This is a genomic window from Ralstonia chuxiongensis, from assembly GCF_024158925.1.
Taxonomy (GTDB): Bacteria; Pseudomonadota; Gammaproteobacteria; order Burkholderiales; family Burkholderiaceae; genus Ralstonia; species Ralstonia chuxiongensis.
This window is the reverse complement of the sequence record NZ_JAMYWC010000008.1, coordinates 1-56195: the sequence shown is the minus strand read 5'-3', so window position 1 is coordinate 56195 and position 56195 is coordinate 1. Positions and strand designations below refer to the sequence as shown.

Below are 56195 nucleotides of genomic sequence, written 5' to 3'. Positions count from 1 at the left end.
GCGGTGTCGACGGTGGAATCAAATTCGTCGCGGTGGTGGAACGCGCGCAGGCTGCCTTCGCGCACGTTTTCGCGCCAGGAGCGCATGTCGGCCAGCATCTTGGGGGCATTGCGCACGATGCACAGCGAGGTGGACACCACCAGGAATGCCAGGATCAGCAGAAACCACCACGCGCTATAGACGGTGGGCAGCGTCAGCGAGCGGAACACATCGGCCCAGAACGGCCCGAACTGGTTGACGTAGTTCGGGTACGGATCGTTCTGCTTGAGCACCGTGCCGATCACGCTGGCAATGGCGATCACCGTCAGCAGGCTGATGGCAAAGCGCATCGACGACAGCAGCTCAACCGTTTCGCGCAGCGCGCGACGGCGGGAGCGGATCTGGACGCCGGAAGTGGAGACCGAAGACATGCTGGGAGACAACCTGTTCAGAAACGAAAACAGGGTGGCGATGCCAGGCGCATTGCCACCCTGTTCTTCTTGTTGATTGTGCGACCGTCACATGACGGCCGGGTGCGGCAGATTAGCGCAGGCCCGCAATGTAGTCGGCCACCGCCTTGATCTGCTGGGCCGTCATGCGACCAGCCAAGTCGTGCATCTGTACGCTGTTCTTGCGGGTACCGCTTTGGAACGCAACCAGTTGAGCTTCAGTGTATTCGGAGAACTGACCTGCAATACGCGGATATTGCGCCGGGATGCCGGCACCCGTCGGGCCGTGACAGCCCGCGCACGCTGCGATACCGCGCTTGGCGTCGCCGCCGCGATACAGCTTCTGGCCCAACTCGATGGTGTCCTTGCTCTTGGCCGAACCTGGCTTCCAAGCCGGTTGCTTGCCCAGGTAGGCGCCAATGTCCTTCATGTCCTGATCCGACAGCGCGCCGGCGTACAGCGACATGACCGGCTGGTTACGGTCGGTCTTGGCCTTGAAATCCTTGAGCTGCTTTTCGATGTATTCGGCGTGCTGGCCAGCCAGCTTCGGGTTGACGTTCATGGCGCTGTTGCCGCCGGCGCCGTGACAACTGGCACACGCGGGCACGCCATTGGCGGGCACACCGGTGTTGAAGATCGTTTCGCCGCGTGCGGCGTCGCCCTTGGCGACTTTTTGCTCTTCGGCATGGGCCATGGAGAGGACCGATGCCAGGGACAGCGCTGCGACAGCAAAAACGTTCGCGATGCGGTTCATTCGCACACCTTGTTTAGATTGTTTTCGAATGCTGCGTGCGCCGCCCAATGCGGGACCCTGCGGCGCCGGGCGCCCCCTTCTCCTCGTGCCAGACCAGCGCATGAAAACGGACCGGCCCGGGCCTCGGGGCGGTCCTGCGACGGATCTGGTGGGGACGTCCGTAAACCGGCGTATTGTACAATAACACCTCTGCAATGCGACCTCGCGGCGCAGCAACCACGCAGTTCTGAACTGCAGTTTACAGGTACTGCCGCGCATGTCGCTCCTGCATCAAGCCCGTTTCTTCATCACCGTCAATCATCTGCGTGATTTACCGGCGACCGCCGTGCCGGAAGTTGCGTTTGCGGGCCGCTCCAACGCAGGCAAATCCACCGCGATCAACATCCTGTGTAATCAGAAGCGGCTGGCGTTTTCCAGTAAGACGCCCGGCCGCACGCAGCACATCAACTATTTCTCAGTGATGCCCGCCAAGGCGGAAGACCCGCTCGGCTTCTTGGTCGACCTGCCCGGTTACGGCTATGCCGAAGCACCCGGCGAGACCAAATCGCACTGGGTTCACCTTCTGGGCGACTACGTCAAGGCGCGCCAACAGCTCGCCGGCCTCGTCATCATGATGGACGCGCGCCGTCCGTTTACCGACCTCGATTGCCAGATGGTCGAGTGGTTCCTGCCGACAGGTAAGCCGATCCACGTGCTGCTCACGAAAGCGGACAAGCTGACCAACAACGATGCCTCGCGCGCGCTCATGGCGGCACGCAAGGTGCTGGCCGATTACCGCGCGCAGATCGACGGCGATGTGTCGCTAACGGTGCAGTTGTTCTCCAGCCTGAAGCGCCGCGGCATTGAGGAGGCGCAGCGAATTGTCGCAGGCTGGCTGTGCCTGCCCGAAGCGCTGGAACCGGAGCCGCAAGCCGAGCAGGCAAAAAAAACCCCGTCGCCAAACACGCAACGGGGGTAACGACCCCATCGAGCCATCGATGGGAACCCGCGTCAGGGAGGAGCCGCGGGGAACGCTGCATCAGCGTCGCTGGCGCATTGTCCGTGCATAGGATGGATAATCGCGACAAAGGTTTCGAAACTTCACAGTGTGTTCTTAGGGTCTGCTGAAATGATCGCGAGCTTCCCCGACCATCGTCCGCGCCGCATGCGCCGCGACGATTTCTCCCGCCGCATGATGCGCGAATCGCGCCTCACTCCCGACGACCTGATCTACCCGGTCTTCATCCTCGAAGGCACCAATGTGCGACAGGCCGTGCCGTCGATGCCAGGTGTCGAGCGCGTGTCGATCGATGTATTGCTGAGCGTGGCCGAGCAATGCGTGCAGCTTGGCGTTCCGGTGCTGGCACTCTTCCCCGTTATCGAGCCCTCGCTCAAAACGCCGGATGGTATCGAGGCCACCAATGCCGATGGCTTGATCCCGCGCGCGGTAAAGGCGCTCAAGGCGCGCTTCCCTGAATTGGGCATCCTGACCGATGTGGCGCTCGATCCGTACACGAGCCATGGCCAGGACGGCGTGCTCGACGCCAACGGCTACGTGCTCAACGAAGAGACGGTGGATATCCTGATGCGTCAGGCCCTGGTGCAAGCCGAGGCTGGCGTGGACATCGTCGCGCCGTCAGACATGATGGACGGCCGTATCGGCGCGATTCGCTTGGCGCTAGAGAATGACGACCACATCCACACGCGCATCATGGCCTACGCGGCGAAGTACGCTTCGGCGTTCTACGGCCCGTTCCGTGATGCGGTGGGCTCGGCGGCCAATCTGGGCAAGAGCAACAAGATGACTTACCAGATGGACCCGGCCAACTCGGACGAAGCACTGCGCGAAGTGGCGCTCGACATCGCCGAAGGGGCCGACATGGTGATGGTCAAGCCCGGCATGCCATATCTCGACATCGTGCGCCGCGTGAAAGATGAGTTCCGCTTCCCGACCTACGTCTATCAGGTCAGTGGTGAATACGCGATGCTGAAAGCCGCCGCGCAGAACGGCTGGCTGGATCACGACAAGGTCGTGCTGGAATCGCTGCTGGCATTCAAGCGCGCCGGCGCGAACGGCATCCTGACGTATTTCGCGCTGGACGCCGCACGTCTGCTGCGCGCCTAATCAGGCCGTCGGCTTGACTGCCTGCGTCGTGCCGATCGCGTGGCGCAGGCTCTCCAGGAAGGTGTCGGCGCGTTCAAAGCCGACCACGCGAGCCTTCAGCTCGCGACCCTGCGTATCGAAGAAGATTGTGCCGGGCGGCCCGAACAGGCCGAAGCGTTTGAGCAGGGCTTGGTCATCTGCATTGTTGGCCGTCACGTCGGCCTGCAGCAGCACCACATCGGCAAGTGCCTTGCGCACCCGGGCATCGGTAAAGGTCAGGCGCTCCATCTCTTTGCAGCTGACGCACCAGTCGGCGTAAAAATCGAGCATCACCGCACGACCCGATGCGCTCGCGTTGCGCACTTCGGCATCGAGTTCGGCGATGCTCTTCACACGCTTGAATGTCACGCCGTGTGTTTCTGCTTGCGCGGACGTGCCCGCCGATGCACGAATCAGTCCGCCCAGCGGTTGCAGCGGATCGCGGCCGCCGGCGGCGACACCGACCAGCTGCGCCGCACCCGCCAGCGCGAGCACCACACCCGCGACCTTGCCTAAACGTTGCACGTTGCCCGCGCCATCCGGCAGCGAATCAAATGTCCGCAGAAATACGGCCGCGCCGATCAGCAACCCACCCCACGCAACCATCACGGCCCAGGCCGGCAACACCGGCTGCACGATCCACAGCGCCACAGCCAGCAGGATGAAACCGAACACCGCTTTGGTGACGATCAACCAGTGACCAGCGCGCGGCAGCAAGTTGCCCGCCCCCACACCTACGAGCACAAGCGGCACGCCCATGCCGATCGACATCGCAAACAACGCCATGCCGCCGATGGCGGCGTTGCCGGTCTGCGCGATATAGGCCAGCGCGCCCGCCAACGCTGGTGTCACACACGGGGACACAATCAACGCCGACAGCGCACCCATCACGACGGCTCCCACAATCTCGCCGCCTCCATGCTTGCTGGAAGCTTTTGTCAGGTGATCGCGCCAAGCCGCCGGCAATTGCAGTTCATACAGGCCGAACATCGACAGCGACAGCGCCACCATCAAGACAGCAAACGCGCCCAGCACCCACGCGTTCTGCAGCGCGGCTTGCAGCCCCTGCCCGGCCAAACCGGCTGCCACACCCACGGTGGTATAGACGACGGCCATACCGAACACGTAAGCAACCGACACGATTGCTGCGCGCGAGCGCGTCGCGTGTTCGCCGACCACGATCGCCGACAGGATCGGCAGCATCGGCAGCACGCACGGCGTGAAGGTCAGCAACAGCCCGAGCCCAAAGAACATCGCCGCAATCGCGCCCAGATTACCGCTGCCGAGCGTGCTGGCGATGCGGCCGAGGGCATCACCGGAGCTGGCGTCGCTACCACCTGTGGTCGACGCGCCGGGCGAGGCCGCAGCGGACTCCACCAGAAAACGGCTCTTCATTGGCGGATAGCAGAGGCCCTGATCCGCACACCCTTGCGAGGTGACGATCAACGTAAAAGGCGCCTTGGCGTTCTGCGCCTTCACACGGAAAGCCACGTCATGCCGATAGGTCTCGACGTCCTTGTTGAACGTCTCGTCAAACTTGACCTTGCCTGCCGGCATGTCAGGAGGCGCCAGCGTAACGGTTGCCGGGTCCGCCGCCACTGCGAAGCGCTCACGGTACATGTAGTAGCCGTCGGCAATGGCGAACTTGACTTCGACAGTCTGGCCGTCGACCTGCGTGGCGGAGAAGCGGAACGCCTGCTCGGGCGGCAGGAAATCGTCAGCAGCAAGCGCGCGCATGGGCAGCGTCGCCATTGCGACGAACAACATTACCAACTGCACGACACGTCGCACAGACACGAACGAAGAGAAGGTCATATCAACGGCAATCGAACATCAATTGGAAGGCAGGCGCGTTTCGTCGGCCACCCAGGCAAGATACGCCGGCAAGCCAATAGCCACCGGCACAGCGATGATTTCAGGGACCTCGTACGGATGCGCCTTGCGTAGCGCGACTTCCAGCGCCGGGTAAGCTGCCCGCGTGGTCTTGATCAGCAGCGGGATCTCGGCGGCATGCTCGATCGCACCATTCCACCAATACGTCGACGCACAAGCCGGCAAGCGATTGACGCACGCCGCCGTCCGAGATTCCAGCACAACCTTAGTTACGCGATCCGCACTTTCGGCATCGGGTAGGTTGGTCAGTACCAGCAGCACTTCAGTTCCGGCGGACATAGATACTCCAAGGATGCACGCTGACAGCCAGAACACCGAAAGCGGGCAACAAAAAAGCCAGGATGCGAATCCTGGCTTCATTGTAATGCGCGCCGCAGCACGCATTTTGGGGCTTGGCCAACGCGACGTCATGTCACACCGGCAAGCCTGGCCTGACCTTACTCGGCGGCGCCGTCGACTTCCACAGCCTCGGCAACTTCCGGACGATCGAGCAGTTCGACCAGCGCCATCGGCGCATTGTCGCCCTGGCGGAAGCCGAACTTCAGGATACGGGTGTAGCCGCCCGGACGGGTCGCGAAACGCGGGCCCAGTTCGTTGAACAGCTTGGTGACCATGTCGCGATCGCGCAGGCGGGCGAATGCCAGACGGCGGTTGGCAACGGTGTCCTTCTTGGCCAGCGTGATCAGCGGCTCGACAACCTTGCGCAGTTCCTTGGCCTTCGGCAGGGTAGTCTTGATCAGCTCGTGCTGCAGCAGCGAATTGGACATGTTGCGCAGCATCGCGAGACGGTGCGACGAGGTGCGGTTCAGTTTCCGCAAACCATGACGGTGACGCATGATGATTCCTTCTTAAGAGTGTTTGACCAGCTCTTCTATCGCCGCCGCTCGTACAAACGCTGCGTGGCGCGGGCCGGTAGCCTTAACAATAAGCCACCCAAACAGCGATGGCGGGAAAACCGGCCGATGCGCGCGCACCGGCCGACAATTGCAACTTACTTCTCGAGACCTGCCGGCGGCCAGTTCTCGAGCTTCATGCCGAGCGTCAGGCCACGCGATGCGAGGACTTCCTTGATCTCGTTGAGCGACTTGCGACCCAGGTTCGGGGTCTTGAGCAATTCGTTCTCGGTACGCTGGATCAGGTCGCCGATGTAATAGATGTTTTCGGCCTTCAGGCAGTTGGCCGAACGCACCGTCAGCTCCAGATCGTCGACCGGGCGCAGCAGGATCGGATCGATCTGCGGTGCGCGGGCGGCGGCGGCCTCAGCGGCGCTCTCAGTGCCTTCCAGCGCGGCGAACACCGACAGCTGATCAACCAAGATGCGAGCCGACTGGCGAATCGCTTCTTCCGGCGAGATCACGCCGTTGGTCTCGATGTTCATCACCAGCTTGTCGAGGTCGGTACGCTGCTCCACACGTGCAGACTCAACCGCGTACGACACACGGCGCACCGGTGCGAACGAGGCGTCCAGCACGATGCGGCCGATGACCTTGCTCGACTCATCGCCGAACTTGCGCACGTTGCCCGGCACATAGCCGCGGCCTTGCTCGACCTTCAACTGCAGATCCAGCTTGCCACCAGCCGACAGGTTGGCGATCACGTGACCCGGATTGATGATCTCGACATCGTGCGGCAGTTCGATATCGGCGGCGGTCACCACACCCTCACCTTCCTTGCGCAGCGACACCGTGACTTCATCACGGTTGTGCAGCTTGAACACCACGCCCTTCAGGTTCAGCAGCAGGTTGACGACGTCTTCCTGCACGCCATCGATGGTGGAATATTCGTGGACGACCCCAGCGATCGTGACTTCGGTCGGGGCATAGCCGACCATCGACGACAGCAGCACGCGGCGCAGCGCGTTACCGAGCGTGTGGCCGTAGCCTCGCTCGAACGGTTCCATGACGACCTTCGCGTGATGATCGCCAAGCGGCTCAACCGCAATAATTTTGGGCTTCAGGAGTGCTGTTTGCATTAGGTTGTCCTATTTCAATACCCTCGGCTCGTTACACCGATAAGGCTGACGGATTGGACTGGAAAGGTTCCATCGCGAATCTAGCGACGGAAGACGCACGTGCCGCAATCGCGTTGCGGCACGTAACGATTCGGATTGGATCGGCGCCCGGGTATTGCAGGCGCGCGAACACAATATCGTTGACGATGAGCGTCCCCAAAAGGCGCACGAGCCCGCACTTTGCAGTACGGGCGTCGTCATTAACGCGAATACAGTTCGACGATCAGGCTTTCGTTGATATCGCCAGCGATATCCGCGCGATCCGGGGCTTGCTTGAAGGTGCCTTCCATCTTCTTGGCGTCCACAGCAACCCAGATCGGGAAGCCACTCTGCTCAGCCAGCGTCAGCGATTCGGCAATACGCACTTGCTTCTTCGACTTCTCGCGGATAGCAATCACGTCGCCCGACTTGACTTGAGCCGACGGCACGTTCAGAGCTTGACCGTTCACCAGGATCGCCTTGTGCGACACCAGCTGGCGTGCTTCAGCGCGGGTCGAGCCGAAGCCCATGCGATAGACGACGTTGTCCAGGCGCGATTCCAGCAGTTGCAGCAGGGTTTCACCCGTGTTGCCCTTGCGGCGATCGGCTTCAGCGAAGTAACGGCGGAATTGACGCTCCAGCACGCCGTAGATGCGCTTGACCTTCTGCTTTTCACGCAGCTGGTTGCCGTAGTCGGACGTGCGGGCGCCGGAAGTGCGGCCATGCTGACCAGGCTTGCTGTCCAGCTTGCACTTGTCGGCGAGCGAGCGGCGTGCGCTCTTCAGGAAAAGGTCAGTACCTTCGCGGCGAGACAGTTTCGCCTTGGGACCGGTATAGCGTGCCACGTTATGTTCCTTCGTTATCAGTCATCCGTGGCGCATGGCCGCGGATGGTCCGCCTGCTCAGCCCTAACAACAGGACTGCAGCGAACAGTGGGCTTATGAAAAGACGAAACCCGCCTTCCGGGAAATCCGGAAGACAGGCAAGCGGGCAAGCATAGCACCCGCAGACCGACCTCGCCAGCAACTGGCGCGGTCGGTCGAATCACTTAGATGCGACGACGCTTCGGCGGACGGCAGCCGTTGTGCGGTACCGGCGTCACGTCTTCGATCAACTGGATCTTGATACCCAGGTTGTTCAGTGCGCGCACAGCCGATTCGCGACCCGGCCCCGGGCCCTTGATGCGCACTTCCAAGTTCTTGATACCTTGGTCCTGCGCCACGCGGCCAGCACTCTCTGCGGCCACCTGAGCGGCGAACGGCGTCGACTTACGCGAGCCCTTGAAGCCCTGGCCACCCGACGTAGCCCACGACAGAGCGTTGCCCTGACGGTCGGTAATCGTGATGATCGTGTTGTTGAACGACGCGTGAACGTGCGCGATGCCGTCGGCGACGTTCTTGCGAACCTTCTTGCGCGCGCGCTGGGCGGCGGTATTCGCTGCTTTTGCCATAGTTCCTATCCTTTACCCGACGGATTACTTCTTGAGCGCGACGCCGGCCTTGCGCGGACCCTTACGGGTACGGGCATTGGTGCGGGTGCGCTGACCACGCATCGGCAGGCCCTTGCGATGGCGCACGCCACGGTAGCAGCCCAGATCCATCAGGCGCTTGATGTTCATCGTCGTTTCACGGCGCAGATCGCCTTCGACGAGGAACTTCTCGATTTCCTTACGCAGCGCGTCCTGGTCCGGATCCGTCAGGTCCTTGACCTTCTTGTCGGTCGGGATGCCAGTAGCCTCGCAAATCTTTTGAGCGCGCGAGCGGCCGATACCGTAGATCGCCGTCAGGCCAATCACGGTATGTTTGTGGTTGGGGATGTTGACCCCTGCGATACGTGCCATTCGTCAATCCTCTTTGCGAAATTAGCCTTGGCGCTGCTTATGACGCGGGTCCGACGAGCAGATCACACGCACCACGCCCTTGCGCTTGATGATTTTGCAGTTGCGGCAAATGCGCTTAACAGAAGCCAGCACTTTCATGATTTTCCTCTTCCTTCAATTCCAGTCCGCTCACTTCGCCCGGAATACGATGCGCGCGCGGGACAGATCATACGGGGTCAATTCGACCGTCACCTTGTCCCCGGGCAAGATACGGATGTAATGCATACGCATCTTGCCGGAAATATGGCCTAACACTACGTGGCCGTTCTCTAGCTTGACGCGAAACGTTGCGTTGGGGAGGTTTTCCAGCACCTCGCCCTGCATCTGGATCACGTCATCTTTAGCCATGTCCCTTCAGGTTCGTGCGATCACTCCTAGCGGAGCGTCAGGTTTCCCTTGAAATTCGCCTTCTTCATCAAAGACTCGTACTGCTGAGACATCACGTAGGACTGCACTTGCGCCATGAAGTCCATCGTGACAACCACGATGATCAACAGGGATGTCCCACCGAAGTAGAACGGCACATTCCAGCGCAGCACCAAGAACTCCGGCAACAGACACACCAGCGTGATGTAGATCGCACCCGCCAGGGTCAAACGCACCAGAATCTTGTCGATATACCGCGTGGTTTGCTCGCCCGGACGGATGCCCGGAATGAACGCCCCACTCTTCTTCAGGTTATCCGCCACTTCCCGGCTGTTATAGACCAGCGCGGTGTAGAAGAAACAGAAGAAGATGATCGCCGCCGCATACAGCAGGATGTACACCGGCTGACCCGGCGACAGCGTTGCTGCCAGGTCCTTGACGACCCGTGCGACCGGATTCGTCGAGTTGCCGGCTGTAAACCAGCCCGCGATCGTGGCCGGGAACAGAATGATCGACGATGCAAAGATCGGCGGAATCACCCCAGCCATATTCAACTTCAGCGGCAGATGCGACGACTGCCCACCATAAATCTTGTTACCGACCTGCCGCTTGGCGTAGTTGACGAGGATCTTGCGCTGGCCGCGTTCAATGAACACGACCACAAACGTCACCGCACCAATAATCGCCACCACCAGGATCGCGGAGAAAATCCCCATCGAGCCCGTACGCACCAGCTCGAACAAGCCGCCGATAGCGTTCGGGAGTCCTGCAGCAATTCCGCCAAAAATGATGATCGAGATACCGTTGCCCAGACCACGCTCGGTGATTTGCTCACCCAGCCACATCAGGAACATCGTGCCCGTCACCAGCGTAATCACTGCGGTGGCCCGGAACATCAGACCCGGATCCAACACCAGACCCGGCTGCGCTTCGAGCGCCACTGCAATCCCCAGCGCCTGAAACGTTGCCAGGACGACCGTACCGTAGCGCGTGTACTGCGTAATCTTGCGCTGGCCGGCTTGGCCTTCCTTCTTCAACGATTCCAGCTGCGGCAGCACGATCGTCAGCAGTTGCATGATGATCGACGCCGAGATGTACGGCATGATCCCCAGAGCAAACACCGTGAAACGCGACAGCGCGCCGCCGGAGAACAGGTTGAACATCCCGAGGATGCCGCCCGACTGCCGTTGGAAAAGCTGCGCCAGTTGATCCGGATCGATACCCGGCACAGGAATGTGCGCGCCGATCCGGTACACCAGCAATGCCAGAACCAGGAACACCAGCCGACGGCGAAGATCGCCGTACTTGGCCGTGTTCTTGGCCTGGGCCATCACATTAGGTTTCGCCGTGGCCAAACGGATGCTCCGTCAGTGTGAAACAGCAGGCTATTAGGCCAGCGAGCCACCAGCTGCTTCGATTGCGGCTTTCGCCCCAGCCGTCGCGCCGATACCTTTCAGGGTCACCTTCTTGTCGATTTCGCCCGACAGGATCACCTTGGCGCTCTTGACCATCTCGCCAACGAGGCCGGCTTGCTTGAGGGACAGCAGATCGATTTCTTCGATCGGCAAGCCCGCCAGGTCGGCCAGACGCACTTCAGCGGTGAATTCCTTGGTCAGCGAGGTGAAACCACGCTTGGGCAGACGACGATGCAGGGGCATCTGGCCGCCTTCGAAGCCGACCTTGTGGAAACCACCCGAACGCGACTTCTGACCCTTGTGACCACGACCAGCCGTCTTGCCCAGGCCCGAACCAATACCGCGACCAACGCGGCGCTTGGCGTGCTTGGAGCCGGCTGCCGGCTTCAGGTTATTCAGTTGCATGTTCTTCTCCGTCTTGCCTTAGCCGATGACCTTGACCAGGTAGGACACCTTGTTGATCATGCCGCGCACTGCGGGCGTGTCCTGCAATTCGGACACCGAGTTCATGCGGCGCAGGCCCAGGCCGCGCACCGTGGCGCGGTGGTCTTCGCGCGTACCGATCAGGCTACGCACAAGTTGGACTTTCACGGTTTTCTGCGACATATCGTTCACCTATCCCTTCGGCTTAGCCGAGGATCTCTTCGACCGACTTGCCGCGCTTGGCGGCAACTTCGGCCGGGGTGCTCATCTTGCGCAGGCCATCCAGCGTTGCGCGCACCATGTTGTAAGGATTGGTCGAACCGTGCGACTTGGTCACGATGTTCGTCACGCCCATCACTTCGAAGATGGCGCGCATCGGACCACCGGCGATCACGCCAGTACCGTCCTTCGCGGGCATCATCTGCACCTTTGCGGCGCCATGCTTGCCAACCACTTCGTGCTGCAGCGTACCGTTCTTCAGCGGGACCTTGACCATCTTGCGACGGGCTTCGTCCATTGCCTTCTGCACGGCCACGGGGACTTCCTTAGCCTTACCCTTGCCCATGCCGATACGGCCGTCGCCGTCGCCGACCACAGTCAGAGCAGCGAAACCGAGAATCCGGCCGCCCTTGACCACCTTGGTCACACGGTTGACCGCGATCATCTTCTCGCGAAGACCGTCGTCGCGTTCGTCCCCTTGGACCTTAGGTTGAATTTTTGCCATGACGATATCCTCTATGCCGGCTTAGAACTTCAGGCCAGCTTCGCGTGCCGCGTCGGCCAGAGCCTTCACGCGACCGTGATAACGGAAACCCGAGCGATCGAACGCCACGGCTTCGATGCCGGCAGCCTTCGCCTTCTCAGCGATACGCTTACCCACCAGGGTGGCAGCAGCGGTGTTGCCACCGTTGCCGTTCAGTTCCTTGCGGACTTCGGCTTCCGCCGTCGAGGCCGAAGCCAGGACCTTGGTGCCATCTTCCGAGAAGACCTGCGCATAAATGTGCAGGTTCGTACGGTGCACAGCCAGACGGGCGACGCTCAGTTCCGCAATTTTCAGGCGGGTCTGACGTGCACGGCGCAGACGCGAGTCATTTTTGTTCATGATGTGCACCCTTACTTCTTCTTGGTTTCCTTCAGGATCACACGCTCATCGGCGTAGCGTACACCCTTGCCCTTGTAGGGCTCCGGCGGACGATAACCACGCACTTCAGCGGCGACCTGACCAACTTTTTGCTTGTCCGAACCCTTGATGATGATCTCGGTCTGCGTCGGCGTTTCCGCCTTCACGCCTTCCGGCATCTCATGGATCACGTCGTGCGAGAAACCGAGTTGCAGCTTCAGGGCGGTGCCCTGAACCGATGCACGATAACCCACGCCGACCAGGTTCAGCTTGCGCTCGAAGCCCGTCGTCACACCCTTGACCATGTTGGCCGTCAGGGCGCGCATCGTACCTTGCAACGCATTGGCTTCACGCGACTCATCTGCCGGCGCGAACGTGATCGTGCCGTTGTCGGTGTTGACCTTGACAAGCGAGTGAATCGGCTGCGTCAGGCTGCCCAGCGGGCCCTTAACGGTCAGCAGACCACCAGCGAAATTGACTTCCGCGCCCTTGGGCAGCGCGATGGGAGCCTTACCTACGCGAGACATGGTTCCCCTCCCTTAGGCGACGTAGCAAATGACTTCGCCACCGACACCGGTTGCGCGGGCACGGCGGTCCGTCATCAGACCCTGCGGGGTCGAGATGATGGCGACACCTAGGCCGTTCATCACTTGCGGAATTTCATTACGGCCCTTGTACACACGCAGGCCAGGCTTCGAGACGCGCTCCAGGCGCTCGATGACCGGGCGGCCAGCGTAGTACTTAAGACCAATCGTCAGCGTGGACTTACCACCCTGCTCGGTCACGGCGAATTCGTCGATGTAGCCTTCGTCCTTCAGGACTTTGGCGATTGCCACCTTCAGCTTCGACGACGGCATGACCACCGACGCTTTTTCCACCGCTTGCGCGTTGCGGATACGCGTCAGCATATCGGCGATCGGATCGCTCATGCTCATACTGTTTCTCCTGTAGCCTGTGCGTGATTACCAGCTGGCTTTCGTCAGACCCGGGATCTCGCCCTTGAAGGCGATCTCGCGGAGCTTGTTACGCGCCAGGCCGAACTTACGGAACGTACCGCGGGGACGACCGGTGATCGAGCAGCGGTTGCGCTGACGAGTCGGATTTGCGTTGCGCGGCAGCGCTTGCAATTTCAGACGCGCTTCGTAGCGCTCTTCTTCCGACTTGCTTTGGTCGGCCACGATGGCTTCGAGAGCGGCGCGCTTCTCAGCGTACTTGGCCACGAGCTTGGCACGCTTCTTCTCGCGTTCGATCAGAGACAATTTAGCCACGGTAACCCCTTAATTACGGAACGGGAACTTGAACGCGTTGAGGAGCGCCTTCGCTTCCTCGTCGTTCTTCGCAGTCGTCGTGATGCTGATGTTCAGACCACGGAGTGCGTCGATCTTGTCGTATTCGATCTCGGGGAAAATGATCTGCTCTTTCACACCGATGTTGTAGTTGCCACGACCGTCGAACGCCTTGCCAGACACACCACGGAAGTCGCGCACGCGGGGCAGCGACACAGTGATAAAGCGGTCCAGGAATTCGTACATACGTTGGCCACGCAGCGTGACCATCGTGCCGATCGGGTAACCCTGGCGAATCTTGAAGCCAGCGATAGCCTTGCGGGCTTTCGTCACGATGGGCTTCTGGCCAGCGATCTTGATCAGGTCGCCCGTGGCGTGCTCAATGACTTTCTTGTCATTGATGGCTTCGCCAAGACCCATGTTCAGGGTGATCTTGGTGATGCGCGGCACTTCCATCACGGACTTGTAGCCAAACTGCTTGATCAGTTCGGGCACAACCTTCTCTTTATAAAACTCTTGCAGACGTGCAGTCATGCTCAACTCCTCTCTATTGCCCAGAATCAAGCGCCGACGGCAGCACCGGTGGTCTTCAGCACGCGCGTCTTCACGCCGCCTTCAACCTTGATGCCGACGCGCGACGGCTTGCCATTGGCATCCACGAGCGCAACGTTCGAAATATGGATGGGCATGACCTTATCGACCACACCACCCGTGGTACCCAGCATCGGGTTCGGGCGCACGTGCTTCTTGGCAACGTTCACGCCTTCAACCGTCACATGCTCGGCGAGCACGGCCAGCACAGTACCTTGCTTGCCCTTGTCTTTACCGGTACGGACGATGACGCGATCGCCCTTGCGAATCTTGTTCATGCGGCCTCCGATTACAGCACTTCCGGCGCGAGCGACACGATCTTCATGAAGCGCTCGGTACGGAGTTCGCGAGTGACCGGCCCGAAAATGCGGGTGCCGATCGGCTCAAGCTTGGTGTTCAGCAGCACGGCGGCATTGCCGTCGAACTTGATGAGCGAGCCGTCAGGACGGCGCACGCCCTTGGCGGTACGCACCACCACGGCGTTGTAGATATCGCCCTTCTTCACGCGACCACGCGGGGCAGCATCTTTGACGCTGACCTTGATGATGTCGCCGACGCTGGCGTAGCGGCGCTTCGAACCGCCCAGCACCTTGATGCACATGACTTCACGCGCACCCGTGTTATCGGCCACTTCGAGCCGGCTTTCTGTCTGAATCATGGTGTTCTCGTCCCAACTTAATTCGCCAAACGCACAATGCGCAGAGGCGATCAGTCTTGGTCCCGCCGGCTGCTGGCATTGCGCCAACTGCGATTGGGTTGATCAACTTGAAGTCGGTAGCTGCCCGACGGCGATTGCCGCCTGGCCCATTCGCTTTTCCCCTCACCCGAGCCACCAGCAGATTTGCCGGCCACCCTCTTAAAGGGAAAGACCGAGACTATATCACATAATCTCGGCCTTGCAACAGCAAACTAGTCCGCTGTTGTTTTAGATCACGCGTGCAGCTTCAAGCAGACGCGACACCACCCACGACTTCGTGCGGGACAGCGGACGCGACTCCGTGATCTCAACCTTGTCGCCTTCGTTGTACTGGTTGGCTTCGTCGTGCGCGTGGTACTTCTTTGAGCGCACCACGTACTTGCCGTACAGCGGATGCTTGACGCGGTTTTCGATCAGGACCGTGACGGTCTTGTCCATCTTGTTGCTGACAACGCGACCGACGAGCGTGCGCTTCAGGGACGTTGCGGCTTCAGTCATTTCTGGTTCCCCTTCTGGCCCAGCACGGTGCGGACACGCGCGATGTCACGACGCACCTTCTTCAGCTGGCTGGTGTTCTGCAGCTGTTGCGTCGCTTTTTGCATGCGCAGGCCAAATTGGGCCTTCAGCAGCTCGGAGAGCTCCTGGTTCAGCCCGGCGACATCTTTGTCGCGCAGTTCGGATGCTTTCATGGTGTGTGCTCCTTACGTTCCGACCTGACGCACCACGAAGCTGGTCGCGATCGGCAGCTTGGCAGCGGCCAGACGAAATGCCTCGCGTGCCAGTTCTTCGCCAACGCCGTCCATTTCGTACAGCATCTTGCCCGGCTGAATTTCAGCCACGTAGTATTCCGGGTTGCCCTTACCGTTACCCATACGGACTTCGGCAGGCTTCTTCGAGATCGGCTTGTCCGGGAAAATCCGGATCCAAATGCGGCCGCCACGCTTGATGTGACGGGTCATCGCACGACGCGCCGACTCAATCTGACGCGCGGTCAGACGGCCACGGCCCATCGCCTTCAGACCGAATTCGCCGAACGAGACTGCGTTGCCGCGCGTCGCGATACCGGTGTTACGGCCCTTCTGCTCCTTGCGGTACTTCCTGCGCTTAGGTTGCAGCATGTTTATTCTCCAGTCTTGGCGTCGGCGCCACGACGGGCACCTGCACCAGCACCGCGGCGCTGACCGGCCGGGCGACCTTCGCCCTCACGGCGACGACCTTCCGGGCGACCCGGACGCTTGCGACGCTCTTCTTGCGGCTCTTCCACGACGGGTGCGTCGTTGCGACCGAGGTGGTCACCCTTGTACACCCACACCTTGACACCGATGATGCCGTAGGTGGTTTCCGCTTCGGAGAAGCCGTAGTCGATATCGGCGCGCAGCGTGTGCAGGGGCACACGGCCTTCGCGGTACCACTCGGTACGGGCGATTTCGATGCCGTTCAGACGGCCTGAGCTCATGATCTTGATGCCCTGGGCACCCAGACGCATCGCGTTCTGCATCGCGCGCTTCATTGCGCGACGGAACATGATGCGGCGCTCGAGCTGCTGCGTGATCGAATCGGCGATCAGCTGTGCATCGACTTCCGGCTTGCGGATTTCTTCGATGTTCACGTGCACGGGCACGCCCATGCGACGTTGCAGCTCAGCCTTCAGCAGCTCGATGTCCTCGCCCTTCTTGCCGATCACCACGCCCGGACGCGAGCTGTAAATGGTGATACGAGCATTCTTGGCCGGACGTTCGATGACCACGCGGCCCACCGACGCGTTCTTCAGCTTCTTCTTCAGAAACTCGCGAACCTCGATGTCTTCCTTGAGCATGCCGGCAAACTGGGTGTTGCTCGCGTACCAACGCGATGCCCAGTTACGGCTGACAGCCAGACGGAAGCCAGTCGGATGAATCTTCTGTCCCATCGTGACCCCTTAGTTGCCCAGCGTCACAGTGATGTGACAGGTTTGTTTCTCGATGCGGTTGCCACGGCCCTTCGCACGCGCCGTGAAGCGCTTGAGCGACGTGGCCTTGTCGATGTAGATCGACTTGACCTTCAGCTCGTCGATATCGGCGCCTTCATTGTGCTCGGCGTTCGCGATGGCGGACTCAACCACCTTCTTCACGATGCCAGCCGCCTTCTTCGGGCTGAACGTCAGCACGTTGAGCGCGCGCTCGATCGACAGGCCGCGGATCTGGTCAGCAACCAGGCGCGTCTTCTGTGCGGAGATACGGGCGCCGCGATGAATCGCTTTAACTTCCATGATTGCCCCTTATCGCTTCGCTTTCTTGTCGGCAGCGTGGCCCTTGAACGTACGCGTGAGCGCAAATTCGCCGAGCTTGTGGCCAACCATGTTTTCCGTGACATACACGGGCACGTGCTGACGACCGTTGTGAACGGCGATCGTCAAGCCGATGAAGTCCGGCAGAATGGTCGAACGACGCGACCAAGTCTTGATGGGCTTCTTGTCCTTCGTTTGCACCGCCGCCTCAACCTTCTTCAGCAGGTGGGCGTCAATGAAAGGACCCTTTTTTACGGAACGAGTCATATCTAAGCTCCTACCTACCGATTAACGCTTGTGACGGCGCTGAACGATCATGCTGTCAGTGCGCTTGTTACGACGGGTGCGGTAGCCCTTGGTCGGCGTGCCCCACGGGGACACCGGATCACGGCCAGCAGCAGTCTTACCTTCACCACCACCATGCGGGTGATCGACCGGGTTCATCACCACACCGCGAACGGTCGGGCGAATACCGCGCCAACGGGTTGCACCGGCCTTGCCGATCTGGCGCAGGCTGTGCTCTTCGTTGCCGACTTCACCGATGGTCGCGCGGCACTCGATGTGCACGCGGCGCACTTCACCCGAGCGCAGACGCACTTGAGCGTAGATGCCTTCGCGAGCCAGCAGTACGGCGGACGTGCCGGCCGAACGGGCAACTTGAGCACCCTTGCCCGGCAGGATTTCCACGCAGTGGATCGTCGTACCGACCGGAATGTTGCGGATCGGCAGGTTGTTACCGGCCTTGATCGGCGCTTCCGAGCCGTTAGCAATGGCTTGGCCAACCACAGCGCCCTTCGGGGCGATGATGTAGCGGCGCTCGCCGTCAGCGAACAGCACGAGCGCGATGTTGGCGCTACGGTTTGGGTCGTATTCCAGGCGTTCGATCTTGGCCGGAATACCGTCCTTATCGTTACGTTTGAAGTCGACGACGCGATAGTGATGCTTGTGACCACCGCCCTTGTGACGGGTGGTGATGTGGCCGTTGTTGTTACGGCCCGACTTCTGGATTTGCTTTTCCAGCAGCGGGGCGTGCGGCGCGCCCTTGTGAAGGTCGGGGTTAACGACCTTCACCATCGAGCGGCGGCCCGGCGATGTCGGCTTGGTTTTGACGAGTGCCATGATTACTTGGCCTCCGCTTCAAAATTGATTTCCTGGCCCGGCTTCAGCGAAACATAGGCCTTCTTCACGTGGTCACGACGACCCATGAAGCGACCGAAGCGCTTTTGCTTGCCCTTCTGGTTCAGGATCTGGACGGACTCGACTTCGACCTTGAACAGCAGTTCGACAGCCGCTTTCACTTCGCCCTTGTTGGCGTCGCGAGCCACTTCGAACACGACCTGTTCGTTCTTCTCGGCCACCAGGGTTGCCTTTTCAGACACCACAGGCGCCAGCAGCACCTGCATCAGGCGATGGTCGTTCTTGGCAACTTGCGTCATTTCAGCAACTCCTCGATCTGCGCGACGGCTGCCTTGGTCACGAGCACCTTTTTGTAGTGCACGAGCGACAGCGGGTCGGCGTGACGCGGCTCAACCACGAGCACGTGCGCCAGGTTGCGCGATGCCAGGAAGAGGTTTTCGTCCAGGTTATCGGTAATCACGAGCACCGAATCCAGGCCCATGGCGCGGAACTTGTCGGCCAGCAGCTTGGTTTTGGGCGCGTCGACGGACAGGCTGTCAACGACGTTGATGCGACCTTCACGGGCAAGCTGCGAATAAATCGAGCGCATGCCGGCGCGGTACATCTTCTTGTTGACCTTCTGCGAGAAGTTTTCTTCCGGGCTGTTCGGGAAGATACGACCACCCCCGCGCCACAGCGGGGAGGAGCTCATACCTGCACGGGCGCGGCCCGTACCCTTTTGGCGCCACGGCTTCTTGGTCGTGTGCTTGACCTCTTCACGATCCTTCTGCTTACGGTTACCGCTGCGAGCGTTGGCCTGGTAAGCGACGACGACTTGGTGAACGAGGGCTTCGTTGTAGTCACGGCCGAACACTTCCGGCGAGGCAGCAACGCCGGCGCCAAGTTGACCGTTGTCCTGGAGCAGCTTCAGTTCCATGCGTTTGCTCCTTATGCCTTCTTGGCGCGGGCCTTCACGGCCGGCGTGACGATGACTTGACCGCCCTTGGCGCCCGGAATCGCACCCTTGACCAGCAGCAGCTTGCGCTCTGCGTCAATCTTGGCGATTTCCAGGTTTTGAACGGTACGGGTGACGTCACCCATGTGACCGGTCATGCGCTTGCCCGGGAACACGCGGCCCGGATCCTGCGCCATACCGATCGAGCCCGGCACGTTGTGCGAGCGCGAGTTACCGTGCGAGGCGCGGCCCGACGAGAAGTGGTAACGCTTGATGGTACCGGCGTAGCCCTTACCAATCGTCACACCCTGGACGTCGATCTTCTGACCGACTTCGAACAGGTCGACGCTGATGTTCGCACCAGGCTGGAATTCAGCGGCACGAGCGGCATCCACTCGGAATTCTTTGATGACTTCGCCCGCTTCCACGCCGGCTTTGGCGAGATGACCCGCCAGCGGCTTGGTGACGCGGCTGGCGCGTCGGGTGCCGAAGGTGACTTGAACCGCGGTATAACCGTCGGTCTCGTCCGTCTTGATTTGCGTCACGCGGTTGTCGCCGACCTCGAGCACGGTGACGGGAATCGAATCGCCGTCGTCCGTGAAAATACGGGTCATGCCAACCTTGCGACCTACAAGGCCAAGGCTCATGGTTTGCTCCATTCCCAGCTGCGATTGGCCGGGGCTGATTGATACTACGAATCTTGAACTGGACTGCGCCTAAAGAGACAGCGCTAGGCCAAAACGGCCCGCCCACTCCCCTGACTAAAGGGGTAGCCCTACAATATATCCGGGTTACGGACAATATGCAAGAGCGATTGCCGAATGGTGTTCCGGACATCGTGTGCAATGCAACATCCGACGCTCAAAAGCAAAACGGCGAGCACTTGGCTCGCCGTTTGCCCGTTACCGGAAGGGTCCGGTAGCGTTGTCTTGCTTATTGCAGCTTGATCTCGACGTCCACGCCAGCCGGCAGGTCCAGCTTCATCAGCGCATCAACGGTCTTGTCCGTCGGGTCGACGATGTCCATCAGACGCTGGTGCGTACGGATCTCGAACTGGTCGCGGCTGGTCTTGTTGACGTGCGGCGAACGCAGAACGTCGAAACGCTGGATGCGAGTCGGCAGGGGCACCGGGCCCTTGACGATCGCGCCAGTGCGCTTGGCGGTTTCAACGATTTCGGCGGCCGACTGGTCGATCAGGCGATAGTCGAAAGCCTTCAAGCGGATACGGATCTTCTGGTTCTGCATGATGTTTCCTTAAAGAGCATGGCGGCCGGGCCGCCGGTAGATTGAAAGAGCGATGCAACAAGCGAGGCGCCGCACCCCTTACGAGGAACAGCGCATCGATCCGCCTTTTACTTCAGGATCTTGGCAACGACGCCGGCACCGACGGTACGGCCGCCTTCACGGATTGCGAAGCGCAGACCTTCTTCCATGGCGATCGGGGCGATCAGCTTGACGGTGATCGACACGTTGTCGCCCGGCATAACCATTTCCTTGCCTTCCGGCAGGGCGATCGAGCCAGTCACGTCCGTCGTACGGAAGTAGAACTGCGGGCGGTAGTTGTTGAAGAACGGCGTGTGACGGCCGCCTTCGTCCTTCGACAGGATGTAGACCTCGCCCGTGAATTCCGTGTGCGGCTTGATCGAGCCCGGCTTTGCCAGCACTTGGCCGCGCTGGACGTCTTCGCGCTTCGTACCGCGCAGCAGAATACCGACGTTGTCGCCTGCTTGACCTTGGTCGAGCAGCTTGCGGAACATTTCCACGCCCGTGCAGGTCGTCTTGTCGATCTTCGGCTTGTCGCCGTCCATGGCGATACCGACGATTTCGATTTCTTCGCCGACCTTGACGACGCCGCGCTCGATACGGCCGGTCACCACGGTGCCGCGACCCGAGATCGAGAACACGTCTTCCACCGGCATCAGGAACGTGCCGTCAACAGCGCGCTCCGGCGTCGGGATGTAGGTGTCCAGTGCGTCGGCCAGGTTCATGATGGCCACTTCGCCCAGTTCGCCCTTGTCGCCTTCCAGCGCCAGCTTGGCCGAACCCTTGATGATCGGGGTGTCGTCGCCCGGGAAGTCGTACTTCGACAGAAGTTCGCGCACTTCCATCTCGACCAGCTCCAGCAGCTCAGCGTCGTCCACCATGTCGCACTTGTTCAGGAAGACGATGATGTACGGCACGCCGACCTGACGGGCCAGCAGGATGTGCTCACGCGTTTGCGGCATCGGGCCGTCAGCGGCCGAGCACACCAGGATTGCGCCGTCCATCTGGGCGGCACCGGTAATCATGTTCTTGACGTAGTCGGCGTGGCCCGGGCAGTCAACGTGCGCGTAGTGACGGTTAGCCGTTTCGTACTCGATGTGCGCGGTGTTGATCGTGATGCCGCGTGCCTTTTCTTCCGGCGCTGCGTCGATTTCGTCGTACTTCTTCGCGGTACCACCGAACTTGCTCGACAGCACGGTTGCGATCGCTGCGGTCAGCGTCGTCTTGCCGTGGTCAACGTGACCAATCGTACCAACGTTCACGTGCGGCTTGGTCCGCTCGAACTTTTCCTTTGCCATGTCAGCTCCTCAATTCGGAATCGGCTAATTACTAGATTTGGATGCGGGCAGCACGCACACGCGCGCCGCCCAAAACACGTTGATTACTTCGTACCCTTGGCAGCCATCACAGCTTCGGCGATGTTCTTCGGTGCCTCAGCGTATTGCTTGAATTCCATGGTGTACGTGGCGCGGCCTTGCGTCTGCGAGCGCAGCGACGTCGAATAACCGAACATTTCCGACAGCGGGACTTCGGCCTTGATGATCTTGCCGCCGCCCACCATGTCGTCCATGCCCTGCACGATGCCGCGGCGGGACGACAAGTCGCCCATCACGGTACCCGTGTAGTCTTCCGGCGTTTCCACTTCCACGGCCATCATCGGCTCGAGCAGAACCGGCGTGGCGCGGCGCATGGCTTCCTTGAAAGCCATCGAGCCAGCCATGCGGAACGCGTTTTCGTTCGAGTCCACGTCGTGGTACGAACCGAACGTCAGCGTGACCTTCACGTCCACCACCGGGAAGCCCGCCAGAATACCGGCCGGCAGCGTGTCGACGATACCCTTCTCGACTGCCGGGATGTATTCGCGAGGAATCACACCGCCCTTGATGGCGTCGACGAACTCGAAGTTCTTGCCAGCCTTCTTCGCCTCGTCATCCGCCGGTTCCAGCGTGATCACAGCGTGACCGTACTGACCGCGACCACCGGACTGCTTGACGAACTTGCCTTCGACGTCTTCAACCTTCTTGCGGATGGTTTCGCGGTAGGCAACTTGCGGGGCGCCGATGTTGGCTTCCACGCCGAATTCGCGCTTCATGCGATCGACCAGAATTTCGAGGTGCAGCTCACCCATACCCGAAATGATGGTCTGGCCCGATTCTTCATCGGTACGCACGCGGAACGACGGATCTTCAGCAGCCAGGCGGTTCAGGGCGATACCCATCTTTTCCTGGTCAGCCTTGGTCTTCGGCTCGACAGCCTGCGAGATCACCGGCTCCGGGAACACCATGCGCTCGAGAATGATCGGAGCGCTCGGGTCGCACAGCGTGTCACCCGTGGTGGCATCCTTCAGGCCCACCGCAGCGGCGATGTCACCTGCCAGCACTTCCTTGATTTCTTCGCGCTGATTGGCGTGCATCTGCAGAATACGGCCCAGACGCTCCTTCTTCTGCTTCACCGGGTTGTACACGGTGTCGCCCGAGTTGATCTTGCCCGAGTAGACGCGGAAGAAGATCAGCTGACCAACGAACGGATCGGTCATGATCTTGAACGCCAGGGCCGAGAATTTCTCGTTGTCGTCTGCCTTGCGCTCGAGCTTCTTCTCTTCGTCGTTTTCGTCAATGCCTTGAACCGGCGGAATGTCGACCGGCGACGGCAGGAAGTCGATCACGGCGTCGAGCATGCGCTGCACGCCCTTGTTCTTGAACGCGGTGCCGCACAGCATCGGCTGGATTTCGCAGGCGATGGTACGGTCGCGCAGTGCCTTGACGATCTCAGCACGGGTCAGCTCTTCGCCGCCCAGGTACTTTTCCATCAGAGCTTCGCTGGCTTCAGCGGCCGACTCGACCATCTTCTCGCGCCACTCGTTGCACGTGTCAACGAGTTCAGCCGGAATGTCGGTGTATTCGAACTTCACGCCTTGGCTGGCTTCGTCCCAAATGATCGCCTTCATTTCCAGCAGATCGACGACACCTTGGAAACCATCTTCAGCGCCGATGGGCACCACGACGGGCACCGGGTTGGCCTTCAGCCGGGTTTTCAGCTGGTCATAGACCTTGAAGAAGTTCGCGCCGGTACGGTCCATCTTGTTGACGAACGCCAGACGCGGAACCTTGTACTTGTTGGCTTGGCGCCAGACGGTTTCCGACTGCGGCTGCACGCCGCCCACCGCGCAGTACACCATGCACGCGCCGTCCAGCACACGCATGGAACGCTCCACCTCGATGGTGAAGTCCACGTGGCCCGGGGTGTCGATGATGTTGAAGCGGTGCTCGGGGTAGTTGCCGCCCATGCCCTTCCAGAAGGCGGTGGTAGCAGCAGACGTGATGGTGATGCCGCGCTCTTGCTCCTGCTCCATCCAGTCCATGGTGGCAGCGCCATCATGCACTTCACCGATCTTGTGGTTCACACCGGTGTAGAACAGGATCCGCTCGGTCGTGGTGGTCTTGCCGGCGTCGATGTGAGCGGAGATACCGATGTTACGGTAGCGCTCAATGGGGGTCTTACGAGCCACGGTTAATCCTCAGATTCGTCAACGGGGCGCCGGCCCATGGCCAAGCGCCCCTAATACAAATGGGCGAGATGTGCGCACACAGCCCGCCCAGCAACCAACAACGTCTCGCGTCGCTTAGAAGCGGAAGTGCGAGAACGCCTTGTTGGCTTCAGCCATGCGGTGCACTTCATCGCGCTTCTTCATGGCGCCGCCGCGGCCTTCCGAGGCTTCGAGCAGCTCACCAGCCAGACGCAGGGCCATCGACTTCTCGCTGCGCTTCTTCGCAGCTTCCCGCAGCCAACGCATCGCCAATGCCAGACGACGCGACGGCCGGACTTCGACCGGCACCTGATAGTTGGCGCCACCAACACGACGGCTCTTCACTTCGACCACCGGCTTGATGTTGCCGATAGCCAGCGTGAACACCTCGATAGGCGCCTTGCCTGCTTTCTTCTCGATCTGGTCGAACGCACCGTAGACGATACGCTCAGCCACCGACTTCTTGCCGTCCAGCATCAGGACGTTCATGAACTTGGCGACTTCCACATTGCCGAACTTCGGGTCCGGCAGAATTTCCCGCTTGGGGACTTCACGACGACGTGGCATCTTCTTTCCTTCTCTGTTCAGTTGAGAACCGCTTTGGTTCTCCGGCCACCAACTAGCTTGTCTTCCAACAATCTGAGCCGGGTGACCACTTACTCGACGGTGCCAGTGCGGTCAAAAAACGCACCGTTGTACCGCCTGCTCATGACAAGACCGTGACCGCAAAAGCGGCGCGATCTCACTGACGACTTAAGCCGCCTTCGGACGCTTCGCGCCGTACTTCGAACGCGCTTGCTTACGGTCCTTGACGCCTTGCAGGTCAAGGGAGCCGCGCACGATGTGGTAACGCACACCCGGCAAGTCCTTCACACGGCCGCCGCGGATCAGCACGACGCTGTGTTCTTGCAGGTTGTGGCCTTCACCGCCGATGTACGAAATGACTTCGAAACCGTTGGTCAGGCGCACCTTGGCGACCTTACGCAGTGCCGAGTTCGGCTTCTTCGGCGTCGTGGTGTACACGCGGGTGCACACGCCGCGACGCTGCGGGCAGTTCTCAAGTGCCGGGCTCTTGCTCTTCAGCTTTTCCGAGACGCGGGGCTTGCGAACCAGTTGATTGATGGTTGGCATTGTTCAATCCAGCTTGGTTTTTGAAAAATCGCCGGTTCACATAACGTGAACGCCTCATTTGTGAGGCGGACGGCGCAATCGGGTTTTATGGAAGTGGCGAGCAGAACGCTCTGAAGGGAGGACCTGCGGGAACAGATCAAGACCAAAGAGCGCGAGCCCGTCTGGTTCAGATGTCTTGCACAGCGCTTTGCCGGGCACGGACGTGCGAAACCAGAAGCCAAAAACTCGAATCTGGCACTATAGCGGGCTGTCTTGCAAGCGTCAAGCGCGCCACCAGTCTGGCGACGCCTGAGTAGATCAGCAACGGCGCGGTGTGGCGCCAATGGCACGCGGCGCGCTCGCTGGCCACAGAAAGACGAGTGCCGCCGCCGCCACAAACCCAAGCGCCAGAACGGATACGCCGATCCATCCGCCACCCGCCCATGCCACGCCGGCCAAGCCACCGCCCGCGGCTGCACCAAAGAAGAACGCGCCGGTGTACAGACCATTCACGCGCCCGCGAATCTCCGGGGACAGCGTGTTGACCATGTAGCGGCCGAGCGCCTGGTCGCCAATGGCACCGAAGTCGAGCAGCAGCGCCGCAGCTACCAACATCGCCAACATGGCCGGGACGCTGAGCCCCGGCAACAGTGCCGAAGCCAGTGCCAACAACAAACCCGTCGCCGCACTGCCGTGCGCGAGCAGCGTACCCACGCGCACCAAACCGCGATCCGCCAGCCGTCCGGCAATCGGCGCGGCCATAACGCCGGCCGCACCGCACAGCGCAAAGATCCCAATGCCATTCTGCGAAAGATGGAACGGCGCTGCCGCCAACCGCAAGGCCACAGCGGTCCAGAACAGCGTGAACGCCGCCATCAGCAAGGCCTGGGTGGCGGCGCGGCGGCGCAACAACGGTTCGCTACGCAGCAGACGACCGTACGAGCCCAGCAGCGCGCCGTACGACAGCGTGCGCGGCGGCACGAAGGTCGGCATCACGCGCGGCAGGAAGACGGCCAGCACGGCAATCGCCACCGCCGATGCGCCGTAGAACGCTCGCCAGCCCCACTGCGCCGCAATCAGGCTGGCCGCCGGGCGCGACAGCAGGATGCCCAGGTTCAGGCCAATCATGATGTCGCCGAGCACCCGCCCGCGCCGGTGGTCGGCGGCCAGGCGGCCCGCCAGCGCAATCAGCATCTGAATGACGGTCGACGTGAGGCCGATGGCAAAGGCGGCGAGCATCAGCACTTGGCCGCTGTGCGCGACGGTGGTCAGCGCCAGCGAAGCCACCGCGCCCCACAGCGTGCGCGAGGCGAGCGCGCGGTTGTCCTGCAGATCGGTCAGCGGCATCAGCAGCAACAGGCCGATGCCGTAGCCGATAAGGGTGGCGGTGACGAGCAGCCCCGTTGCGGCCGTGGTCCAGCCGATGCTCGCGGCGATCTCAGCAATCAGCGGCTGGATGCCGAACAGGTTGATGACGATGAGCCCGACAGCGGCGGCAAACAGCGGCGTGGCGCCGTGGGGGAGCCGGTCGGTGGCTGGCGGGTTGGAAACGGCAACAGCAGGAGCTTCGGTAGTCATGATGAACAGGACGAAGGATCGGAGCACCCATCGTAGCCAGCCGATTCGCGCAGATTAAGGTAGCCTTTGGCGCAATATTGTTTCCGCAAACGTGCAAATATGGACGGACTCTCTGACGTGGCGATCTTCGTGCAGGTAGTGGAGCGCGGCAGCCTGTCGGCGGCGGCGGATGCGATGGGCATGTCGCGCGGTGTGATCAGCAAGGCGCTGGCGCGACTGGAGGCTCGGTTGCAGACGCGTCTGCTGCAACGAACAACGCGGCGCCTGTCACTCACCGAGGCAGGCGCGGCGTTCTTCGAGAAAAGCCGCGAAGGCCTGGCGCTCGTCGATGCGGCCGAACAGGCCGTAACCGCCCTGCGCGATGAGGCGCGCGGCACGCTGCGGGTGTCGGCGCCGGCCTCATTTGCGGTGACGTTGCTGGCACCGCTGTTGGGCGCATTCCAGGCGCGCTACCCCGCCGTGCAGATCGACCTGGATATGAACGACCGCTACGCTGATCTTGTCGCTGGGCGCATCGACGTGGCGATCCGCATAGGCATGTTGGAGGATTCTTCTCTGGTGGCGCGGCGGCTGGCGAGTTGCGCGCACGCCATCTACGGGGCCCCGTCGTATTTTCGCGAGCGGGGCATTCCGCAGTCGCCGGAGGATTTACGCAATCACAACTGCCTCGTCTACGCCAATTACGACGGACCGCACGACTGGGTGCTGACTGACGCAGCCGGCCAGCGCCATATCGCCCACGTGAATGGCTCGATGCTGGCCAACAACAGCCTCGTGCTGCGAGAGGCGGCACGTTCAGGGTTGGGGGTATCGCTCGGGCCGGCGTATCTGGTGCGCGACGACATTGCGGCCGGCCGCTTGCAGGCGGTGCTGACGAACTACACGGCGCGGGAGGTGCCGCTGCACGCCGTCTTCACGCAACGTGTGCACCTGCTGCCGAAGGTACGGGCGTTTGTCGATTTTCTGGGTGACCACATCCGCAGCACCGGCGTGATGGGGCCATTGCCGCCGTCCGCTTAAGCCTGCTCGCGGCATTTCTCCAGCACGTCGAGCAGCGCCTGGCCGTAGCGGTCCAGCTTTGCCATGCCAATGCCCGGCAGCTCGCCAAGTGCCTCGCGCGAATCCGGATCGGTCTCGGCAATGCGCGCGAGTGTGGCGTCGTGGAAGATCACATACGCCGGCACGCTGTGCTCTCGCGCGGCCTGCGTACGCCATGCACGCAATGCCTGCCAGCGCACCTGAGCCTCGGCGGAAAGCTCGGCGGCCGGATCGGCGCGACGCTCCTTCTTCGCCGACGATGACGACGAGCCACGCACCTTCTCGGCCTGACGGCGCAGGATCACCGACTGCGCGCCCTTGAGCACGGGGCGCGCCGCGTCGGTCAGGATCAGCGCGCCGTGACCGCCGTGATCCACCGCAAACAAACCCTGCGCGACCAACTGACGGAACACGCCGCGCCACGCGGCTTCGGACAGATCGCTGCCGATGCCGAAGGTGGAAAGCGTCTCGTGGTGCCACTGTTTGATGCGCTCGGTCGCGTTGCCGCGCAGGATATCGATGAGCTGGCCGGCGCCAAAGCTCACGCGACTGGCCTGCTGCACGCGGTATGCGCAGGACAGCGCCATCTGGGCCTCGCGCGTGGCGTCCCAGGTTTGCGGCGGCGTCAGGCACGTATCGCAGTTGCCGCACGGCTGGCTGCTTTCACCAAAGTACGCAAGCAGCGCCACGCGGCGACAGCTAGCGGCTTCGCACAGGCCGAGCAGCGCTTCGAGCTTGGCGGTTGATACGCGCTTGTGCACATCGTCCGCATCGGACTCGTCGATCATGCGGCGCTGCTGCACCACGTCGGACAGGCCATACGCCATCCACGCGTTGGCCGGCATGCCGTCGCGGCCAGCGCGGCCTGTTTCCTGGTAATAGCCTTCCAGGCTCTTGGGCAAATCCAGATGCGCCACGAAACGCACGTCGGGCTTGTCGATGCCCATGCCAAAAGCGATGGTCGCCACCATCACGACGCCCTCCTCCTTGCGGAAGATCGCCTGATGGCGGGCGCGCACTTCGGAGTCCATCCCGGCGTGATACGGCAGCGCGCGGATGCCCTGCTCGGCCAGCCACTGCGCGGTCTCCTCCACCTTTTTGCGCGACAGGCAGTAGACGATGCCGGCGTCGCAGGCGTCGCCGTCCATGTGTTCGGCGCGGATGAAGCGCAGCAGTTGCTGACGCGCGCTGTCCTTCTCGACGATGGTGTAGCGGATGTTCGGGCGGTCGAAGCTGGAGAGGAAGACGCGCGCGTCCGTCAACGCCAGCCGTTCAACGATCTCGTCGCGTGTGACGGCATCGGCCGTGGCGGTGAGCGCAATGCGAGGCACGTGCGGGAAACGCTCGTGCAGCACGGAAAGTTGGATGTACTCCGGCCGGAAATCGTGCCCCCATTGCGACACGCAGTGCGCTTCGTCGATGGCAAACAGGCCGATGCGCGATCGCTCAAGCAAGTCGAGGAAGCGCGGCGTCATCAGCCGCTCGGGCGCCACGTAGACGAGATCCAGCCGCCCTGCCGCCAGGTCTCGCTCAACCTGGGCGGCCTCGGCGCCCGTCAGCGCGGAGTTGAGATACGCGGCGCGCACGCCGGCCTCTTCCAACGCGGCCACCTGATCCTGCATCAGCGCGATCAGCGGCGAAACCACAATGCCGGCGCCCTGCCCGCGGCGGTGCCGCACGAGCGCCGGGATCTGATAGCAGAGCGATTTGCCGCCGCCGGTAGGCATCAGCACGAGGCAATCGCCGCCGTCCGCCACATGGGTGACGATTTCCGCCTGCGGGCCGCGGAAAGCGCTGTAGCCGAACACATCGTGCAGCACCGCATGCGTGGCGGCGGCGGTGTCTTCGGGCAGCGCCTGCAGCGCGTGGTCTATGGCGGGGGAGTCGTACATCGGGACGGCGGGTGCGCGCGGGGTCACGCGCGGGCTGGGCGAAACCGCTATTGTGACAAACCCCGCCGAGGGGTGGTCAATCAGGACACTCGGATTGTGGGCAACGCGGCTGTCAAACCTTCCGCGCCACGATGCGATGGATCGTACGCCCCGACGACTGGCTGACAGCCGCCTCGTCAAAGACCAGTTCGGTGCCGGCCAGCGCCTCGCGCACGGGCGTCGCATCGAACGACGTGAACAGCCGGCCGCGCCCATCTCGCTGGTCGGAGTCTGGCGTGACGCGCCAGCTCAGGTACAGCGTGCCCTCCGGGCGCAGCAGCGACACCAAGCGCTCCACCGACGCACCAATCTGCTCGGGCGGCAAATGCATGATGACGGTCTCGCAAAGGACGTTGTCGAACGCGCCTTCGGCAATACCGACCAACTCAGGCAACAGCGCCTGCCGGAACGACAGCCCTGGATACTGCTCGCGCGCCGCTTCCAGCAGCCCGGCGGAGGCGTCATAACCGACAGCTGGATAACCGTTAGCGTTGAGCCACGCCACCTCGCGGCCTGCGCCGCAGCCGATGTCAGCGGTGGCGCCACCTTCCTTGAACTCACGTCGCAGCAACGCGTACAGGTCTTCAGGCGCGGGCTGCTCGCGCCACTCCTGCGCGAAGGTCTCGGCAAGGGTGTCGTAGGCGGCAACGGTCTGTGTATCCATGGCGGCTCCGAAAGCGTGTGGGCTACTTCATCGTGAAACTGCGTAACAGCGTCAGATCGCCAGCCTTGCGCATCGGCACGACAAACGTCTGTTGGCGCTCGGATGGCGTGTTCTCGTCGGTGATGATGGTGACGGTGGCGGTCGTGATAGCGCTGCTGTCATTGCCGCTGCCGTAGTAATTCACGTAGACGAGATACGTTCCCGGCACGGGGGCCGGGTTCGAATAGATCTCAGGACCATAGCCGGTGGTGACGTCCACGTCGAGCGCGCCGCCGTTTTGGACCACGCGGTTGCCATACCACGCGTGCTGCCCGTCGGGCGAAATGACGTGCAGGTCGAGGTCGGTGCCGTCGGTGTCCCACGACAGGACAACGCGCAAACGCGGACGCTGCTTGCCGGAGTAGCTGTCGTAGAACTGCACGCGCTTGGCGTCGCCGCGCGCGCTGCGCACCTCGACGCTATTGCTGCCCGCGCCAAATGCATACGGGCGCGAGAACGTACCGTCAGCCTCGACGCGCTGCGGCATGGCCACGCCATTGACGATCAGCGTGCCCACCGAGGAGCCATCGGCGCCACGACGGCGGCGCGGCTTGCTTTCGTCCGCTGCTGCGGCAGTCTTCGGCTGGTTGCGGATGCGCCCGGCAATTATCGACGCGATACCCTGCCCTTGCGGCGTCGACACCGACACCGCCGGGTAATGCACGTCTTGTGTGTAGCGGGATTCGTCGCCCGCCGAATTGCGCCAGCCGTTGAGCGGCGCGGTGATCTCGATATTCCCGGCGTCGGTTTGCGCGAGCACGCCGCCAGCGGCCGCAGATGTGGCAAGCGCGATGGCAGCGGCAAGGCGGAAAGTGGAAGGCATCATGTGCGTCACGTCAGAAGCGGATGGATTTCATCAGCGCCAGCTCACCGATCTTGCGCAGCGGCACGCTGACGAACTCGCGCCGCTCGTTGGGCGTGTTCTCGTTATAGATCAGCGTCAGTTGCGCGGTGATGAGATCGCGGTCGTGCGCCTTTTCGTCGAAGTTGTAGCCGCCGGCGTTGAAGTTGCCCCAGTAGTTCACGTAGAACAGCCACACGCCAGGGCGCGGCGCGGCGGTCGAGAAAATCTCGGGGCCAGCGCCGTCGACGCTGTCCACGTCGAGCCCGCCGCCGTCGGACAGGAGCGGCTGCGCCCAGAACGCGTGATCGCCAATCGGCGAAATGACGTGCATGTCGACCTCGGCGCGCGGGTCGTCCCACGTGAGGATGGCGCGCAGCTTGGCCGACGTCTTGGTGGTGTCGGCCTCGTAGAACTGCAGGCGTTGGCGCGACTGGCCATCGGGGCTCACGATTTCGACGCTGTTCGAGCCGGGGCCGAACGCCCAGGGGCGCGCGAAGCGGCCTTCGCCATCGCCATACAGCGGCATGGCGTTGCCGTTGACGACAAGCACCGGCGGGCGGCGCTGCTTGCCGACCGCGCGGATGCGTCCGGCGATGAGCGTGCGGTATTTTTGCGCGCCACGGTCCACGGGCGGTTTCGGATACGCAGCGGTGTATTGCTCCAGCTCGTTGGTCAGCTTGCTGTTGCGCCAGCCGCCGATGGGCCGCTCCAGATCGGCCACCGGCTCAGCCAGCGCCGAAGCGGCCAGCAGCAGCGTGGCAGCCCCGAGCGCCAAGCGCGTCATCCCACTCTTCACAGCAAACCCTCCCCTCGGATCAGGCGACGCGCCATCGCCTCGACAAACTGTTCGTCCTGCCCGCGCGGGTGCCGCGCAAAGGCCAGATGCAAATATTCGTGCGTCAGCGCGATGCGGTCCTCCTCGGTGGCAAGCCGATGCACGTAGAGCCGGTTGCGGCGCGCATCGGCGTACGGGCGACCCTCTTGTACGACGCACACGGCGGGCAGCGGCGGTGTCTCGTAACCGGGCTCGGCACTCAGGCGCGCGGACCAACGCGGCGCGCGCGCCTGCAGCCACTGCTGCGCGCCCGCCACGGGCGAACAATCCCCCGCTACCGGGCTCTGGAACGACGTGAGCGTCGCCTGCGGCCACCACTGCGCAAGGATCGCGTCAAACCCCTGGCCGCGCTGTGCGGCGGCACGCGCGGCGGTCCAGCTCATCTGGCCGCGCGCGCTGATGGTGCCGTGGTACTGCACGGACTGGCCGGTCAGGACCAGCGTGTCGGTAAATTCGGCGGCGTTGCGTGCGGCGGCCAGCGGCGGGCGCGGTAGCACGCGCTGCGTGCGCGAGCTGTCAGCGATGCGGTAGCAGCCCTTGTCGCGTGAGGCGTGCTGCACGAGATAGCTGCGCGCCGCCACGGCCAACGCACGCGCGGCCTGTGGCTCGGCGAGTTCACCTTCGCGCTCGACCACGCGCGCCACGTAATCGTTCATGCCCAGGCGGCCCGTGATGACCGGCGCGTTGTTCTGACGCGCGAGCGTCAACTCGCCCTTGCTTTCGATCGGTAGCGTATTGCCGTTGACGAAGTGCACGGCGTAGCGGCCTTCGAGGCGACCGGGGGCGACCGGCCGGCCGCTGGCATCGCGCACCTCGCGAATCGGGTAACGCGCGAAGAAGTCCACCGCGACGCAGGCATCGTCGTCGGGCACGGGCGTCTGCTCGATTAACGGCGTGAGGCGCGGTGCAGCGGCGGCCAGCACCTGGTTGCTCGATCCCGCGCCGCCCAGCCAGACAGGCGTGCCGTCGGCGAGCCATCCCGCGGCGCCGCCGATCGACGCGCCAGGGCGCTGCGGGTCGGGCATCGTCCACGTTTTGGCGCGCAGCAGGCCGCCGAAATCCGACACCGTGCCCTCGCCACGCCCGACGGTCAGCACGGAGACGAGCGTTTGCGCCGCGGTCTCGCGGCCATCGGCCGGAACGCTGTGCAACGCGGTGAGCAGATCGGCGACCGGCACGCGATGCGTCGGCTGCATGGCACGCAGGTCGCGCAACCATGCGGGCGATCCGGCTTGCTGCCAGAAGCGACGCCAATCCGCGCGATCCAGGCCGAGACGTGCGGGCTCGAAATAGCGTCCGCACGATTGGATGAGTGCGCGCTCGCGGTCGATGCTGTTGCCGGCAGTGCAGCAGTAGACCTCTTCGGCGTCGTTGCCGTGGCACGTGTAGTCGGGCGTGTTGATGCGGCGCGAGACGAGGTAGCTGTAGACGAAGAGCTTCCAGACGCTGCCGAGCGGTGTTTCGGCGGCGCGCGGCAAGGCGGCGGCTTGCGGCATGCCACCGGCCGGGTCAGCGCTGAATTGCCAGAGCTTTGCCTCGTCGCCTTGCAAAGCGGCATATCGCAGCTGCGAAAGCGGTTGGCCGACCGGCGCGGCGATGGCGTGCCCAGCCTGCCCGGCAAGCGCGCAGGTGCCGCCAGCCCAGAATAGGCTGGTCAGCACACCACGCGCGAGCAGGCGGGAACGCATCGCCAGATCACTCCACCTTGAACGGATAGCTGGCCGTCTTGCCGTCGCCCTGGAACGCCTTGGCTTCCGGCTGGTACATGCGGAAGTAGCGCACCGGCGGCAGCGCGAAGCGGCCCGGTAGCGAGAAGCGCACAAGCTGGCGCAGCACGGTCGGGCGCTCCAGTGCGGGCACCGGCTGGTTATACGAGAGCTGGCCCATTTCATATGCGGCCTTGCGCTCGAACGGCTGCGCGCCGTTGCCTTCGTTCGGTTCGCCCTTCAAGCCGTCGATCTGGATGCCCCAGGTGGTGGCTTCCACTTCGGCGCCCGGCGGCAGCGGGACTTCGACCAGGCCGTAGCGGTACGTGCCCTGGCGCGGCGTCAGCACCACCTCGTCAACGTAGAGCGCGTTGCTGTCGAGCGTGTCGCCCGACTTGACCGGCTTGGCGGTAAAGGCGATGCCGCTGCTGCTGGCATCGGCCGCCGGCTGCTTGGGCGCCTTCGGATCGGCCTTGGCGGGCGCGCTGTCGATCGGCTCGAGACGGTACAGCTTGCGCTCCACCGTGATCGGCAGCTTGGAGGCCTCAGCCGCGCGGCTGCGGTACGACACGATGGCCGATTGCGTGGTCACGTCGGTCGGAGCCACCGTCAGGTCCAGTGCGGCGGGCACTTGCGCGCCGGTCCAGCGCCACGTCGGCACACCCACCGGCGAGCGCGTCGCCTGCCAGCCGCCAGCCGAAACGGCCGGCTGGACGGTGGCAACGCTGGCGCCTTGCAAGCCGCCCAGACCCTTCTGCAGCCAGACCAGCGCAATAGCGCGATCCATCGTCGGCATGGCGGCACTCGCGCGGGCCAGCAACGGCGCCGGGTCGGCAGCCGAGCGGCCACCGCCCATCAGCAACAGGCTCTGCACCAGCGGCGAGTTGTTGGCGGCGAGCGCGTTGCGTGCAGCAATGTCGGCGGAGACCAGCGCTTCCGGCACCGGCTGACCGACTTGGCGCATCAGCTGTGCCGTCAGCACTGTCGCGACCTGACGGCCGCGTGGCGAATCCGGCGCCACGAAGATCAGGCTGTCACCCGCTGCAGGATCGGCATCGGCCGGGGCCTTGGCCGCCTTACCGCCACTAGGTGCAAGCTCGTTGGCCACGCCCGACAGCGGTGTTGCCACCGGCAGACCCATCTCGTTGGCAAACCACAGCGCGAGCGCGCGATGCAGCAGCGGCTCGTTCTGACTGGTGCGCTTGTAGGCTTCGAGCACCTGCTTCCAGTTGTCTGCCGGCAGGCTGATGCCGACCGAGCGGCTGGCGAGCCAATCTGCGTAATACGCATACGACGTGATCAGCGCGCTGCTTGTTGTCAGCTCGCCCCACCAGCCGAAGGTGCCGTTGGTGCCGGCCAGCAATGCCAGACGTTGGCGCTGCGTGCGCAGCAGCGCGTCGACGCCTTGCGTGCCTGCGGGGCCACCGTCACCCACGCGCGTGCCGGTGGCAGCCAGGCTCTGCTGTGCAAGTGCCAGCGGGATCAGGCGGCTGGCGGTCTGCTCGGCGCAACCGTACGGATACTCGATCAGGTCATCCGCCACGCGAGCAAACTGGCTGGCCGTGTTGCCGACCACGCGCAGGCGCACGTCGCGCGCATCGGCAGGCAGGCCAAGCGGCAGGCGCGTGCCCTGCAACTGCGTGAGCGGGACGACGTTTTCACGGTCGGCCAGCCAGCCCGTTGCATCCAGCTTGAGCGTGGTCTGCAGACGGTCCGAAACCTTGCCGTCCTGCTTCAGCTCGGCATTCACGACACCCGCCTGCAGCGCCGTGACGGGCGCACGCAGATAGTTGGCGCCGCGCTTGAGCGTCACGCGCTGGTTGATGTTCAGGCCAGCGCCGGAAACGATCCAGTCGGCGGTGACGTCCTTGTCGGTCTGGTTGAAGGCGACCATGTCCAGACGCGGCTGATCGCTTTCGCGGAAGCGTTGCGGGCCGGTCCACTTCAGGTACAGCGGCTTGTCGGAGCGGATGCTCGCGGTGCGCTGGCCGACGATGCCGTCTGATGCGCCGGTGGTGGACACCGCGCGCACGGTAATGCGCCAGCGCGCCAGCGAATCCGGCATCTTGAACGTCATGCGGGCGCGGCCATCGGCGCCAGTCTGCAGGTTGGCGACCCAGGCGGCGGTGTCCTGCTCGTCGCGGCGGGGCCGCTCCAGCACCTTCACGCCACGCTCGTTATGGCGGCCATACGTGCCACCCGGTTTGCCCGGCAGCGAGGCGAGCGCCAGGTCGTAGCTGATGAAACTCTGGCTCGACGTGGTGCGCACGCTGTTGCGGCGCGGGTGATAGAAGAAGTCGACGATGCTGGGCGCCACCTCTGGCTGCAGCACGTAGATCATTTCGTCGACCACCGACACGGTCAGGTTGGCCGGCACGGGCTTGCCCGCCGGCCCGCTGGTCAGGTCCAGCGTGACGGTCTCGCCCGGGGCGTAGACGGCCTTGTCGGCATGGACGCCCAAGTCCAGCGTCGGTTGCGTGACGACGATGCCGGCGTTCTGGAACACCATGTCGCCATCGCGCACGTACAGCACCGAGAACGTCATGTTGGGCGCGAACTCCGCGCCGATCTTGATGCGCGCGCGGTATTGCGACGGCGTGACCTTCTGCAGGCTCAGCCATTCGCCGCCGCGCGTGAGCAGCGCGTGGCGCTCGACCTTGTCGCGCTCCAGCGTGAGCAGCGCATCATCCACCGGCAGCGGGAACGTGATCAGCGCTTCGGCCGTGTCGCCAATCTGGTAGCGATCGCGGTCGAACACCATTTCGATATTGCCCGGCACGGTCTGTACGCCGTCGCCGGCCACCCAGTGGCTTGATGCGGCAAGCAGGTTGCCGGCCGCATCGCGCACAGACAGCGTGTACGAGCCGGGCTGCTCGAACTTGACCGGGAACGTGGCGTTGCCCTTGGCATCCGGCGCCAGCGTGCCTTCGGTGCGGGTGCGCGTTTCCAGGCGCACCAGATCCCACTTCGCGGGCGGGGCGCTGGCTCCGCTTGCGCCACCAACAACCGGCATCGGCGTGAGCGTGAACGACACGTTCTGGCCCGGCGTGGTGAAGTTCGACGTGGTCGACAGCTTGTACGGCGTGGCGCCGCGTGCGATCAGCAATTCGCGCGTGACCTTCACGCGATACGCTGCGCCGTCGTTGGCAAACACGGTTACGACGTAGCGGCTCGGTTCCTTGGCGGCGGGCAGTTCCAGCTTGGCGTTGCCGTCGCCGTCGGTGGTCAGCTCCTGCTGCTCCAGCTTGACGGGGAACAGACCCGCGTAACGCAACTCGCCCTCCACCATCGTCACCTGTTGCGCGCGCAGGCTGACCGATACCTTGCCGTTCTTGACCGGCTTGCCGTCCGGATAGCGCAGGCTGATCTTGCCCTTGACCGCTTCGCCCGTGCCGTAGCTCGCCTTGTCCAGCGACAGGTTCACGTCAAAGTGCGGCTTGATGTATTCGGCCACGCGGAAAGCGCCGCCATAGGTGCCGCCGTTGTAATCGAAGCGCAGCGAGTAGCCGCCGGCCGGCGCGTTGGACGGCAGCGTAAAGCGCGCATCAGCCCCGGTCTCGCCCGCCAGGCGCGTGGTGGACGTGGCTACCGGCGCGCCATTCGGGTCGAGCACTTGCAGCTTGATGTCGCCGGCAGCCGGCACGGTCGATTCGGTTGCGTTCTTGAAGTTGCGGCCGATGAACTTAACGTTCACTTCGTCGCCCGGGCGATACAACGGACGATCGGTGAAGGCGTACAGCTTGGTGTTGTAGATCTCGCTGTCGTAATAGAAATTCTCGGAGATGAACACGCCGCCCGCGCGGTCGTTGCCGATCACGTAGCTGCGCTCAGGCGACACGTGGCGCAGGTCGGCCGTGCCGTCGGCTTCGGTGGTGCCGGAGGCGAGCACGCCCACACCGTCGGTCCAGCTCACCGATGCGCCCGCAACAGGCTTGCCGCTCTTGCGCTCGGCCGTCCACACCATCATCCCTTGCGAAGTGCCCTTGGTAACTGCCACGGTATCCGACACAAACAGCAGCGTGTGCGCACGGTACGCGCCAATCACCGCTTCAACGATGTACAGACCCGCCGGCAGCTTGCCGACCGGAATCATCACGTTGCCGGCGTTCTGCGGCATCCATTCGCTGCTGCTGCCCTCGAGCTTCACGTCCTTGGGCGGTGCGATGGGCTTGGCATCCCAGATCGGGTAGCGGAAGCGGCCCAGCAGTTCGTAGCCCTTGAGCGGCGCGTACTGCGGGTTGTTCGAGAAGCGCGTGGGCGCGGTCATCTGATCGCCCATGCTGAACTGCGGCGCGGTCTCCACGGCCTTGCTGCGCGTGGCAAACGACAGCACGCGTTGCCAGGCGCGGCGGGCCTGGCGCGTCCAGTTGTCCCACAGATAGGCGAGCGTGTTGGCCAGGCCTTCGCCCGTGTAGTTGGCCTTGACGTCGATGCGGTGCAGGTTCTTCTGCGCCTTCAAGAATTCCAACGGCTGCGGCACGCGGTAGACGAGGATGTCCGCGCCGCCGTAGCGGGAGAGTTCGTCCTTGTACTCGCGGCCCGGCGCCTCGAGGCGGACCATCGCTTCCTGATCGGTGCCGTAGCTCGCGTCCGACAGCAGGAAGAACGGCTGGCCCTTGAACGGCTCGTAGCCGCTGCCCGGCACGTCGAACAGCGTGGGATTCGGTGCTTCCGGCGCATCGGCCGCATGCGCTGCCGGCATCGAAGCGACGAACGCCAGCACCATCAGACTGACGGCGGCAACGAGATTGAACGACAGCCAACGGTTGCGCATGAGTTTTTCTACCGTGTCAAAAAGGCCAGACGAAACACGCCGATGAAGTTGGGGTTGCCGCTCTGCGGCTGCCAGCGCGAGTCTTTCCATTGCATCAGTTCAGAGACCGGGACCGCGCGCAGGCCGTTGTCGGTGCGGGTGACGGTGCCGGTGTGGTAAGCGATGTAGCGATCCATCCAGATCATCAGATGCTGGTCGTCGCCTTGATCGAAGAAGAGCAGATCGCCCGGGAGCGCCTGGTTGACGTCCTTTGCGATGAATCGGCTGTTCTGCTGGATGAGGCCGAGCGCCGACACATATGCGCCGGTACTGCCATCGAAGCGTGCCCACCGCTGCGTGAGCGTGCGCTGGGCAGGCGTGAGATTCAGCTCGGGCGGCAGGTGTCGCGCGGATTCCGCATCGCGCATGCCGTTGGCGCGCAGCCACCGCGCGTCGTGCGTGCGCAGCGCCTCGCCTGCAGCGAAGCGCACAAGGCCGGCGCAGTCGCGGTGCGTCCAGCGCGGCGTCGGGCCTTGGCGGAGCTGCTCGTTGACGATGCGGACGAACCACGCACGGAACACGCTGGATTGATCGGGCGTTAGGGCATCGGCATCCGCAGGTGCCGTGTCGGCCCAGCCCGACAACGCATGCACAGACGGAGCGAGCAGGCAGGCGCCCGCCGCCGTCAACCAACGGCGGCGGTTCAGCGCGGCGGCCTGGGCGCGCAGCGTCATTGCGAGCTGGTGTTGTCTTCGGAAGCGGGAGTCGCAGCCGCTGCGGTCGGCGCATCAGCCAACGGGGCAGATGCTGCAGCTGCGTCAGCCGGCGGCGGCGTGCCATCGCCACCGGCAGGCAGACCGCGTCCGCTCGACAACCACGTCACCGGCACCCAGCCACGCGACGACGGCACGCCGCCATCCAGCAACAGCGACACCGGCGCGTACCGCGACAACGCCTTGAGCTTCGGAAACAGATGCGTCTGCGCAGCGTTCAGGAACACCGCTTCCTGGTCGGCCGGCAACGCGGCACCCGCTTCGCGGCGGACGAGCGGCGCGAGCGATGCGGGCGTCATCGTCAGCACGATGCGATCGGTCTTGTCCTTCGGCAGGCTATCCGCCACTGCCGGGAAGCGCTTGGCGAGCACTGCCAATGCATCATCGACGAGGCGCGCGTCCGGCGAGAACACCACCACGTCTCCAGCAATCGCCAGCGTGACGGGGAAGTAGCGCTCGGACGATAGCTGCGCCGCAAACGGGGCATCCGCCGATTGCGCCGTACCGTAGCGCGCGCTCACAGGCCGCTGCCACAGCGTGGCGTTGGCGGGTCCCGGCTTCGTCGTCACCGGCAGGCGCTTGTACGGGCCGGACTTGTCGTCCGCCTGCGCCTTGGCTTCGTACGACCCAATGATCTGACCGAAAAGCGCCGCCAGGGCCGGCTTGACTACCTCGGCCTGCGACGCCGACGACAGCTTCGCCACGAACAGCGGCGCGACCAGCGACGACTTGCCGTACCAGCACGCTGCAGCCGGGCCCGCAAACGCGTCACCAACGTGCGCGGCGGCTTCGCTGACCTCCTTGGCGTCGCCGGTCACGGACTTCAGCAGCGTGCCGGCAGCCTTCCAGTCGACCGGCAGCGTTGCGCACGCGGCCGGGTCAGACGGGAGTGCGCGCCACAGGCCTGCGTTATCCCACTTGCCGGTCAGGCGGCTCGGGTCGATGAGCGCGGCGCTCTGCCAGCCGTTGCCCCCGCCGTCCTTGCCCGAACCGAAGTCGAAGCGCAGCGCTTCAATGCCGGGAAAGTACTGCTGATAACCAAACGACAGATAGTTGGCGCTCACCACAACGTGATGGCCCGTCGGCTCCTGCGCGGGCAGCGCGTACGCCGTGCCCTGCACGTTACGCTTGCCGGCATCGTCCGACAGCAGCGCCGCCAGCGCGCTCGCCTGCTTGGAAATCGGCTTGCCGTCCTTGTCCATCAGGATGCCCGGCTCGGACAGCGCGATAAGCCGATCGCCCTTGCTGGCAATCAGGATCGAACGCGTGGCCGAGAGCCTGAGCGCATACACCGGCGCGCCGGAATCGCCGAGCCCATCGGCGACTTTGGTGAGCTGCGTGTCGCTCGTAGCCACGGTGGCCACGGCTTCGAGCGCCTTCGCCAAGCCGTTGCGCTGCATCGAGAGCACCCAGTAGCGCAGCTTGTCGTCGGGGCCACGCCACAGCATCACGCGGGCGGGCTCGTCAAACACGTGCTTGAGCACCGTCTCAGCCAGATCGAGCTTCTGCTCGTACGCTAGGCGGCGCAGCGCACCAGCCACCGAGAGCCGGTCTTCGTTGCCCTCGTAATAGGCGACGAAATCTTCTGTCAGCACATCGCGCAGCAGCGGCACGCGCAGCACGTCGCGCGGCAGTTGCGACAGGCTTTGGCTGTCGATCAGGGCATCGGGATATGTCAGGTCGAGCTGGACCTGGCGAGCGTGCAGCGCGCGCGTGCGGCCAAACGGGTGCCAGACCATCTGCACCACCGCCGCACCGGCAACGACCAGGGCGACCGCACCAACGGCGATCTGCTTGCGTGTGAGCTTCATGGAGGAATCGTCGGCAAGACTGGAAGGGCCGGCGACTTGCTGGAACCTGCTCCGCTGGAGGGCGCGCAGATTGTAAAAAGTGCCGGTCTATAACCGCGAAATCATAGCGGCTGGCATGTTAAGGCGGGTTAACGTTTCGAGAAAATCCGAATTGGGCAACGCCGGTGTTGTTTGGCGTCTGCACACGGCGCCCGGGCAAAAAGCAGGAAAAAAAAGCCCGGCACATGGCCGGGCTTTGATGGTGTTGCTTGGGTTCGCTTACGCGTCGCCTTCTTGCTGAACAGCAGGCGTTTCGAAGATCGAAGCGGCTTCTTCTTCGGCAATCGCCGCAGCGCGGTCGCGGTCGGCCACTTCCTTCGCCTTGCGGGCGCGGTGGTAAGCCAGGCCGGTACCCGCCGGGATCAGACGGCCGACGATGACGTTTTCCTTCAGACCACGCAGGTCGTCGACCTTGCCCATGATGGCGGCTTCGGTCAGCACGCGCGTGGTTTCCTGGAACGACGCCGCCGAGATGAAGCTGTCGGTCGACAACGATGCCTTCGTAATACCCAGCAGCAGGTTCTCGTAGGTCGCCGGACGCTTGCCCAGCGCGATCACCTTGTCGTTCTCGTCGAGCAGGTCCGAACGCTCCACCTGCTCACCCGGGATGAAGCGGGTGTCGCCGGTATCGACGATCTGCACGCGGCGCAGCATCTGACGAACAATCACTTCGATGTGCTTGTCGTTGATCTTCACACCTTGCAGACGGTACACGTCCTGCACTTCGTCGACGATGTAGGTCGCCAGTTCTTCCACGCCCTTCAGACGCAGGATGTCGTGCGGGTCGGCCGGGCCTTCAACGATCATTTCGCCCTTGTTGACCACTTGGCCGTCGTGCACCAGCACCTGCTTTTCCTTGGCAATCAGGAACTCGTGGGCATTGCCGTCGAGATCCGTAATCACCAGGCGCTGCTTGCCCTTGGTGTCCTTACCGAACGAAGTCGTACCGGTGACTTCCGCCAGCACGGCGGCGTCCTTCGGCGAACGGGCTTCGAACAGCTCGGCCACACGCGGCAGACCACCGGTAATGTCACGCGTCTTCTGCGATTCGGTCGGGATACGTGCGAGCACTTCACCCACGTGCACTTGCTGACCGTCCTTCACAGTGATCAGCGCGCCCACCTGGAAGCCGATGGTCACGGAGTGGTCCGTGCCCGGGATCTTCACTTCAGCGCCCGACGAGTCGAGCAGCTTCACCTGCGGACGGATGCCCTTCGTGGCAGCGGTACGACGCTTCGCATCGATGACCACCAGCGTAGACAGACCGGTCACTTCGTCCATCTGCTTGGCGACGGTCACGCCTTCTTCGACGTTCTCGAACTTGATGGTGCCCGAGTACTCCGAAATGATCGGACGCGTCAGCGGATCCCACGTGGCGAGCTGCGTGCCGGCCTTGATGGACTGACCATCCTTGACCAGCAGCGTCGCGCCGTACACGATCTTGTGGCGCTCACGCTCACGGCCGTGGTCGTCGGTGATCAGCGCTTCGCCCGAACGCGAGATGACGATCTGCTCGCCCTTCGCGTTGGTGACGTAACGCATGGTCGCCGTGAAACGCACGGTACCGGTTGCCTTCGCTTCCACGCTCGATGCCACTGCTGCACGCGATGCCGCACCACCGATGTGGAACGTACGCATCGTCAGCTGCGTGCCCGGCTCACCGATCGACTGCGCGGCGATCACACCCACAGCTTCGCCCGAGTTCACCAGCACACCGCGGCCGAGGTCGCGACCGTAGCACTTGGCGCACAGACCGTAGCGCGTATCGCAGGACAGCGGCGTGCGAACCTTCACTTCGTCCACGCCCAGCGCGTCGATCAGGTCCACCATGTCTTCGTCGAGCAGCGTGCCGGCTTCGATCGCAGTTTCCTGCGTTTCCGGGTTCACCACGTCGTTGACGACCACGCGGCCCAGGATACGGTCGCGCAGGGCTTCGATCACTTCACCGCCTTCGACCAGGGCCTTCATGGCCACGCCGTTGGAGGTGCCGCAATCGTCTTCCACCACCACCAGATCCTGCGTCACGTCGACCAGACGACGGGTCAGGTAACCCGAGTTCGCGGTCTTCAGTGCCGTATCAGCCAGACCCTTACGTGCACCGTGGGTCGAGATGAAGTACTGCAGAACGTTCAGGCCTTCGCGGAAGTTCGCGGTAATCGGCGTCTCGATAATCGAGCCGTCCGGCTTGGCCATCAGGCCACGCATACCTGCCAGCTGACGGATCTGCGCCGCGGAACCCCGTGCGCCCGAGTCGGCCATCATGTAGATGGAGTTGAACGACTCTTGCTTCACGGTCTTGCCGTTGCGGTCGATCACGTCTTCGGTCTGGAGCTGCTCCATCATCGCCTTGCCCACCTGGTCACCAGCGGCACCCCAGATGTCCACGACGTTGTTGTAACGCTCCTGGTCCGTCACCAGACCCGACATGTACTGCTTGTCGTATTCCTTCACCTTGGCGGCAGCCTCGGAGATGATCTTCTCCTTGGCCGGCGGCACCAGCATGTCGTCGATGGCGATCGAGATACCGGCGCGCGTTGCCAGGCGGAAGCCCGACTGCAGCAGCTTGTCTGCGAAGATCACGGTTTCGCGCAGACCGCACTTGCGGAACGCCGTGTTGATCAGGCGCGAGATTTCCTTCTTCTTCAGCGGCTTGTTCAGCACCGAGAACGGCAGACCCTTCGGCAGGATCTCCGACAGAATCGCGCGACCGACCGTGGTGGCCTGCAGCGTGATCTTCGGCGCGAAGCGGGCGTCGCCGTCAGCTTCCGGGTTCACCAGGTCGTACTCGGTGATCCGCACGTTCACGCGCGAAGCCAGTTCGACTTCCTTGTTTTCGTAGGCGCGGATCACTTCCGAGATGTCGGCGAACGTCATGCCTTCACCGCGACCGTTGATCTTGTCGCGGGTCGTGTAGTACAGACCCAGCACCACGTCTTGCGACGGCACGATCGAGGGATCGCCGTTGGCCGGGAACAGCACGTTGTTCGACGCCAGCATCAGCGTGCGCGCTTCCATCTGCGCTTCGAGCGACAGCGGAACGTGAACAGCCATCTGGTCACCGTCGAAGTCGGCGTTGAACGCCGCGCAGACCAGCGGGTGCAGCTGGATGGCCTTGCCTTCGATCAGCACCGGCTCGAACGCCTGGATACCCAGACGGTGCAGCGTCGGTGCACGGTTCAGCATCACCGGGTGCTCGCGGATCACCTCTTCGAGGATGTCCCACACCACCGGCGTCTGGCTTTCCACTTCCTTCTTCGCCGCCTTGATCGTGGTGGCGATGCCCATCGTTTCCAGCTTGTGGAAGATGAACGGCTTGAAGAGTTCGAGCGCCATCAGCTTGGGCAGGCCGCACTGGTGCAGCTTCAGCGTCGGGCCCACCACGATGACCGAACGGCCCGAGTAGTCCACGCGCTTGCCCAGCAGGTTCTGACGGAAACGACCGCCCTTACCCTTGATCATTTCAGCCAGCGACTTCAGCGGACGCTTGTTGGCGCCGGTCATCGCCTTGCCGCGACGGCCGTTGTCCAGCAGCGAGTCCACTGCTTCCTGCAGCATGCGCTTTTCGTTGCGCACGATGATCTCCGGCGCCTTCAGCTCAAGCAGACGCTTCAGACGGTTGTTCCGGTTGATCACGCGGCGATACAGGTCGTTCAGGTCCGACGTGGCGAAACGACCGCCGTCCAGCGGCACCAGCGGACGCAGCTCGGGCGGCAGCACCGGCAGCACTTCGAGGATCATCCAGTCCGGCTTGATGCCCGAACGCTGGAATGCCTCGAGCACCTTCAGGCGCTTGGCGAACTTCTTGATCTTGGCTTCCGAGCCCGTGGCCTGCAGCTCAGCGCGGATCGTTTCGATCTGCTTCTCGATGTCGATGCCGCGCAGCAGCTCGCGAATGCCTTCGGCGCCCATCATGGCGACGAATTCACCTTCGCCGTACTCGTCGCACTTGGCCAGGTAGTCGTCTTCCGACATGATCTGGCTCTTCTTGAGCGCGGTCATGCCCGGCTCAACCACGACGAATGCTTCGAAGTACAGCACGCGCTCGATGTCGCGAAGCGTCATGTCGAGCACCATGCCCAGACGCGACGGCAGCGACTTCAGGAACCAGATGTGCGCGGTCGGGGCAGCCAGCTCAATGTGGCCCATGCGCTCACGGCGCACCTTGGCCAGCGTCACTTCAACGCCGCACTTCTCGCAGATCACGCCACGGTGCTTCAGGCGCTTGTACTTGCCGCACAGGCACTCGTAATCCTTGATCGGGCCGAAGATCTTGGCGCAGAACAGACCGTCACGCTCAGGCTTGAACGTACGGTAGTTGATGGTCTCGGGCTTCTTGACTTCGCCGAACGACCACGAACGGATTTTCTCAGGCGACGCGAGGCCGATCTTGATCGCGTCAAACTGCTCTTCTTGCTGTACCTGACGGAATAGGTCGAGCAATGCTTTCATTCCAAACTCCTTGAGTTTGAGGCTGGCGTCTTGGGGTGACCCAAAGGCGCCGGCCCTAAATCTTCGTCAATGGCTGCTGTTACCAGGGCGTGGCGATGTGCTGCCACGCCCTCATCGCATCGGCGCTTAGTTGCGCTCGAGGTCGATGTCGATACCCAGCGAGCGGATTTCCTTCACCAGCACGTTGAACGATTCCGGCATGCCGGCATCGATCGAGTGCTCGCCCTTGACGATGTTCTCGTACACCTTGGTCCGGCCGTTCACGTCATCCGACTTCACGGTCAGCATTTCCTGCAGCACGTAGGACGCGCCGTACGCTTCGAGTGCCCACACTTCCATTTCACCGAAACGCTGGCCACCGAACTGAGCCTTACCGCCCAACGGCTGCTGCGTCACCAGCGAGTACGGACCGGTCGAGCGCGCGTGCATCTTGTCGTCGACCAAGTGGTGCAGCTTCAGCATGTGCATCACGCCCAGCGTGACCGGACGCTCGAAGGCTTCACCGGTGCGGCCGTCGAACAGCGTGACCTGTTGCTTGGAAGCAGTCAGGCCCTTCTCCTTCGCGATGTCTTCCGGATAGGCGAGGTCCAGCATGCGGCGGATTTCGTCCTCATGCGCACCATCGAACACCGGCGTCGCGAACGGCACGCCCTTCTTCAGGTTCTCGGCCAACTCGAGGATTTCGGCGTCCGACAGGCTGTCCAGATCCTCAACCTTGCCGCTCTCGTTGTAGATCTGACCCAGCAGCTTGCGGATCTCGGCAGCCTTGGCTTGCGCCTTGAGCATGTTGCCGATGCGCTCGCCCAGACCGCGTGCGGCCCAGCCCAGGTGGGTTTCGAGAATCTGACCCACGTTCATCCGCGAAGGCACGCCCAGCGGGTTCAGCACGATGTCGGCAGGTGTGCCGTCGGCCATGTAGGGCATGTCTTCGATCGGGGTGATCTTCGACACAACACCCTTGTTACCGTGACGGCCAGCCATCTTGTCGCCAGGCTGCAGGCGACGCTTCACGGCCAGGTACACCTTGACCATCTTGATCACGCCCGGCGGCAGTTCGTCGCCTTGCGTGAGCTTCTTGCGCTTCTCTTCGAACGCGAGGTCGAAGTCGTGGCGCTTCTGCTCGATGGCGACCTTCACGGCCTCCAGTTGCAGCGCGACCTCGTCTTCCGCCGGGCGGATGTCGAACCAGTGCCACTTGTCCAGATCGGCCAGGTATTCCTTCGTGAGCGCGGTGCCCTTGGCCAGCTTCTTCGGGCCGCCGTTGGCAACCTTGCCCACCAGCAGACGCTCCAGACGCTGGAAGGCATCGCCTTCCACGATACGCAGCTGGTCGTTCAAGTCCAGGCGGTAGCGCTTCAGTTCTTCGTCGATGATCGACTGGGCACGCTTGTCACGCACCACGCCTTCACGCGTGAAGACCTGCACGTCGATCACGGTACCGCTCATGCCCGAAGGCACGCGCAGCGAAGTGTCCTTCACGTCGGACGCCTTCTCACCGAAGATCGCACGCAGCAGCTTCTCTTCCGGCGTCAGCTGGGTCTCGCCCTTGGGCGTGACCTTGCCGACCATCACGTCGCCGGCTTCCACTTCTGCGCCGATGTACGTGATGCCCGATTCGTCCAGGCGAGCCAGTTGGGCTTCGGCCAGGTTCGAGATGTCGCGCGTGATTTCTTCCGGTCCGAGCTTGGTGTCGCGAGCAACGACCGACAGCTCCTCGATGTGGATCGAGGTGTAGCGGTCTTCAGCCACGACGCGCTCCGAGATCAGGATCGAATCCTCGAAGTTGTAGCCGTTCCAGGGCATGAACGCGACCAGCATGTTCTGGCCGAGCGCCAGCTCGCCCATGTCGGTCGAGGCACCGTCAGCGATCACGTCGCCGCGGGCAACGATGTCGCCCACCTTGACCATCGGACGCTGATTGATGTTCGTGTTCTGGTTCGAACGCGTGTACTTGATCAGGTTGTAGATGTCCACGCCGACTTCACCAGCGACGGCTTCGGCATCGTTCACGCGGATCACCACGCGGTTCGCGTCAACGTAGTCGACCACGCCGCCACGGGTTGCCTGCACGGCGGTACCCGAGTCCACTGCCACGGTGCGCTCGACGCCGGTACCCACCAGCGGCTTGTCTGCACGCAGGCAAGGCACGGCCTGACGTTGCATGTTTGCGCCCATCAGTGCACGGTTTGCATCATCGTGCTCGAGGAACGGCACCAGCGAAGCTGCAGCCGACACGATCTGCGACGGTGCCACGTCGATGTACTGCACGCGGTCCGGCGTGACCATACGGGTTTCACGCTCGCTGCCTTCACGCGCGGAGACCAGTTCGTCGATCAGGTTGCCGTCCTCGTCCAGCGTCGCGTTGGCCTGCGCCACCACGTACTTGCCTTCCTCGATGGCCGACAGGTAATCCACCTGATCGGTCAGCTTGCTGTTTTCAACCTTGCGGTACGGCGTTTCGAGGAAGCCGTAGTCGTTCAGTTGCGCGTACAGCGCCAGCGAGTTGATCAGGCCGATGTTCGGGCCTTCCGGCGTTTCGATCGGGCACACGCGGCCGTAGTGGGTCGGGTGCACGTCACGGACTTCAAAGCCCGCACGCTCGCGCGTCAGACCGCCCGGGCCCAGAGCCGAGATACGACGCTTGTGCGTGACTTCCGACAGCGGGTTGGTCTGGTCCATGAACTGCGACAGCTGCGACGAACCGAAGAACTCCCGAATCGCCGACGAAATCGGCTTCGAGTTGATCAGATCGTGCGGCATCAGGTTTTCCGTCTCGGCCTGGCCCAGACGTTCCTTGACGGCACGCTCAACGCGCGACAGACCGGCGCGGAACTGATTCTCCGCCAGTTCGCCGACGCAACGCACACGGCGGTTGCCGAGGTGGTCGATATCGTCCACTTCGCCCTTGCCGTTACGCAGGTTCACCAGCAGCTTGATCGTGTCGAGGATGTCCTCGTCCGTCAGCACCATCGGGCCGGTACCGGCCGAACGGTTCAGGCGGCTGTTGACCTTCATGCGGCCAACGCGCGACAGATCGTAGGAGTCTTCGCTGTAGAACAGACGTTGGAACAGCGCTTCAACGGCGTCTTCGGTCGGCGGCTCGCCGGGGCGCATCATGCGATAGATGGCGATACGCGCGGCGGTCTGGTCGGCCGTGTCATCCGTGCGCAGCGTCGCCGACATGTACGGACCTTGATCGAGGTCGTTCGTGTACAGCGTCTGGATTTCCTTCACGTCAGCGTCGCGCAGCTTCTCGAGCACGCCTTCGGTCAGTTCGTCGTTGGCGTTGGCCAGGACTTCACCGGTATCCGGATCGACGATGTTCTTGGCCAGCACGCGGCCCAGCAGATAGTCTTCCGGGACGCTGATCAGCTTGGTGCCGGCGGAATCCAGGTCACGGATGTGCTTGGCGTTGATGCGCTTGTCCTTCTCGACCACGACCTTGCCGTTCTTGTCGGAAATGTCGAAGCGAGCGACTTCACCGCGCAGACGCTCGGGCACGAATTCCATCAGTGCGCCTTCGGTCTTGAGCGTGAAGTTATCGAACACGAAGAAGTGCGCCAGGATCTGCTCCGGCGTCAGGCCGATCGACTTCAGCAGGATCGTCACCGGCATCTTGCGGCGGCGGTCAACGCGGAAGTACAGGATGTCCTTCGGATCGAATTCGAAATCGAGCCACGAGCCGCGGTACGGAATGATCCGCGCCGAGAACAGCAGCTTGCCCGAGCTGTGCGTCTTGCCCTTGTCGTGCTCGAAGAACACGCCCGGCGAACGGTGCAGCTGAGACACGATCACACGTTCCGTACCGTTGATCACGAACGAACCGGTGGAGGTCATGAGCGGAATTTCGCCCATGTAGACTTCCTGCTCCTTGATCTCCTTGACCTTGGTGGGATTCTCGCGGTCGTTGATGATCAAGCGCACTTTTGCGCGCAGCGCCGAGTGGAAGGTCAGACCACGCTGCTGACATTCCTTGACGTCAAACGGCGGGTTGGACAGGTGGTACGACACGAACTCCATGCGTGCCAGACCATTGTGCGACACGATGGGGAAAATGGCGTTGAACGCCGCTTGCAGACCTTCGCTCTTGCGTTGTGCAACAGGAGCGTTCTCCTGCAAGAACTGGGCATACGATTGAATCTGGGTGGCAAGCAGGAAGGGAACCTGATGAACCGTTGCGCGTTTCGCGAAACTCTTGCGAATACGCTTCTTCTCGGTAAAGCTGTACGCCATGGGATCTCCGAATCATCGCAAGTGCGCGCGACGGACTTAAGGCGATAAGGCACGCCTGACACTTGAGGTGTTCAGCGACTGGTGACGGGATTTGGCGGTTGGCCGCTACCAACCTCTGGCTGACGGTACTGCGCGCGCCACCCGCACATGGGCCCATGGAGCTCATGCTACGGACGGGGGAGTACCCGACCAAACTTGCCTTCTGCAGTCGGTTCAGAAGACAAACATCAGCGGACTGCGAACTGCCTAGTGTGCCACTGATGTTTGGCCTCTGCTGGCCTTGTCCTGGCCTGCTGCCGGAAAACCCGGCAAAGAGACTTCAACGATACTTACTGCGTGATTGCGGGATCGCTCAACAATCGACCCTACAAGCGCAAAAAGGCTGGCGCCGGGAAATATCCCTTTGCCAGCCTCTATCGCGTACCGAGTGCGGCACGCGAGACCTGCACTTACTTGGCTTCGGCTTCCGCGCCGGCTTCCACCAGCTTCTTCACCAGCTCGTCGGCGGTCTTCTTGTCGACGCCTTCCTTCACGGGCTTCGGTGCGCCATCGACCAGGTCCTTGGCTTCCTTCAGGCCCAGACCGGTGATTTCACGCACGGCCTTGATGACGCCAACCTTGTTCGCGCCGGCGCTCTTCAGCGTCACGGTGAATTCGGTTTGCTCTTCTGCGGCAGCAGCGCCACCAGCAGCAGCCGGACCGGCCACGGCCACAGCAGCAGCCGACACGCCAAACTTCTCTTCGAACGCCTTGACCAGGTCGTTCAGTTCCATCACGGACATCGCGCCAACGGCTTCCAGGATGTCGTCTTTGGTGATTGCCATTTGAATAACTCCAGAATGTGATTCGGTATCGATCGTGCGATCTGTACGCGGTGCAGCAGCCTATTAGGCCGCTGCAGCCTCGCCTTCGCCTTGCTTGGCAGCCAGGGCACCCAGGGCGCGGGCAAAGCCCGACACCGGAGCCTGCATGACGAACAGCAGCTTGCTGAGCAGTTCTTCGCGGCTCGGAATCGTTGCCAGCGCCTTCACGGCGTCGACATCGAGAACCTTGCCATCGTATGAACCGGCGCGCAGCACCAGCTTGTCATTGCCCTTGGCGAAATCGTTCAGCACCTTGGCCGGGGCCACTGCGTCTTCGGAAATACCGTAGATCAGCGGGCCAGTCAGTTGCTCGGCGAGTTCGGCAAACGGCGTGCCTTCAACAGCGCGGCGTGCCAGCGTGTTCTTCAGAACGCGCAGGTAGACGCCTTGCTGGCGCGCTTGCGCGCGCAGCTTGGTCAGATCGCCAACCGTGATACCGCGATATTCAGCGACGACGATGGTCGAGGCCTTGGCGACTTGCGCCGTTACCTCGGCCACGACGGCCTTCTTATCTTCGAGATTGAGTGCCACGGTTAAGCTCCAAAACGACTTCGGTTTCCGCAGTCACTGCGGTCACCTCGGTCAGTCCAAAAGTACGGCGTCCGATTGGCACAAATCACTTCGGCAATACCAAAGTCACTTATTCCCTTCGGGGGCGCCATCTGCGTTGGCTGAGCATCGCCTCCGTTTCCGGAGGGAGCCGCGATTAAGGCGTTGGCCCCAAGGAGCCTTTCACCGCCAACGGTCTTTGATAACCAGCGGCGTCGGCCTGCTCGCGCAAACGTCTACCACTGCCCAAAGTCTTGTCCCTCAAGCTTCAAGGGTCCGCGTGGCCGGGGCCACGCGAAAGAAAACTGCTAACACCGGGATGGTTATCGGGCCACCTGGTGCGAATGATCGAGAGCGATCAGGCAGCCAGGGTCGCCTGGTCAACGCGCACGCCCACGCCCATCGTCGACGAGACGGCGACCTTGCGCAGGTACACACCCTTGCTCGATGCCGGCTTGGCCTTGGTCAGTGCGTCCAGCAGTGCAGCCAAGTTGCTCTTCAGCGCTGCCGGCTCGAACGAGCGACGGCCGATGGTGGCGTGGATGATACCGGCCTTGTCGACACGGAATTGAACCTGACCAGCCTTGGCGTTCTTCACAGCCGTGGCAACGTCCGGCGTCACGGTGCCGACCTTCGGGTTCGGCATCAGGCCGCGCGGGCCAAGGATCTGACCCAACGTACCGACCACGCGCATCGTGTCCGGCGAAGCGATCACGACGTCAAAGTCCATCTTGCCGGCCTTGATCTGCTCGGCAAGGTCTTCCATGCCGACGATCTCAGCGCCAGCAGCCTTGGCTTGCTCGGCCTTGTCGCCTTGTGCAAACACGGCCACACGCACCGACTTGCCGGTACCAGCAGGCAGCACCACCGAACCACGGACCACTTGGTCCGACTTCTTTGCATCGATGCCAAGTTGCACGGCCACGTCGATGGACTCATCGAACTTGGCGCTGGCGCATTCCTTGACGAGGCTCAGCGCTTCGTCGATCGGATAGAACTTGGTACGCTCGACCTTGGCCTTGTTAGCGGCCGTACGCTTCGAAATCTTTGCCATGATTACAGGCCCTCCACCGTGATACCCATCGAACGGGCGCTACCGGCGATCGTACGCACGGCGGCGTCCAGATCAGCTGCGGTAAGGTCAGCGTTCTTCGCCTTGGCGATTTCTTCTGCCTGAGCGCGGGTGATCTTGCCGACCTTGTCGGTATGCGGCTTGGCGGAACCCTTTTGGATACCGGCAGCCTTCTTGATGAGCACGGTCGCCGGCGGCGACTTCATCACGAAGGTAAAGCTCTTGTCGGCGAAGGCGGTGATCACCACCGGCACCGGCAGACCCGGTTCCATGCCTTGAGTCTGCGCGTTGAACGCCTTGCAGAACTCCATGATGTTCAGACCGCGCTGACCCAGGGCCGGGCCGACGGGCGGGGACGGATTTGCTTTACCAGCCGGAATTTGCAGCTTGATAAAGCCAATAATTTTCTTGGCCATCTTGACTCCAATCCGGATTGCCTAGCTCAAACAACCATGGCAATCCTGTTGAGTGGTAACGCATCGGCGCAAGGCCGACGCTCCTCTGTTGGCGCAGGCGGCTTCGCCACCTTTGCCCGCCAAGTCCAGTGGACCGGGCGACTGGCGCGGTAGCTTTCGCCACCACACCGAATTTCTTAAACCTTCTCGACCTGACCGAACTCGAGCTCGACCGGCGTCGCACGTCCGAAGATCGTCACCGAAACGCGCAGGCGCGACTTCTCGTAGTTCACTTCCTCGACGTTGCCGTTGAAGTCGGTAAATGGGCCTTCCTTCACGCGCACCATTTCACCCACTTCGAACAGCGTCTTGGGACGCGGCTTCTCGACCCCTTCCTGGATCTGGGCCATGATCTTATCGACTTCGCTCTTGGAAATCGGCGAGGGGCGATTGCCCGTACCACCAATGAAACCAGTCACCTTGGAAGTGTTCTTCACCAAGTGCCAGGTCTCGTCGGTCATCTCCATTTCAACAAAGACATAGCCGGGAAAAAGGCGGCGCTCAGTCACGGTCTTGCGACCGCTCTTGCTCTCCATCACCTCTTCCGAGGGCACCAGAATCTGACCGAACAGATGTTGCAGGCCTTCGCGCTCGATGCGCTCCTGCAGCGCGCGTTGCACGCTTTTTTCCATGCCCGAATAGGCATGCACAACATACCAGCGCTTCTTCGAGGCCGGTGCGGACGAATCCGTGGACGTGTCGTTCGCTACGTTATCCGTCATGGCTTTACCCAATTATTTCCAGCCCAGCACGAGCGAGAAGATCACCCACTCGATGAGCTTGTCCGCAGACCACAGGAACAGGGCCATGATCACGACGAACGCAAACACCAGACCGGTCATCTGCCCGGCTTCCTTGCGCGTCGGCCACACCACTTTGCGGACTTCGCGGTACGACTCGCGCGCGAACTCGATGAAGCCCTGCCCAGGTGCGGACACCAGCGCAACGCCAGCGCCCAACACCAGCCCGCCGATCAGCGAGGCAGCACGGACATAGCTCGGCTGTTGCGCCAGCAGGTAAAAACCGATCACCCCAGCAACCAGCAGCAGGAACGCCAAGACCAGCAGCCATTTGCCGCTGGTGGTGTTGACGGTTTCGACGTTCGGATTGGCCATGTTTCCCAAACGAGACTAAGCCGCGTGGCGCGTTTTCCTGCGCGACGCGGCTGATGAATTGGCAGGGGCAGAGGGAATCGAACCCCCAACCTTCGGTTTTGGAGACCGACGCTCTGCCAGTTGAGCTATACCCCTAAAACAGCTTTGGGGTTGCCATTTCGGTCAACCCCACTCTGGCACTTCACATGCGGCCGGTTGGCAGCCGCACGGAAGAGTTACAGCACTTACTCGATGATCTTAGCGACGACGCCGGCGCCGACGGTACGACCGCCTTCACGGATAGCGAAGCGCAGACCTTCTTCCATGGCGATCGGAGCGATCAGCTTGACGGTGATCGACACGTTGTCGCCCGGCATGACCATTTCCTTGTCTGCCGGCAGCTCGATCGAGCCGGTCACGTCCGTCGTACGGAAGTAGAACTGCGGACGGTAGTTGTTGAAGAATGGCGTGTGACGGCCACCTTCGTCCTTCGACAGGATGTAGACCTCACCCGTGAAGTGCGTGTGCGGCTTGATCGAGCCCGGCTTGCACAGCACTTGGCCGCGCTCGACGTCTTCGCGCTTCGTGCCGCGCAACAGGATACCGACGTTGTCGCCCGCCTGACCTTGGTCCAGCAGCTTGCGGAACATTTCCACGCCCGTGCAGGTGGTCTTCTGCGTGGCCTTGATACCGACGATTTCCAGTTCTTCGCCAACCTTGACGACGCCGCGCTCGATACGGCCGGTCACCACGGTGCCGCGACCCGAGATCGAGAACACGTCTTCCACCGGCATCAGGAACGTGCCATCAACAGCGCGCTCCGGCGTCGGGATGTAGGTGTCCAGTGCGTCGGCCAGGTTCATGATGGCCACTTCGCCCAGTTCGCCCTTGTCGCCTTCCAGCGCCAGCTTGGCCGAACCCTTGATGATCGGGGTGTCGTCGCCCGGGAAGTCGTACTTCGACAGAAGTTCGCGCACTTCCATCTCGACCAGCTCCAGCAGCTCGGCGTCGTCCACCATGTCGCACTTGTTCAGGAACACGACGATGTAAGGCACACCAACCTGGCGAGCCAGCAGGATGTGCTCACGCGTTTGCGGCATCGGGCCGTCAGCGGCCGAGCACACCAGGATTGCGCCGTCCATCTGGGCGGCGCCGGTAATCATGTTCTTGACGTAGTCGGCGTGGCCCGGGCAGTCAACGTGCGCGTAGTGGCGGTTAGCCGTTTCGTACTCGACGTGCGCGGTATTGATCGTGATGCCGCGTGCCTTTTCTTCCGGCGCCGCATCGATCTGGTCGTATGCCTTGGCGGCACCACCAAACTTGGTCGCCAGCACGGTCGTGATCGCTGCGGTCAGCGTCGTCTTGCCGTGGTCAACGTGACCAATCGTACCAACGTTCACGTGCGGCTTAGTCCGCTCGAACTTTTCCTTTGCCATGTCGCGACTCCTGTCTCGGTAGCGATTTGCGTTGGTGGATGCGTGGTGCCCATGGGCAGGATCGAACTGCCGACCTCTCCCTTACCAAGGGAGTGCTCTACCACTGAGCCACATGGGCAAAACTTACGAACAGTGAATGGAGCGGGTGAAGGGAATCGAACCCTCGTCGTAAGCTTGGAAGGCTTCTGCTCTACCATTGAGCTACACCCGCCCGGACTACTTCTTCCCTTGCCGCCCGGCCTTGCGACCGAACTCACTGCTTAATTCTGGTGGAGAGGGTTGGATTCGAACCAACGTAGGCGTAAGCCAACAGATTTACAGTCTGCCCCCTTTAGCCACTCGGGCACCTCTCCGAAGAGAACTTGCGATTATGGGACCACCAAGCCACCCTGTCAAGCATTGCTTGATGAAATCGCGAGATTTCGAGCATTGGTGCTCTCACCCTTATAGAGCAACACAGTTAAGCGGGGTCCGCGTCACCGTGCCCACTCCATTGCTCGCGCGAAAGCGCCGACAAAAAGGCCTGCAGAGCATCCCCAGGCAGTCGCAAATGGAGCAGATCGGCATCGAACCAAGAGGTGCGGAACAGCAAGGACGACACTGTGATTCCGTGTCGTGCAGCTACAGGGACACGATTCGGAGCAAGCGGGCGGGCTGAGGACCATCCAGGCGCCCGTTCACGAGCAAATAGAGGCCTCCGCTGGGGGGCCTTTTGTTTTTTGTGCGAGGGAGGGGTTGTTGCGGGGTGTTGCGGAGCCTTGCAGGCGGGACGTGTGCGAAGCGTTCGCGCAAAGACAAACACCCCAGCTCTTTGATGGAGCTGGGGTGTTGAT

Annotated in this window: 58 protein-coding genes and 4 tRNA genes (1 of these 62 running past the window's edge); 3 read left to right on the top strand and 59 right to left on the bottom strand. The window is 62.6% G+C overall.

Annotation, left to right across the window (positions count from 1 at the left end):
- Together NKG59_RS23085 and NKG59_RS23080 are read right to left on the bottom strand one after the other, a co-directional pair.
- A protein-coding gene (locus NKG59_RS23085) for a cytochrome c biogenesis protein ResB (protein WP_253541846.1) crosses the window boundary here: on the bottom strand, positions 1 to 410 show its 5' end (the start). Its footprint begins 1795 nt before the window's first position; only the first 410 of its 2205 coding nucleotides appear in the window; it begins with the start codon at positions 408 to 410; the stop codon falls past the left edge of the window.
- A gap of 112 nt (positions 411 to 522) precedes the next feature.
- A complete protein-coding gene (locus NKG59_RS23080) occupies positions 523 to 1182 on the bottom strand; it encodes a c-type cytochrome (protein WP_253541843.1) in 660 nt (219 codons plus the stop codon).
- Positions 1183 to 1438: 256 nt separating this feature from the next.
- Here NKG59_RS23080 and yihA point away from each other — a divergent pair, with 256 nt between their 5' ends.
- Positions 1439 to 2140, top strand: coding sequence for a ribosome biogenesis GTP-binding protein YihA/YsxC (gene yihA / locus NKG59_RS23075; protein WP_045203015.1), 702 nt, complete (start codon positions 1439 to 1441; stop codon positions 2138 to 2140).
- Between the two features lie 150 nt (positions 2141 to 2290).
- Positions 2291 to 3286, top strand: a complete 996-nt coding sequence (gene hemB / locus NKG59_RS23070) for a porphobilinogen synthase (protein ID WP_024977875.1) — start codon at positions 2291 to 2293, stop codon at positions 3284 to 3286.
- Here the strand turns inward: hemB and dsbD are convergent, their stop codons facing one another.
- The 36 genes from dsbD to NKG59_RS22890 form a co-directional block, all read right to left on the bottom strand.
- Complete coding sequence (dsbD, locus tag NKG59_RS23065; protein WP_253541840.1) at positions 3287 to 5119, bottom strand: protein-disulfide reductase DsbD; 1833 nt, start codon at positions 5117 to 5119, stop codon at positions 3287 to 3289.
- An 18-nt stretch (positions 5120 to 5137) separates the two neighbouring features.
- On the bottom strand, positions 5138 to 5476 hold the full coding sequence (cutA, locus tag NKG59_RS23060) for a divalent-cation tolerance protein CutA (protein ID WP_253541836.1): 339 nt from the start codon (positions 5474 to 5476) through the stop codon (positions 5138 to 5140).
- A 158-nt stretch (positions 5477 to 5634) separates the two neighbouring features.
- Complete coding sequence (gene rplQ / locus NKG59_RS23055; RefSeq protein WP_024977878.1) at positions 5635 to 6033, bottom strand: 50S ribosomal protein L17; 399 nt, start codon at positions 6031 to 6033, stop codon at positions 5635 to 5637.
- Positions 6034 to 6188: 155 nt separating this feature from the next.
- Positions 6189 to 7169: a DNA-directed RNA polymerase subunit alpha gene (locus NKG59_RS23050; RefSeq protein ID WP_004634508.1), complete on the bottom strand. Its 981-nt coding sequence runs from the start codon at positions 7167 to 7169 to the stop codon at positions 6189 to 6191.
- A 239-nt stretch (positions 7170 to 7408) separates the two neighbouring features.
- Positions 7409 to 8032 (bottom strand): 30S ribosomal protein S4, encoded by a 624-nt coding sequence (gene rpsD, locus NKG59_RS23045; protein WP_004634505.1) that lies wholly within the window; start codon positions 8030 to 8032, stop codon positions 7409 to 7411.
- Between the two features lie 203 nt (positions 8033 to 8235).
- Positions 8236 to 8637 carry a 30S ribosomal protein S11 gene (gene rpsK, locus NKG59_RS23040; RefSeq protein WP_003264143.1) on the bottom strand — a complete coding sequence of 134 codons (402 nt, stop codon included), beginning with the start codon at positions 8635 to 8637 and terminating at the stop codon, positions 8236 to 8238.
- A gap of 24 nt (positions 8638 to 8661) precedes the next feature.
- On the bottom strand, positions 8662 to 9027 hold the full coding sequence (rpsM, locus tag NKG59_RS23035; protein WP_004634501.1) for a 30S ribosomal protein S13: 366 nt from the start codon (positions 9025 to 9027) through the stop codon (positions 8662 to 8664).
- A 21-nt stretch (positions 9028 to 9048) separates the two neighbouring features.
- On the bottom strand, positions 9049 to 9165 hold the full coding sequence (rpmJ, locus tag NKG59_RS23030) for a 50S ribosomal protein L36 (RefSeq protein WP_003264141.1): 117 nt from the start codon (positions 9163 to 9165) through the stop codon (positions 9049 to 9051).
- Between the two features lie 30 nt (positions 9166 to 9195).
- Positions 9196 to 9414: a translation initiation factor IF-1 gene (gene infA / locus NKG59_RS23025; RefSeq protein WP_003264140.1), complete on the bottom strand. Its 219-nt coding sequence runs from the start codon at positions 9412 to 9414 to the stop codon at positions 9196 to 9198.
- Positions 9415 to 9440: 26 nt separating this feature from the next.
- A complete protein-coding gene (secY, locus tag NKG59_RS23020; RefSeq protein ID WP_009277656.1) occupies positions 9441 to 10763 on the bottom strand; it encodes a preprotein translocase subunit SecY in 1323 nt (440 codons plus the stop codon).
- Between the two features lie 57 nt (positions 10764 to 10820).
- Positions 10821 to 11252, bottom strand: coding sequence for a 50S ribosomal protein L15 (gene rplO / locus NKG59_RS23015; RefSeq protein ID WP_045203011.1), 432 nt, complete (start codon positions 11250 to 11252; stop codon positions 10821 to 10823).
- 18 nt (positions 11253 to 11270) lie between these two features.
- The gene (gene rpmD / locus NKG59_RS23010) at positions 11271 to 11453 is read right to left on the bottom strand and encodes a 50S ribosomal protein L30 (protein WP_003264137.1); all 183 of its coding nucleotides are present in this window, start codon (positions 11451 to 11453) and stop codon (positions 11271 to 11273) included.
- A 22-nt stretch (positions 11454 to 11475) separates the two neighbouring features.
- Positions 11476 to 11994 (bottom strand): 30S ribosomal protein S5, encoded by a 519-nt coding sequence (gene rpsE / locus NKG59_RS23005; RefSeq protein ID WP_004634493.1) that lies wholly within the window; start codon positions 11992 to 11994, stop codon positions 11476 to 11478.
- Between the two features lie 21 nt (positions 11995 to 12015).
- Positions 12016 to 12372 (bottom strand): 50S ribosomal protein L18, encoded by a 357-nt coding sequence (gene rplR / locus NKG59_RS23000; RefSeq protein WP_004634492.1) that lies wholly within the window; start codon positions 12370 to 12372, stop codon positions 12016 to 12018.
- Positions 12373 to 12383: 11 nt separating this feature from the next.
- A complete protein-coding gene (gene rplF, locus NKG59_RS22995) occupies positions 12384 to 12917 on the bottom strand; it encodes a 50S ribosomal protein L6 (protein ID WP_253541834.1) in 534 nt (177 codons plus the stop codon).
- A gap of 12 nt (positions 12918 to 12929) precedes the next feature.
- The gene (gene rpsH / locus NKG59_RS22990; protein ID WP_004634489.1) at positions 12930 to 13325 is read right to left on the bottom strand and encodes a 30S ribosomal protein S8; all 396 of its coding nucleotides are present in this window, start codon (positions 13323 to 13325) and stop codon (positions 12930 to 12932) included.
- A gap of 27 nt (positions 13326 to 13352) precedes the next feature.
- A complete protein-coding gene (gene rpsN, locus NKG59_RS22985; protein WP_004634486.1) occupies positions 13353 to 13658 on the bottom strand; it encodes a 30S ribosomal protein S14 in 306 nt (101 codons plus the stop codon).
- A 9-nt stretch (positions 13659 to 13667) separates the two neighbouring features.
- Positions 13668 to 14210 (bottom strand): 50S ribosomal protein L5, encoded by a 543-nt coding sequence (gene rplE / locus NKG59_RS22980; RefSeq protein WP_009241894.1) that lies wholly within the window; start codon positions 14208 to 14210, stop codon positions 13668 to 13670.
- 26 nt (positions 14211 to 14236) lie between these two features.
- Entirely contained in the window at positions 14237 to 14545 is a 309-nt protein-coding gene (gene rplX / locus NKG59_RS22975; RefSeq protein ID WP_009241893.1) for a 50S ribosomal protein L24, read from the bottom strand.
- An 11-nt stretch (positions 14546 to 14556) separates the two neighbouring features.
- A complete protein-coding gene (gene rplN, locus NKG59_RS22970) occupies positions 14557 to 14925 on the bottom strand; it encodes a 50S ribosomal protein L14 (RefSeq protein ID WP_003264129.1) in 369 nt (122 codons plus the stop codon).
- Between the two features lie 267 nt (positions 14926 to 15192).
- Positions 15193 to 15462: a 30S ribosomal protein S17 gene (gene rpsQ, locus NKG59_RS22965; RefSeq protein WP_004634482.1), complete on the bottom strand. Its 270-nt coding sequence runs from the start codon at positions 15460 to 15462 to the stop codon at positions 15193 to 15195.
- Entirely contained in the window at positions 15459 to 15653 is a 195-nt protein-coding gene (rpmC, locus tag NKG59_RS22960; protein ID WP_004634481.1) for a 50S ribosomal protein L29, read from the bottom strand. The genes rpsQ and rpmC overlap by 4 nt, the downstream gene beginning before the upstream one ends.
- 12 nt (positions 15654 to 15665) lie before the next feature.
- A complete protein-coding gene (rplP, locus tag NKG59_RS22955) occupies positions 15666 to 16082 on the bottom strand; it encodes a 50S ribosomal protein L16 (RefSeq protein ID WP_003264123.1) in 417 nt (138 codons plus the stop codon).
- A 2-nt stretch (positions 16083 to 16084) separates the two neighbouring features.
- Positions 16085 to 16873, bottom strand: coding sequence for a 30S ribosomal protein S3 (rpsC, locus tag NKG59_RS22950; protein ID WP_009241892.1), 789 nt, complete (start codon positions 16871 to 16873; stop codon positions 16085 to 16087).
- A gap of 9 nt (positions 16874 to 16882) precedes the next feature.
- Positions 16883 to 17212, bottom strand: coding sequence for a 50S ribosomal protein L22 (gene rplV / locus NKG59_RS22945; RefSeq protein ID WP_004634479.1), 330 nt, complete (start codon positions 17210 to 17212; stop codon positions 16883 to 16885).
- 9 nt (positions 17213 to 17221) lie between these two features.
- The gene (gene rpsS, locus NKG59_RS22940) at positions 17222 to 17497 is read right to left on the bottom strand and encodes a 30S ribosomal protein S19 (protein ID WP_004634478.1); all 276 of its coding nucleotides are present in this window, start codon (positions 17495 to 17497) and stop codon (positions 17222 to 17224) included.
- A 21-nt stretch (positions 17498 to 17518) separates the two neighbouring features.
- Entirely contained in the window at positions 17519 to 18349 is an 831-nt protein-coding gene (rplB, locus tag NKG59_RS22935; protein ID WP_004634477.1) for a 50S ribosomal protein L2, read from the bottom strand.
- 2 nt (positions 18350 to 18351) lie between these two features.
- Positions 18352 to 18666: a 50S ribosomal protein L23 gene (gene rplW, locus NKG59_RS22930; RefSeq protein ID WP_004634476.1), complete on the bottom strand. Its 315-nt coding sequence runs from the start codon at positions 18664 to 18666 to the stop codon at positions 18352 to 18354.
- Positions 18663 to 19283: a 50S ribosomal protein L4 gene (rplD, locus tag NKG59_RS22925; RefSeq protein WP_004634475.1), complete on the bottom strand. Its 621-nt coding sequence runs from the start codon at positions 19281 to 19283 to the stop codon at positions 18663 to 18665. The genes rplW and rplD overlap by 4 nt, the downstream gene beginning before the upstream one ends.
- Positions 19284 to 19294: 11 nt before the next feature.
- Positions 19295 to 19948: a 50S ribosomal protein L3 gene (rplC, locus tag NKG59_RS22920; RefSeq protein ID WP_024977883.1), complete on the bottom strand. Its 654-nt coding sequence runs from the start codon at positions 19946 to 19948 to the stop codon at positions 19295 to 19297.
- 286 nt (positions 19949 to 20234) lie between these two features.
- Complete coding sequence (rpsJ, locus tag NKG59_RS22915) at positions 20235 to 20546, bottom strand: 30S ribosomal protein S10 (RefSeq protein ID WP_004634473.1); 312 nt, start codon at positions 20544 to 20546, stop codon at positions 20235 to 20237.
- Between the two features lie 107 nt (positions 20547 to 20653).
- Complete coding sequence (tuf, locus tag NKG59_RS22910; RefSeq protein WP_024977884.1) at positions 20654 to 21862, bottom strand: elongation factor Tu; 1209 nt, start codon at positions 21860 to 21862, stop codon at positions 20654 to 20656.
- A gap of 83 nt (positions 21863 to 21945) precedes the next feature.
- Positions 21946 to 24072: an elongation factor G gene (gene fusA, locus NKG59_RS22905; RefSeq protein ID WP_045203008.1), complete on the bottom strand. Its 2127-nt coding sequence runs from the start codon at positions 24070 to 24072 to the stop codon at positions 21946 to 21948.
- Between the two features lie 114 nt (positions 24073 to 24186).
- The gene (gene rpsG, locus NKG59_RS22900) at positions 24187 to 24657 is read right to left on the bottom strand and encodes a 30S ribosomal protein S7 (RefSeq protein ID WP_004634470.1); all 471 of its coding nucleotides are present in this window, start codon (positions 24655 to 24657) and stop codon (positions 24187 to 24189) included.
- Positions 24658 to 24843: 186 nt separating this feature from the next.
- Positions 24844 to 25221, bottom strand: a complete 378-nt coding sequence (gene rpsL / locus NKG59_RS22895) for a 30S ribosomal protein S12 (protein WP_003265519.1) — start codon at positions 25219 to 25221, stop codon at positions 24844 to 24846.
- Positions 25222 to 25518: 297 nt separating this feature from the next.
- Positions 25519 to 26778 (bottom strand): MFS transporter, encoded by a 1260-nt coding sequence (locus NKG59_RS22890; protein ID WP_253541830.1) that lies wholly within the window; start codon positions 26776 to 26778, stop codon positions 25519 to 25521.
- A gap of 99 nt (positions 26779 to 26877) precedes the next feature.
- Between NKG59_RS22890 and NKG59_RS22885 the strand changes: the two genes are divergently transcribed.
- Complete coding sequence (locus tag NKG59_RS22885) at positions 26878 to 27798, top strand: LysR family transcriptional regulator (RefSeq protein WP_253541827.1); 921 nt, start codon at positions 26878 to 26880, stop codon at positions 27796 to 27798.
- Here the strand turns inward: NKG59_RS22885 and recQ are convergent.
- From recQ to NKG59_RS22780, 21 genes are all read right to left on the bottom strand, one after another.
- Positions 27795 to 29708, bottom strand: a complete 1914-nt coding sequence (gene recQ / locus NKG59_RS22880; protein ID WP_253541824.1) for a DNA helicase RecQ — start codon at positions 29706 to 29708, stop codon at positions 27795 to 27797. The genes NKG59_RS22885 and recQ overlap by 4 nt on opposite strands.
- Before the next feature lie 112 nt (positions 29709 to 29820).
- Positions 29821 to 30411 (bottom strand): class I SAM-dependent methyltransferase, encoded by a 591-nt coding sequence (locus tag NKG59_RS22875; RefSeq protein ID WP_045203004.1) that lies wholly within the window; start codon positions 30409 to 30411, stop codon positions 29821 to 29823.
- 22 nt (positions 30412 to 30433) lie between these two features.
- Positions 30434 to 31276: a YfaP family protein gene (locus tag NKG59_RS22870; RefSeq protein WP_253541820.1), complete on the bottom strand. Its 843-nt coding sequence runs from the start codon at positions 31274 to 31276 to the stop codon at positions 30434 to 30436.
- A gap of 10 nt (positions 31277 to 31286) precedes the next feature.
- A complete protein-coding gene (locus NKG59_RS22865) occupies positions 31287 to 32078 on the bottom strand; it encodes a YfaP family protein (RefSeq protein WP_253541817.1) in 792 nt (263 codons plus the stop codon).
- 8 nt (positions 32079 to 32086) lie between these two features.
- Positions 32087 to 33817, bottom strand: coding sequence for a YfaQ family protein (locus tag NKG59_RS22860; protein WP_253541815.1), 1731 nt, complete (start codon positions 33815 to 33817; stop codon positions 32087 to 32089).
- Between the two features lie 7 nt (positions 33818 to 33824).
- On the bottom strand, positions 33825 to 38609 hold the full coding sequence (locus tag NKG59_RS22855) for an alpha-2-macroglobulin family protein (protein WP_253541813.1): 4785 nt from the start codon (positions 38607 to 38609) through the stop codon (positions 33825 to 33827).
- Positions 38610 to 38617: 8 nt separating this feature from the next.
- Positions 38618 to 39322: a DUF1175 domain-containing protein gene (locus tag NKG59_RS22850; RefSeq protein WP_024977894.1), complete on the bottom strand. Its 705-nt coding sequence runs from the start codon at positions 39320 to 39322 to the stop codon at positions 38618 to 38620.
- Positions 39319 to 41172 (bottom strand): DUF2138 domain-containing protein, encoded by a 1854-nt coding sequence (locus NKG59_RS22845; RefSeq protein WP_253541812.1) that lies wholly within the window; start codon positions 41170 to 41172, stop codon positions 39319 to 39321. The genes NKG59_RS22850 and NKG59_RS22845 overlap by 4 nt, the downstream gene beginning before the upstream one ends.
- Before the next feature lie 258 nt (positions 41173 to 41430).
- Positions 41431 to 45660: a DNA-directed RNA polymerase subunit beta' gene (gene rpoC / locus NKG59_RS22840; protein WP_045202998.1), complete on the bottom strand. Its 4230-nt coding sequence runs from the start codon at positions 45658 to 45660 to the stop codon at positions 41431 to 41433.
- 126 nt (positions 45661 to 45786) lie between these two features.
- On the bottom strand, positions 45787 to 49893 hold the full coding sequence (gene rpoB, locus NKG59_RS22835; RefSeq protein ID WP_253541810.1) for a DNA-directed RNA polymerase subunit beta: 4107 nt from the start codon (positions 49891 to 49893) through the stop codon (positions 45787 to 45789).
- 449 nt (positions 49894 to 50342) lie between these two features.
- Complete coding sequence (gene rplL, locus NKG59_RS22830; RefSeq protein ID WP_004634456.1) at positions 50343 to 50717, bottom strand: 50S ribosomal protein L7/L12; 375 nt, start codon at positions 50715 to 50717, stop codon at positions 50343 to 50345.
- Positions 50718 to 50780: 63 nt separating this feature from the next.
- The gene (gene rplJ, locus NKG59_RS22825; protein WP_004634455.1) at positions 50781 to 51287 is read right to left on the bottom strand and encodes a 50S ribosomal protein L10; all 507 of its coding nucleotides are present in this window, start codon (positions 51285 to 51287) and stop codon (positions 50781 to 50783) included.
- Positions 51288 to 51663: 376 nt separating this feature from the next.
- A complete protein-coding gene (rplA, locus tag NKG59_RS22820; RefSeq protein WP_045202996.1) occupies positions 51664 to 52359 on the bottom strand; it encodes a 50S ribosomal protein L1 in 696 nt (231 codons plus the stop codon).
- A gap of 2 nt (positions 52360 to 52361) precedes the next feature.
- Positions 52362 to 52793, bottom strand: coding sequence for a 50S ribosomal protein L11 (rplK, locus tag NKG59_RS22815; protein WP_004634453.1), 432 nt, complete (start codon positions 52791 to 52793; stop codon positions 52362 to 52364).
- 176 nt (positions 52794 to 52969) lie between these two features.
- Positions 52970 to 53554: a transcription termination/antitermination protein NusG gene (gene nusG / locus NKG59_RS22810; RefSeq protein ID WP_004634452.1), complete on the bottom strand. Its 585-nt coding sequence runs from the start codon at positions 53552 to 53554 to the stop codon at positions 52970 to 52972.
- 12 nt (positions 53555 to 53566) lie between these two features.
- Positions 53567 to 53947 carry a preprotein translocase subunit SecE gene (secE, locus tag NKG59_RS22805; protein ID WP_045202995.1) on the bottom strand — a complete coding sequence of 127 codons (381 nt, stop codon included), beginning with the start codon at positions 53945 to 53947 and terminating at the stop codon, positions 53567 to 53569.
- Between the two features lie 59 nt (positions 53948 to 54006).
- Positions 54007 to 54082, bottom strand: a tRNA-Trp gene (locus NKG59_RS22800).
- Positions 54083 to 54171: 89 nt separating this feature from the next.
- On the bottom strand, positions 54172 to 55362 hold the full coding sequence (gene tuf, locus NKG59_RS22795; RefSeq protein WP_004634449.1) for an elongation factor Tu: 1191 nt from the start codon (positions 55360 to 55362) through the stop codon (positions 54172 to 54174).
- 43 nt (positions 55363 to 55405) lie between these two features.
- Positions 55406 to 55480, bottom strand: a tRNA-Thr gene (locus tag NKG59_RS22790).
- Positions 55481 to 55499: 19 nt separating this feature from the next.
- A tRNA-Gly gene (locus NKG59_RS22785) sits at positions 55500 to 55573 on the bottom strand.
- 56 nt (positions 55574 to 55629) lie between these two features.
- Positions 55630 to 55715 (bottom strand) — tRNA-Tyr (locus tag NKG59_RS22780).
- Positions 55716 to 56195: the final 480 nt, after the last annotated feature.

Excerpts from the sequence above, each read along its gene's own strand:
- rplA (WP_045202996.1), bottom strand. The coding sequence starts at position 52,359 with ATGGCAAAGATTTCGAAGCGTACGGCCGCTAACAAGGCCAAGGTCGAG.
- rpoB (WP_253541810.1), bottom strand. The coding sequence starts at position 49,893 with ATGGCGTACAGCTTTACCGAGAAGAAGCGTATTCGCAAGAGTTTCGCG.
- tuf (WP_004634449.1), bottom strand. The coding sequence starts at position 55,362 with ATGGCAAAGGAAAAGTTCGAGCGGACTAAGCCGCACGTGAACGTTGGT.
- rpmC (WP_004634481.1), bottom strand. The coding sequence starts at position 15,653 with ATGAAAGCATCCGAACTGCGCGACAAAGATGTCGCCGGGCTGAACCAG.
- rplD (WP_004634475.1), bottom strand. The coding sequence starts at position 19,283 with ATGGAACTGAAGCTGCTCCAGGACAACGGTCAACTTGGCGCCGGCGTT.
- rpsQ (WP_004634482.1), bottom strand. The coding sequence starts at position 15,462 with ATGACTGAAGCCGCAACGTCCCTGAAGCGCACGCTCGTCGGTCGCGTT.
- rplK (WP_004634453.1), bottom strand. The coding sequence starts at position 52,793 with ATGGCCAAGAAAATTATTGGCTTTATCAAGCTGCAAATTCCGGCTGGT.
- NKG59_RS22865 (WP_253541817.1), bottom strand. The coding sequence starts at position 32,078 with ATGACGCGCTTGGCGCTCGGGGCTGCCACGCTGCTGCTGGCCGCTTCG.
- rpsS (WP_004634478.1), bottom strand. The coding sequence starts at position 17,497 with ATGACTCGTTCCGTAAAAAAGGGTCCTTTCATTGACGCCCACCTGCTG.
- rpsL (WP_003265519.1), bottom strand. The coding sequence starts at position 25,221 with ATGCCAACCATCAATCAACTGGTTCGCAAGCCCCGCGTCTCGGAAAAG.
- rplB (WP_004634477.1), bottom strand. The coding sequence starts at position 18,349 with ATGGCACTCGTCAAAACCAAGCCGACATCGCCGGGCCGCCGCTCGATG.
- dsbD (WP_253541840.1), bottom strand. The coding sequence starts at position 5,119 with ATGACCTTCTCTTCGTTCGTGTCTGTGCGACGTGTCGTGCAGTTGGTA.
- NKG59_RS22875 (WP_045203004.1), bottom strand. The coding sequence starts at position 30,411 with ATGGATACACAGACCGTTGCCGCCTACGACACCCTTGCCGAGACCTTC.
- NKG59_RS22850 (WP_024977894.1), bottom strand. The coding sequence starts at position 39,322 with ATGACGCTGCGCGCCCAGGCCGCCGCGCTGAACCGCCGCCGTTGGTTG.
- infA (WP_003264140.1), bottom strand. The coding sequence starts at position 9,414 with ATGGCTAAAGATGACGTGATCCAGATGCAGGGCGAGGTGCTGGAAAAC.
- hemB (WP_024977875.1), top strand. The coding sequence starts at position 2,291 with ATGATCGCGAGCTTCCCCGACCATCGTCCGCGCCGCATGCGCCGCGAC.
- rpsK (WP_003264143.1), bottom strand. The coding sequence starts at position 8,637 with ATGGCAAAAGCAGCGAATACCGCCGCCCAGCGCGCGCGCAAGAAGGTT.
- nusG (WP_004634452.1), bottom strand. The coding sequence starts at position 53,554 with ATGACGGATAACGTAGCGAACGACACGTCCACGGATTCGTCCGCACCG.
- NKG59_RS22890 (WP_253541830.1), bottom strand. The coding sequence starts at position 26,778 with ATGACTACCGAAGCTCCTGCTGTTGCCGTTTCCAACCCGCCAGCCACC.
- NKG59_RS23050 (WP_004634508.1), bottom strand. The coding sequence starts at position 7,169 with ATGCAAACAGCACTCCTGAAGCCCAAAATTATTGCGGTTGAGCCGCTT.
- tuf (WP_024977884.1), bottom strand. The coding sequence starts at position 21,862 with ATGGCAAAGGAAAAGTTCGAGCGGACCAAGCCGCACGTGAACGTTGGT.
- NKG59_RS23080 (WP_253541843.1), bottom strand. The coding sequence starts at position 1,182 with ATGAACCGCATCGCGAACGTTTTTGCTGTCGCAGCGCTGTCCCTGGCA.
- rplC (WP_024977883.1), bottom strand. The coding sequence starts at position 19,948 with ATGAGCCTTGGCCTTGTAGGTCGCAAGGTTGGCATGACCCGTATTTTC.
- rplW (WP_004634476.1), bottom strand. The coding sequence starts at position 18,666 with ATGACGCAAGTTGCCAAGAACGACCATCGCCTGATGCAGGTGCTGCTG.
- rpsE (WP_004634493.1), bottom strand. The coding sequence starts at position 11,994 with ATGGCAAAAATTCAACCTAAGGTCCAAGGGGACGAACGCGACGACGGT.
- secE (WP_045202995.1), bottom strand. The coding sequence starts at position 53,947 with ATGGCCAATCCGAACGTCGAAACCGTCAACACCACCAGCGGCAAATGG.
- cutA (WP_253541836.1), bottom strand. The coding sequence starts at position 5,476 with ATGTCCGCCGGAACTGAAGTGCTGCTGGTACTGACCAACCTACCCGAT.
- rpmJ (WP_003264141.1), bottom strand. The coding sequence starts at position 9,165 with ATGAAAGTGCTGGCTTCTGTTAAGCGCATTTGCCGCAACTGCAAAATC.
- NKG59_RS22860 (WP_253541815.1), bottom strand. The coding sequence starts at position 33,817 with ATGCGTTCCCGCCTGCTCGCGCGTGGTGTGCTGACCAGCCTATTCTGG.
- rpoC (WP_045202998.1), bottom strand. The coding sequence starts at position 45,660 with ATGAAAGCATTGCTCGACCTATTCCGTCAGGTACAGCAAGAAGAGCAG.
- rpsM (WP_004634501.1), bottom strand. The coding sequence starts at position 9,027 with ATGGCACGTATCGCAGGGGTCAACATCCCCAACCACAAACATACCGTG.
- rplQ (WP_024977878.1), bottom strand. The coding sequence starts at position 6,033 with ATGCGTCACCGTCATGGTTTGCGGAAACTGAACCGCACCTCGTCGCAC.
- rplN (WP_003264129.1), bottom strand. The coding sequence starts at position 14,925 with ATGATTCAGACAGAAAGCCGGCTCGAAGTGGCCGATAACACGGGTGCG.
- rpsC (WP_009241892.1), bottom strand. The coding sequence starts at position 16,873 with ATGGGACAGAAGATTCATCCGACTGGCTTCCGTCTGGCTGTCAGCCGT.
- rplF (WP_253541834.1), bottom strand. The coding sequence starts at position 12,917 with ATGTCTCGCGTAGGTAAGGCTCCCATCGCGCTGCCCAAGGGCGCGGAA.
- rplV (WP_004634479.1), bottom strand. The coding sequence starts at position 17,212 with ATGGAAGTTAAAGCGATTCATCGCGGCGCCCGTATCTCCGCACAGAAG.
- NKG59_RS22845 (WP_253541812.1), bottom strand. The coding sequence starts at position 41,172 with ATGAAGCTCACACGCAAGCAGATCGCCGTTGGTGCGGTCGCCCTGGTC.
- rplP (WP_003264123.1), bottom strand. The coding sequence starts at position 16,082 with ATGCTGCAACCTAAGCGCAGGAAGTACCGCAAGGAGCAGAAGGGCCGT.
- secY (WP_009277656.1), bottom strand. The coding sequence starts at position 10,763 with ATGGCCCAGGCCAAGAACACGGCCAAGTACGGCGATCTTCGCCGTCGG.
- NKG59_RS22855 (WP_253541813.1), bottom strand. The coding sequence starts at position 38,609 with ATGCGCAACCGTTGGCTGTCGTTCAATCTCGTTGCCGCCGTCAGTCTG.
- yihA (WP_045203015.1), top strand. The coding sequence starts at position 1,439 with ATGTCGCTCCTGCATCAAGCCCGTTTCTTCATCACCGTCAATCATCTG.
- rpsJ (WP_004634473.1), bottom strand. The coding sequence starts at position 20,546 with ATGCAGAACCAGAAGATCCGTATCCGCTTGAAGGCTTTCGACTATCGC.
- rpsH (WP_004634489.1), bottom strand. The coding sequence starts at position 13,325 with ATGAGCATGAGCGATCCGATCGCCGATATGCTGACGCGTATCCGCAAC.
- rplL (WP_004634456.1), bottom strand. The coding sequence starts at position 50,717 with ATGGCAATCACCAAAGACGACATCCTGGAAGCCGTTGGCGCGATGTCC.
- rplO (WP_045203011.1), bottom strand. The coding sequence starts at position 11,252 with ATGCAACTGAATAACCTGAAGCCGGCAGCCGGCTCCAAGCACGCCAAG.
- rpsG (WP_004634470.1), bottom strand. The coding sequence starts at position 24,657 with ATGCCACGTCGTCGTGAAGTCCCCAAGCGGGAAATTCTGCCGGACCCG.
- NKG59_RS22885 (WP_253541827.1), top strand. The coding sequence starts at position 26,878 with ATGGACGGACTCTCTGACGTGGCGATCTTCGTGCAGGTAGTGGAGCGC.
- recQ (WP_253541824.1), bottom strand. The coding sequence starts at position 29,708 with ATGTACGACTCCCCCGCCATAGACCACGCGCTGCAGGCGCTGCCCGAA.
- rplX (WP_009241893.1), bottom strand. The coding sequence starts at position 14,545 with ATGAACAAGATTCGCAAGGGCGATCGCGTCATCGTCCGTACCGGTAAA.
- NKG59_RS22870 (WP_253541820.1), bottom strand. The coding sequence starts at position 31,276 with ATGATGCCTTCCACTTTCCGCCTTGCCGCTGCCATCGCGCTTGCCACA.
- rpmD (WP_003264137.1), bottom strand. The coding sequence starts at position 11,453 with ATGTCGCAGAAAACCGTGAAAGTCCAACTTGTGCGTAGCCTGATCGGT.
- rplE (WP_009241894.1), bottom strand. The coding sequence starts at position 14,210 with ATGACTGCACGTCTGCAAGAGTTTTATAAAGAGAAGGTTGTGCCCGAA.
- rplR (WP_004634492.1), bottom strand. The coding sequence starts at position 12,372 with ATGAACAAAAATGACTCGCGTCTGCGCCGTGCACGTCAGACCCGCCTG.